At 71.7% G+C, this 57671-nt stretch carries 49 protein-coding genes, 1 tRNA gene and 5 pseudogenes (1 of these 55 running past the window's edge); 8 read left to right on the forward strand and 47 right to left on the reverse strand.

Going from position 1 to position 57671, the window contains the following annotated elements; translation table 11 throughout:
* From KGS77_RS04330 to pyrR, 3 genes are all read right to left on the reverse strand, one after another.
* Positions 1–1287 carry a dihydroorotase gene (locus KGS77_RS04330; protein WP_242578758.1) on the reverse strand — a complete coding sequence of 429 codons (1287 nt, stop codon included), beginning with the start codon at positions 1285–1287 and terminating at the stop codon, positions 1–3.
* A gap of 2 nt (positions 1288–1289) precedes the next feature.
* Complete coding sequence (locus KGS77_RS04335) at positions 1290–2276, reverse strand: aspartate carbamoyltransferase catalytic subunit (protein ID WP_242578759.1); 987 nt, start codon at positions 2274–2276, stop codon at positions 1290–1292.
* Positions 2277–2368: 92 nt separating this feature from the next.
* Entirely contained in the window at positions 2369–2947 is a 579-nt protein-coding gene (gene pyrR, locus KGS77_RS04340; RefSeq protein WP_242578760.1) for a bifunctional pyr operon transcriptional regulator/uracil phosphoribosyltransferase PyrR, read from the reverse strand.
* 222 nt (positions 2948–3169) lie between these two features.
* On the opposite strand from pyrR, the gene bldD reads away from it, so the two are divergent.
* The gene (bldD, locus tag KGS77_RS04345) at positions 3170–3670 is read left to right on the forward strand and encodes a transcriptional regulator BldD (RefSeq protein ID WP_242578761.1); all 501 of its coding nucleotides are present in this window, start codon (positions 3170–3172) and stop codon (positions 3668–3670) included.
* 256 nt (positions 3671–3926) lie between these two features.
* Here the strand turns inward: bldD and nusB are convergent, their stop codons facing one another.
* The 16 genes and pseudogenes from nusB to rpsD all read right to left on the reverse strand — a co-directional run bounded on the left by nusB (position 3927) and on the right by rpsD (position 19163).
* On the reverse strand, positions 3927–4361 hold the full coding sequence (gene nusB, locus KGS77_RS04350; protein ID WP_242578762.1) for a transcription antitermination factor NusB: 435 nt from the start codon (positions 4359–4361) through the stop codon (positions 3927–3929).
* A gap of 2 nt (positions 4362–4363) precedes the next feature.
* Entirely contained in the window at positions 4364–4930 is a 567-nt protein-coding gene (gene efp, locus KGS77_RS04355; RefSeq protein ID WP_242578763.1) for an elongation factor P, read from the reverse strand.
* A gap of 67 nt (positions 4931–4997) precedes the next feature.
* Positions 4998–6103: pseudogene (locus tag KGS77_RS04360) on the reverse strand (aminopeptidase P family protein).
* 397 nt (positions 6104–6500) lie between these two features.
* Positions 6501–7417 (reverse strand): annotated as a pseudogene (locus tag KGS77_RS04365) (Pro-rich N-terminal domain-containing protein).
* Positions 7418–7752: 335 nt separating this feature from the next.
* Entirely contained in the window at positions 7753–8214 is a 462-nt protein-coding gene (aroQ, locus tag KGS77_RS04370) for a type II 3-dehydroquinate dehydratase (RefSeq protein WP_242578764.1), read from the reverse strand.
* On the reverse strand, positions 8211–9302 hold the full coding sequence (gene aroB / locus KGS77_RS04375) for a 3-dehydroquinate synthase (RefSeq protein ID WP_242578765.1): 1092 nt from the start codon (positions 9300–9302) through the stop codon (positions 8211–8213). The genes aroQ and aroB overlap by 4 nt, the downstream gene beginning before the upstream one ends.
* On the reverse strand, positions 9299–9868 hold the full coding sequence (locus KGS77_RS04380; protein ID WP_242578766.1) for a shikimate kinase: 570 nt from the start codon (positions 9866–9868) through the stop codon (positions 9299–9301). The genes aroB and KGS77_RS04380 overlap by 4 nt, the downstream gene beginning before the upstream one ends.
* Positions 9865–11049, reverse strand: coding sequence for a chorismate synthase (gene aroC, locus KGS77_RS04385; protein ID WP_242578767.1), 1185 nt, complete (start codon positions 11047–11049; stop codon positions 9865–9867). The genes KGS77_RS04380 and aroC overlap by 4 nt, the downstream gene beginning before the upstream one ends.
* Positions 11050–11335: 286 nt before the next feature.
* Positions 11336–12169, reverse strand: a complete 834-nt coding sequence (locus KGS77_RS04390) for a shikimate dehydrogenase (protein WP_242578768.1) — start codon at positions 12167–12169, stop codon at positions 11336–11338.
* Positions 12170–12187: 18 nt separating this feature from the next.
* Positions 12188–13087 (reverse strand): endolytic transglycosylase MltG, encoded by a 900-nt coding sequence (mltG, locus tag KGS77_RS34880; RefSeq protein WP_347404437.1) that lies wholly within the window; start codon positions 13085–13087, stop codon positions 12188–12190.
* A gap of 5 nt (positions 13088–13092) precedes the next feature.
* Entirely contained in the window at positions 13093–14208 is a 1116-nt protein-coding gene (locus KGS77_RS34885; protein WP_347404438.1) for a hypothetical protein, read from the reverse strand.
* A 163-nt stretch (positions 14209–14371) separates the two neighbouring features.
* Positions 14372–14836, reverse strand: a complete 465-nt coding sequence (ruvX, locus tag KGS77_RS04400; protein WP_242578769.1) for a Holliday junction resolvase RuvX — start codon at positions 14834–14836, stop codon at positions 14372–14374.
* 14 nt (positions 14837–14850) lie between these two features.
* Complete coding sequence (gene alaS, locus KGS77_RS04405) at positions 14851–17520, reverse strand: alanine--tRNA ligase (RefSeq protein ID WP_242578770.1); 2670 nt, start codon at positions 17518–17520, stop codon at positions 14851–14853.
* Positions 17520–17858 carry a DUF6167 family protein gene (locus tag KGS77_RS04410; RefSeq protein WP_242578771.1) on the reverse strand — a complete coding sequence of 113 codons (339 nt, stop codon included), beginning with the start codon at positions 17856–17858 and terminating at the stop codon, positions 17520–17522. The genes alaS and KGS77_RS04410 overlap by 1 nt, the downstream gene beginning before the upstream one ends.
* Before the next feature lie 8 nt (positions 17859–17866).
* Entirely contained in the window at positions 17867–18301 is a 435-nt protein-coding gene (locus KGS77_RS04415; protein WP_242578772.1) for a DUF948 domain-containing protein, read from the reverse strand.
* Between the two features lie 250 nt (positions 18302–18551).
* Complete coding sequence (rpsD, locus tag KGS77_RS04420; RefSeq protein WP_242578773.1) at positions 18552–19163, reverse strand: 30S ribosomal protein S4; 612 nt, start codon at positions 19161–19163, stop codon at positions 18552–18554.
* A gap of 185 nt (positions 19164–19348) precedes the next feature.
* On the opposite strand from rpsD, the gene KGS77_RS04425 reads away from it, so the two are divergent.
* Positions 19349–20116: a DUF2470 domain-containing protein gene (locus KGS77_RS04425; RefSeq protein WP_242578774.1), complete on the forward strand. Its 768-nt coding sequence runs from the start codon at positions 19349–19351 to the stop codon at positions 20114–20116.
* A gap of 284 nt (positions 20117–20400) precedes the next feature.
* Here KGS77_RS04425 and KGS77_RS04430 read toward each other — a convergent pair.
* From KGS77_RS04430 to KGS77_RS04445, 4 genes and pseudogenes are all read right to left on the reverse strand, one after another.
* Positions 20401–21743, reverse strand: a pseudogene (locus KGS77_RS04430) (replication-associated recombination protein A); the annotation flags it as partial.
* A 119-nt stretch (positions 21744–21862) separates the two neighbouring features.
* Positions 21863–22504, reverse strand: a complete 642-nt coding sequence (locus KGS77_RS04435; RefSeq protein WP_242578775.1) for a vitamin K epoxide reductase family protein — start codon at positions 22502–22504, stop codon at positions 21863–21865.
* A 278-nt stretch (positions 22505–22782) separates the two neighbouring features.
* Complete coding sequence (hisS, locus tag KGS77_RS04440; protein WP_242578776.1) at positions 22783–24045, reverse strand: histidine--tRNA ligase; 1263 nt, start codon at positions 24043–24045, stop codon at positions 22783–22785.
* Between the two features lie 10 nt (positions 24046–24055).
* Positions 24056–24772 (reverse strand): MBL fold metallo-hydrolase, encoded by a 717-nt coding sequence (locus tag KGS77_RS04445; protein WP_242578777.1) that lies wholly within the window; start codon positions 24770–24772, stop codon positions 24056–24058.
* A 141-nt stretch (positions 24773–24913) separates the two neighbouring features.
* Between KGS77_RS04445 and KGS77_RS04450 the strand changes: the two genes are divergently transcribed.
* Positions 24914–25756: a peptidylprolyl isomerase gene (locus KGS77_RS04450; protein WP_242578778.1), complete on the forward strand. Its 843-nt coding sequence runs from the start codon at positions 24914–24916 to the stop codon at positions 25754–25756.
* A 385-nt stretch (positions 25757–26141) separates the two neighbouring features.
* Entirely contained in the window at positions 26142–27371 is a 1230-nt protein-coding gene (locus KGS77_RS04455) for a DUF349 domain-containing protein (RefSeq protein ID WP_242578779.1), read from the forward strand.
* Between the two features lie 114 nt (positions 27372–27485).
* On the opposite strand, the gene KGS77_RS04460 is transcribed toward KGS77_RS04455, so the two are convergent.
* The 12 genes from KGS77_RS04460 to KGS77_RS04515 form a co-directional block, all read right to left on the reverse strand.
* Positions 27486–29822, reverse strand: a complete 2337-nt coding sequence (locus KGS77_RS04460) for a bifunctional (p)ppGpp synthetase/guanosine-3',5'-bis(diphosphate) 3'-pyrophosphohydrolase (RefSeq protein WP_242578780.1) — start codon at positions 29820–29822, stop codon at positions 27486–27488.
* A 472-nt stretch (positions 29823–30294) separates the two neighbouring features.
* Complete coding sequence (locus KGS77_RS04465) at positions 30295–30843, reverse strand: adenine phosphoribosyltransferase (RefSeq protein WP_242578781.1); 549 nt, start codon at positions 30841–30843, stop codon at positions 30295–30297.
* Positions 30840–31997, reverse strand: coding sequence for a protein translocase subunit SecF (secF, locus tag KGS77_RS04470; RefSeq protein WP_242578782.1), 1158 nt, complete (start codon positions 31995–31997; stop codon positions 30840–30842). Before secF ends, KGS77_RS04465 begins: the two co-directional genes overlap by 4 nt.
* Before the next feature lies 1 nt (position 31998).
* Positions 31999–33825 (reverse strand): protein translocase subunit SecD, encoded by a 1827-nt coding sequence (gene secD / locus KGS77_RS04475; protein ID WP_242578783.1) that lies wholly within the window; start codon positions 33823–33825, stop codon positions 31999–32001.
* A 151-nt stretch (positions 33826–33976) separates the two neighbouring features.
* Entirely contained in the window at positions 33977–34504 is a 528-nt protein-coding gene (gene yajC / locus KGS77_RS04480) for a preprotein translocase subunit YajC (protein ID WP_242578784.1), read from the reverse strand.
* Positions 34505–34667: 163 nt separating this feature from the next.
* Entirely contained in the window at positions 34668–35696 is a 1029-nt protein-coding gene (gene ruvB, locus KGS77_RS04485) for a Holliday junction branch migration DNA helicase RuvB (RefSeq protein WP_242587290.1), read from the reverse strand.
* Positions 35697–35894: 198 nt separating this feature from the next.
* Positions 35895–36515, reverse strand: a complete 621-nt coding sequence (ruvA, locus tag KGS77_RS04490) for a Holliday junction branch migration protein RuvA (protein ID WP_242578785.1) — start codon at positions 36513–36515, stop codon at positions 35895–35897.
* Positions 36512–37285, reverse strand: a complete 774-nt coding sequence (gene ruvC, locus KGS77_RS04495; protein ID WP_347404439.1) for a crossover junction endodeoxyribonuclease RuvC — start codon at positions 37283–37285, stop codon at positions 36512–36514. The genes ruvA and ruvC overlap by 4 nt, the downstream gene beginning before the upstream one ends.
* Positions 37286–37477: 192 nt before the next feature.
* On the reverse strand, positions 37478–38230 hold the full coding sequence (locus tag KGS77_RS04500; RefSeq protein ID WP_242578786.1) for a YebC/PmpR family DNA-binding transcriptional regulator: 753 nt from the start codon (positions 38228–38230) through the stop codon (positions 37478–37480).
* 97 nt (positions 38231–38327) lie between these two features.
* Positions 38328–38945, reverse strand: a complete 618-nt coding sequence (gene pdxT, locus KGS77_RS04505; RefSeq protein WP_242587291.1) for a pyridoxal 5'-phosphate synthase glutaminase subunit PdxT — start codon at positions 38943–38945, stop codon at positions 38328–38330.
* A gap of 44 nt (positions 38946–38989) precedes the next feature.
* Positions 38990–39904, reverse strand: coding sequence for a pyridoxal 5'-phosphate synthase lyase subunit PdxS (pdxS, locus tag KGS77_RS04510; RefSeq protein ID WP_242578787.1), 915 nt, complete (start codon positions 39902–39904; stop codon positions 38990–38992).
* Between the two features lie 201 nt (positions 39905–40105).
* A complete protein-coding gene (locus KGS77_RS04515) occupies positions 40106–40651 on the reverse strand; it encodes a hypothetical protein (RefSeq protein ID WP_242578788.1) in 546 nt (181 codons plus the stop codon).
* A 290-nt stretch (positions 40652–40941) separates the two neighbouring features.
* Here KGS77_RS04515 and KGS77_RS04520 point away from each other — a divergent pair, with 290 nt between their 5' ends.
* Positions 40942–41760, forward strand: a complete 819-nt coding sequence (locus tag KGS77_RS04520) for a VC0807 family protein (RefSeq protein ID WP_242578789.1) — start codon at positions 40942–40944, stop codon at positions 41758–41760.
* A 101-nt stretch (positions 41761–41861) separates the two neighbouring features.
* Here KGS77_RS04520 and KGS77_RS04525 read toward each other — a convergent pair whose 3' ends face one another.
* The 3 genes from KGS77_RS04525 to pgsA are packed head-to-tail and all read right to left on the reverse strand — an operon-like array spanning position 41862 to position 44610.
* Positions 41862–43022: a glycosyltransferase family 4 protein gene (locus KGS77_RS04525; protein ID WP_242578790.1), complete on the reverse strand. Its 1161-nt coding sequence runs from the start codon at positions 43020–43022 to the stop codon at positions 41862–41864.
* The gene (locus KGS77_RS04530; RefSeq protein WP_242587292.1) at positions 43019–43948 is read right to left on the reverse strand and encodes a phosphatidylinositol mannoside acyltransferase; all 930 of its coding nucleotides are present in this window, start codon (positions 43946–43948) and stop codon (positions 43019–43021) included. Before KGS77_RS04530 ends, KGS77_RS04525 begins: the two co-directional genes overlap by 4 nt.
* A gap of 5 nt (positions 43949–43953) precedes the next feature.
* The gene (gene pgsA, locus KGS77_RS04535; protein WP_242578791.1) at positions 43954–44610 is read right to left on the reverse strand and encodes a phosphatidylinositol phosphate synthase; all 657 of its coding nucleotides are present in this window, start codon (positions 44608–44610) and stop codon (positions 43954–43956) included.
* Between the two features lie 278 nt (positions 44611–44888).
* Here pgsA and KGS77_RS04540 point away from each other — a divergent pair, with 278 nt between their 5' ends.
* On the forward strand, positions 44889–47087 hold the full coding sequence (locus KGS77_RS04540) for an elongation factor G-like protein EF-G2 (protein WP_242578792.1): 2199 nt from the start codon (positions 44889–44891) through the stop codon (positions 47085–47087).
* A 145-nt stretch (positions 47088–47232) separates the two neighbouring features.
* Complete coding sequence (locus KGS77_RS04545; RefSeq protein WP_242578793.1) at positions 47233–48891, forward strand: hypothetical protein; 1659 nt, start codon at positions 47233–47235, stop codon at positions 48889–48891.
* A 116-nt stretch (positions 48892–49007) separates the two neighbouring features.
* On the opposite strand, the pseudogene KGS77_RS04550 reads toward KGS77_RS04545, so the two are convergent.
* From KGS77_RS04550 to KGS77_RS04575, 7 genes and pseudogenes are all read right to left on the reverse strand, one after another.
* Positions 49008–50215, reverse strand: a pseudogene (locus tag KGS77_RS04550) (hypothetical protein).
* 14 nt (positions 50216–50229) lie between these two features.
* Positions 50230–50355: a hypothetical protein gene (locus KGS77_RS34550; RefSeq protein WP_277994183.1), complete on the reverse strand. Its 126-nt coding sequence runs from the start codon at positions 50353–50355 to the stop codon at positions 50230–50232.
* Between the two features lie 36 nt (positions 50356–50391).
* Positions 50392–51207 (reverse strand): polysaccharide deacetylase family protein, encoded by an 816-nt coding sequence (locus KGS77_RS04555; RefSeq protein WP_242578794.1) that lies wholly within the window; start codon positions 51205–51207, stop codon positions 50392–50394.
* Between the two features lie 174 nt (positions 51208–51381).
* Positions 51382–51942: an HIT domain-containing protein gene (locus tag KGS77_RS04560; protein WP_242578795.1), complete on the reverse strand. Its 561-nt coding sequence runs from the start codon at positions 51940–51942 to the stop codon at positions 51382–51384.
* A 145-nt stretch (positions 51943–52087) separates the two neighbouring features.
* On the reverse strand, positions 52088–54070 hold the full coding sequence (gene thrS / locus KGS77_RS04565) for a threonine--tRNA ligase (protein ID WP_242578796.1): 1983 nt from the start codon (positions 54068–54070) through the stop codon (positions 52088–52090).
* Between the two features lie 127 nt (positions 54071–54197).
* A pseudogene (locus KGS77_RS04570) lies at positions 54198–55447 on the reverse strand (hypothetical protein).
* A complete protein-coding gene (locus KGS77_RS04575; protein WP_242578797.1) occupies positions 55447–56043 on the reverse strand; it encodes a DUF4365 domain-containing protein in 597 nt (198 codons plus the stop codon). Before KGS77_RS04575 ends, KGS77_RS04570 begins: the two are co-directional and overlap by 1 nt.
* A 274-nt stretch (positions 56044–56317) precedes the next feature.
* On the opposite strand from KGS77_RS04575, the gene KGS77_RS04580 reads away from it, so the two are divergent.
* The gene (locus KGS77_RS04580; RefSeq protein ID WP_242578798.1) at positions 56318–57043 is read left to right on the forward strand and encodes an exonuclease domain-containing protein; all 726 of its coding nucleotides are present in this window, start codon (positions 56318–56320) and stop codon (positions 57041–57043) included.
* Positions 57044–57170: 127 nt separating this feature from the next.
* Here KGS77_RS04580 and KGS77_RS04585 read toward each other — a convergent pair.
* Positions 57171–57242: transfer RNA gene (locus KGS77_RS04585), tRNA-Val, on the reverse strand.
* A gap of 316 nt (positions 57243–57558) precedes the next feature.
* Positions 57559–57671, reverse strand: the 3' portion of a protein-coding gene (locus KGS77_RS04590) for an SRPBCC family protein (RefSeq protein ID WP_242578799.1). 349 nt of this gene lie beyond the right edge of the window; 113 of the gene's 462 nt are visible here — the last part of the coding sequence; the start codon falls outside the window, past its right edge; its stop codon occupies positions 57559–57561.

Below are 57671 nucleotides of genomic sequence, written 5' to 3' on the forward strand. Positions count from 1 at the left end.
TCACGCCAGAGTCCCGTCGATAACCGTTGCCCGGCCCCGCAGGAAGGTGTGGGTGACGCGCCCCGGCAGTTCGCGGCCCTGGTAGGGGGTGTTGCGGCTGCGGGAGGCGAAGCCCGCGGGGTCCACCGGTCCACGGTATGCCGGGTCGACCAGGGTCAGGTTGGCGGGCTCACCTGCCGAGACGGGGCGGCCGTGGCCCTGGAGGCGGCCGATGGCGGCGGGGCGGAAGGACATCCGGTCGGCGACCCCGGCCCAGTCCAGCAGGCCGCTGTCGACCATCGTCTCCTGCACGACCGACAGCGCGGTCTCCAGGCCCACCATGCCCATGGCCGCCGCGCCCCACTCGCAGTCCTTGTCCTCGTGCGGGTGCGGGGCGTGGTCGGTGGCCACGCAGTCGATCGTGCCGTCGGCGAGCGCCTCGCGCAGCGCGAGCACGTCGGCCTCGGTGCGCAGCGGCGGGTTCACCTTGTAGACGGGGTTGTAGGACCGTACGAGCTCGTCCGTCAGCAGGAGGTGGTGCGGGGTGACCTCCGCCGTGACGTTCCAGCCCTTGGACTTGGCCCAGCGGACGATCTCCACGGATCCAGCGGTGGACAGATGGCAGATGTGCACCCGCGAACCGACGTGTGCGGCGAGCAGCACGTCCCGGGCGATGATCGACTCCTCGGCGACGGCCGGCCAGCCGCCCAGGCCCAGTTCGGCGGAGACCACGCCCTCGTTCATCTGGGCGCCCTCGGTCAGCCGCGGCTCCTGCGCGTGCTGGGCGACCACGCCGTCGAACGCCTTCACGTACTCCAGGGCGCGGCGCATGATCACGGCGTCGTCCACGCACTTGCCGTCGTCGGAGAAGACCCGGACGCCCGCCGCGGACTCGTGCATGGCGCCCAGCTCGGCGAGCTTCTTGCCCTCCAGGCCGACGGTCACGGCACCCACCGGCTGTACGTCGCAGTAGCCGGACTCGCGGCCCAGCCGCCACACCTGCTCCACGACGCCGGCGGTGTCGGCGACCGGGAAGGTGTTGGCCATGGCATGGACGGCGGTGAAGCCGCCCTTGGCGGCCGCCTTGGTGCCCGTCAGGACCGTCTCGGAGTCCTCGCGGCCCGGCTCGCGCAGGTGGGTGTGCAGGTCGACCAGGCCGGGCAGCAGGATCCTGCCGTCCGCCTCGACGACGGTGGCGCCCTCGGCGCTCAGCCCGCTGCCGACCTCGGTGATGGTCTCGCCCGTGATCAGGACGTCCTGCGGCTCGCCACCGAGGATCTTCGCCCCGCGGATCAGGGTCTGGCTCATGGTTACTTGCTCTCCTCGGTGCGGGGGGCGGTGCTGGTGGCGGCGGTGGTGACGGCGGGCTCGTTCCCGCCGAGCAGCAGGTACAGGACCGCCATACGGATGCTGACACCGTTGGCGACCTGTTCGACGGCGGTGCAGCGCGGCGAGTCGGCGACCTCGGCGGTGATCTCCATGCCGCGGTTCATCGGCCCGGGGTGCATCACGATCGCGTGCCCGGGCATACGGGCCATGCGGTCGCCGTCCAGTCCGTACCGCCGGGCGTATTCCCGCTCGGTGGGGAAGAAGGCGGCGTTCATCCGCTCGCGCTGGACGCGCAGCATCATGACCGCGTCGGACTTGGCGAGGACGGCGTCGAGGTCGTAGCTGATCTCGCAGGGCCAGTTGGCGGCGCCGATGGGCACCAGCGTCGGCGGTGCGACGAGGGTGACCTCGGCGCCGAGCGTGGTCAGCAGGTGGACGTTGGAGCGGGCGACCCGGCTGTGCAGGATGTCGCCGACGACCGTGATGCGGCGGCCGGTCAGGTCGCCGGTGCCCGACGCCAGGTGACGGCGCATGGTGAAGGCGTCCAGGAGGGCCTGGGTGGGGTGTTCGTGGGTGCCGTCGCCGGCGTTGACCACCGAGCCGCCGATCCAGCCGGAGGTCGCCAGCCGGTGCGGAGCGCCGGAGTCGCCGTGCCGGATGACCACGGCGTCGGCGCCCATCGCCTCCAGCGTCAGGGCGGTGTCCTTGAGCGACTCGCCCTTGGAGACCGAGGAGCCCTTGGCGGAGAAGTTGATGACGTCCGCCGAGAGGCGCTTGGCGGCGGCCTCGAAGGAGATGCGGGTGCGGGTGGAGTCCTCGAAGAAGAGGTTGACGACGGTGCGTCCGCGCAGGGTGGGGAGTTTCTTGATCGGCCGGTCCGCGACCCGGGCCATCTCCTCGGCGGTGTCGAGGATCAGGACGGCGTCGTCGCGCGTGAGGTCGGCGGCCGAGATGAGGTGGCGCTTCATCCGGTTTCTCCGTGTGTGAGGGAGGTATACGGGTATGTCCGGCGTGCAGGCATGGGTACGCGCCCGGCGTCACCGGGTTCGTACGGGTTGCGCTACTGCTCGCCGGCCGGGGCGGTCCGCTTCGCGCCGAGCAGCACGGCGTCGCGGCCGTCCTCCTCGGTGAGCTGGACCTTGACCGTCTCCCGCAGCGACGTGGGGAGGTTCTTGCCTACGTAGTCGGCACGGATCGGGAGTTCGCGGTGGCCGCGGTCGACCAGGACCGCCAGTTGTACGGCGCGGGGCCGGCCGATGTCGTTGAGCGCGTCGAGGGCGGCGCGGATCGTGCGCCCCGAGAACAGGACGTCGTCGACGAGGAGGACCACCCGGCCCTCGATGCCGTCGGCGGGGATGTCGGTGCGGGCCAGCGCGCGGGCCGGGCCCAGCCGCAGGTCGTCGCGGTACATCGTGATGTCGAGCGAGCCGACCGGAACCGCGCGGCCGGTGATCTCTTCGAGCTTGGCGGCCAGCCGGCGGGCGAGGAAGACCCCGCGGGTGGGGATGCCGAGGAGCACCACGTCCTCGGCGCCCTTGGCGCGCTCGACGATTTCGTGGGCGATACGGGTCAGCATCCGCGCGATGTCCGGGCCTTCGAGCACCGGACGCGACGGCAGGCTGGAGCTGGGTGTGTCCATGGGAAACGGACCTCCTTCTCCGCCTCACGGGACGGACTTTAAAGGACGTCGGAATTGCGGAGTCCACGTTACCAGGGTCCCGGGCGCTGCCCGTGAGCGGCCCCGCGTGCCCACCGAGTGACTCATTCGGCTTGACGAAGCCAAATTACGCTGCGTAACCTCACAGTGAGTTACCAGCCGCGCGGCACAGCCGCACGTCTACGACAGTGTCCGGGGAGCTTTATGTCCAGCGAATACGCCAAACAGCTCGGGGCCAAGCTCCGCGCCATCCGTACCCAGCAGGGCCTTTCTCTCCATGGCGTCGAGGAGAAGTCCCAGGGCCGCTGGAAGGCGGTCGTGGTGGGCTCGTACGAGCGCGGCGACCGTGCCGTGACCGTCCAGCGCCTCGCCGAGCTGGCCGACTTCTACGGCGTGCCGGTGCAGGAGCTGCTGCCGGGTACGACTCCGGGTGGCGCCGCCGAGCCGCCGCCGAAGCTGGTGCTGGACCTGGAGCGGCTGGCCCATGTGCCCGCCGAGAAGGCCGGGCCGCTCCAGCGCTACGCCGCCACGATCCAAAGTCAGCGTGGCGACTACAACGGCAAGGTTCTCTCGATCCGTCAGGACGACCTGCGCACGCTCGCGGTGATCTACGACCAGTCGCCCTCGGTCCTGACCGAGCAGCTCATCAGCTGGGGCGTGCTGGACTCCGACGCGCGCCGCGCCGTGCAGCACGAGGACATCTGACGACCTTGCCGTCAACCTGCAGAAACGTACCGCCGCTCCGGGTTCCGCCCGGGGCGGCGGTTCTTTGTGCCCCAGGAAGTCCCCAGAGGGCGCCCACGGCGCCCGGGACGGGGCGAATGAGGTGCCCTCCCATGAGGCATGCGGGACGGCCGTGACGGCACTCACAGGGCTTTCCCGCGGGTGAACGCGCGAGGGGCCCGGAGCGATGCGGACATGGCGTCCGATGCGCTCCGGGCCCCTGCGCCAGGTCCCTGTCCTACTGCGCGTCGCGCCGCAGGCTCGGCTTGAGCTCCTTGAGCCGGCCGAGCAGACCGTTGACGAAGGCCGGGGAGTCGTCCGTGGAGAACTCCTTGGCCAGTTGTACCGCCTCGTCGATCGCCACCGCGTCCGGGGTGGCGTCCACCCAGATCAGCTCGTACGCGCCGAGCCGCAGGATGTTGCGGTCCACGACCGGCATCCGGTCCAGCGTCCAGCCGACGGAGTAGGTGGAGATCAGTTCGTCGATGCGCTCGATGTGGTCCGCGTACCCCTCGACCAGCTCCAGGGTGTACTCGTTGACCGGCGGCTGCCGGGAGTCGGTCCGGGCGTGCCGCATCCAGTCCGCGAGCACGGACTGCACGTCGGCGCCGCGCTGATCGGCCTCGAAGAGGATCTGGAAGGCGCGCTTGCGGGCCTTGTTGCGGGCGGCCACGGTTAGCTGTTCACCCGGCCGAGGTACTCACCGGAACGGGTGTCGACCTTGATCTTCTCGCCGGTCGTGATGAAGAGCGGTACCTGGATCTCGTAGCCGGTCTCCAGGGTCGCGGGCTTGGTGCCACCGGTGGAGCGGTCGCCCTGGACGCCGGGCTCGGTCTCCTGGATGGTCAGCTCGACCGCGGCCGGCAGCTCGACGTAGAGCACCTGGCCCTCGTTCTGGGCCACGACCGCCTCGAAGCCCTCGAGCAGGAAGTTGGCGGCGTCACCGACGGTCTTGCGGTCGATGTGGAGCTGGTCGTAGGTGTCCATGTCCATGAAGACGAAGTACTCGCCGTCCATGTACGAGAACTGCATGCCGCGCTTGTCGACGTTGGCCGTCTCGACCTTCACACCGGCGTTGAAGGTCTTGTCCACCACCTTGCCGGACAGCACGTTCTTGAGCTTGGTGCGGACGAAGGCCGGGCCCTTGCCGGGCTTGACGTGCTGGAACTCGACTACGGACCAGAGCTGGCCGCCTTCGAGCTTGAGCACCATGCCGTTCTTGAGGTCGTTCGTGGATGCCACGGTTGCGGTATCTCCTGGACTGCAGTCAGGTGGGGACCGGGGAAAGGCACGCGCAGAGCCGGTCGGCTCACAGCGCGAGCAGCTCCTTGGTCGTGATCGTGAGTAGCTCGGGCCCGCCGTCCGCCTCGGGGCGGACGACGAGTGTGTCGTCGATCCGGACGCCGCCGCGGCCCGGGAGGTGTACCCCCGGTTCGACGGTGACCGGCACGCAAGCGTCCAGTTTACCCATGGCCGCAGGTGACAGCCGAGGGTCCTCATCGATTTCGAGCCCCACACCGTGACCGGTCCACGGCTTGAGCCCCTCCCCGCGGCCCGCTGCCCGGAGCACCTGGCGGGCCGCCCGGTCCACCTCACGGCACTCCACACCGGGCGCCAGCGCCTCCCGGCCGGCCCTCTGGGCTGCGAAGACCAGATCGTACAGCTCGATCTGCCAGTCCGCGGGCGTGGTGCCGATCACGAACGTACGGCCGATCTGGCAGCGGTAGCCGCGGTAATTGGCGCCCAGGCCCACCGTCAGGAAATCCCCCTCCTCCACCCGGCGGTCGGTCGGAAGATGCCCGGAACGAGCGGCGTTGGGGCCGGTTCCCACGGAGGTGGGAAAGGCGGCGCCGTCCGCGCCGTGATCCACCAGCCGGCGCTCCAGTTCCAGCGCGAGATGGCGTTCGGTCCGGCCGACGAGGATCGACTCCAGGAGTTCGCCCAGGGCCTGGTCGGTGATCTCCCCGGCGATCCGCAGACAGGCGATCTCGTCCTCGTCCTTGATCAGGCGCTGCTGCTCCACGGCACAGGCCAGGTCCGCCAGGCGCAGCCGGGGGCGACCTGGGCGAGCGCCCGGTGCCGGGCGACGGTCAGGTGGTGCTCCTCCACGGCGAGCGAATCCGCGCCGGCCCGCGCGGCGAGGTCGGCCCCGGCCACGACCGGGTCCCCGCCCGGCGTCGGCAGTACGCACACCCGCAGGTCCTCGGCGGGCCGCCCCTGCGCGGGGTCCCCGGACAGCGCCTGTGCACACAGCAGCAGATCCTCGGCGGGGCCGAGAAGGACCGTGCCGCCCGGCGGCGCGCACCCGGTGAGGTAGCGCACATTGGCGGGCCGGGTGACCAGCGCGGCAGCGCTGCCGGCCGCGGCGCAGCGGTCACGCAGCCGCGCACGTCGGGCGGCGTACAGCTCGGACATGCCCCGAGCGTACGGTCACCACCCCGACCCGGCCGGTCGGGCGGGGCCGCCCGGGGGACCCGTACCGGCACCCACGGCCCGGCACGGGCCCTCCGGGTCACGGGCGGCGGCCGGGTGCCGGTGGCTCTCCGGGAATCAACCCGCAGGTGCGGGGGCCACTTGTCAACGGCGACCTTGAAGGGCTCGATCGGGGGCCAACCCCGCACGCGCGGGGACCACGATGCCGCCACCTTCGCCGTCTCCGCCGCGGCGGGGCCACCCCCGCACGCGCGGGGACCACAGGAGTTGACTTGGGGTTTTACTCGGTGGGGGTGCTGTTTTTGCTTGCTTGCTGAGAATCGGACATTTCATTCATGGTCGGTGGCGGCCGGGTACGGGGCGCCCGGTAGCCGACCCGCTACCAGTTGGGCGGGCTGGCGATGCTGCGGGCGACCACGTCGTCCAGCATCCGCGCCGTGGTGGCCACGTCGTGCGAGGAGTTGTCGATGATCGGCAGGCCGGAGCCGTACCAGCCGGCCATCCGGCCGTGGATACGGGCGACCTCCTCGTCCGACAGCCGCCGGTTGCCGGAGCGCCGGGCGTTGCGCTCCAGCACGATCTCCAGGCCCGGCAGCAGGACGACGGGCAGCAGGCCGGGGCCGACGTGGCGTTTCCAGCCGCCGAGGCCGACGACCGGGCGGTCGGGGAAGACCGCGTCGTCCAGGATGCAGGATATGCCGTTGGCCAGGAAGTTGCGGGCGGCGAAGCCGCAGGTGCGGCGGGCCAGCCGGTACTGGGCCTCGGAGTGGTCGTTCCAGCCGCTCTGCGGGTCGGCGAAGCCGGATCTGACCCACTCGCGGACGTCATCGAGGCTGATGTGCGCGGTGGGGACGCGCCGGGTGTCGGCCCAGTGCCGGGCGACGCTGGTCTTGCCCGCGCCGGCCGGGCCGATGAGCAGGACGGCCACGGCGGCGTGCGCGGCGTCCGGCGCGGCGGTGCCGGGCGGCGGGCTGGGCAGGGTGACGGGGGCGCCGGGCGGGAGCTGGACGTGCCCGGTGGGCTCGGGGGCGGGCGGCTGGTGCGGCGGGTGGCCGTTCCAGCCGGGCGCGGGGGCACCGCCCTGCGGAGGGACACCGCCCTGCGGAGGAACGCCGGGCGCGGGCGGCACCGGGGCCGCGGGCGGACCTGTGCCGGGGGCGCGGGCGGGCCCGCGGGCACGGGCGGCCGGCCCGGCGGTATGGGGTGGCCGGGGCCCGGGGTCCAGTTCATGGCGGCTCCCGGTACGGACACCGGTCCGTGCGGCGGCGGCAGCGGAGCCCCCACTGCGTACTGCATCCGGTGGCTCTCCGTCTCGTGCGGTGGGCTGGGCGCTGGGTCGGTGGTACGCGTTTCCGGTGCGGGTGGCGGTACGCGTGTCCGGTACTGCGGTGGTGCGGTGGTACGTGCGATCGGCCTGTGGGGCCGGCCGTCTGGACGCGTGGGCGTGCCGGGCGGCGAGAGTACGGTACTCCGGCGCGCGCAGCCCCGCCGCCCCGACTACCGCCGGGACGTGCTCCCGCCCCAGCTCAGCAGGGGTGCTGCCGCCGCCGGCCCCGGCCGTCGAAGGTTCAACGGCCGGGGCCGGACGGAAGTGCCCGGCGCCCCGGAGGCACTTGAAGGCGGCCGGCACGTCAGGAGGTGAGCTGGTCCGCCAGGGCCCGCAGGGCGAGCTTGTAGGAATCGATGCCGAAGCCGGCGATCGTGCCACTGGCCACGGCCGCGATGACCGAGGTGTGGCGGAACTCCTCGCGCGCGTACGGGTTGGAGATGTGCACCTCGATCAGCGGCGCGGTGCGCTGCGCCGCCGCGTCCCGCATCCCGTACGAATAGTGGGTGAAGGCGCCCGGGTTGACGACGACCGGAATCGAGCCGTCCGCTGCTTCGTGGAGCCAGCGGATCATCTCGCCCTCGTCGTTGGTCTCCCGGACCTCCGCCTCCAGGCCCAGTTCCTTGCCGAGCGCGGCGCACTGTTCGACCAGCCCGGCGTAGGAGGTGGCGCCGTACACGTCCGGCTCGCGGGAGCCCAGCCGGCCCAGGTTGGGGCCGTTGAGCACGAACACCCGGCGCGGCTCGGGGCCCTGCGCCCCGCTCATGCGGCGATCTCCGCGTGCGCGGCCAACAGCATGGCCGGGTCCGGGCTCTCCAGGACGGTCGGCTTGGCCAGGCCGTCCAGGACGATGAAGCGCAGCCGGTCGCCGCGGGACTTCTTGTCCACCTTCATCGTCTCCAGCAGCTTGGGCCACTGGTCGCCGCGGTAGGTCAGCGGCAGGCCGACGGATCCCAGGACGGCGCGGTGCCGGTCGGCGGTGGCGTCGTCCAGCCGCCCGGCGATCCGGCCGAGTTCGGCGGCGAAGACCATGCCGACGGAGACGGCGGCGCCGTGCCGCCAGTTGTAGCGCTCGTTCTTCTCGATGGCGTGCGCGAGGGTGTGCCCGTAGTTCAGGATCTCGCGCAGGCCGGATTCCTTGAGGTCCTGGGAGACGACCTCGGCCTTGACCCGGATGGCCCGCTCGATCAGCTCGGCGGTGTGCGGCCCGTCGGGGCGCTTGGCGGCCTCGGGGTCGGCCTCGATGAGGTCCAGGATCGCGGGGTCGGCGATGAAGCCGGCCTTGATGACCTCGGCCAGGCCCGAGACGTAGTCGTGGACCGGGAGGGAGTCCAGTGCGGCCAGGTCGCACAGCACACCGGCCGGCGGGTGGAAGGCACCCACCAGGTTCTTGCCCTCGGCGGTGTTGATGCCGGTCTTGCCGCCGACCGCCGCGTCCACCATGCCCAGCACGGTGGTCGGTACGGCGATCCAGCGCACCCCGCGCAGCCAGGTCGCGGCGACGAAGCCCGCCAGGTCGGTGGTGGCGCCGCCGCCCACACCCACGATCACGTCGGTGCGGGTGAAGCCGGTCTGCCCCAGCGCCTTCCAGCAGTACGCGGCGACCTCGGCGGTCTTGGATTCCTCGGCGTTGGGTAGCTGAACGGCGATGGCCTCGTACCCCTGCGCGGCCAGGTCCTCGCGCAGCGCCTCGCCGGTGGCGGCCAGCGCCTCCGGGTGGAGCACGGCGACCCGCTTGGCGTCGGTGCCGATCAGGCCGGGGAGTTCGCCCAGGAGCTGCCGGCCGACGAGGACCTCGTACGGGTCGCTGCCCGCCGTACCGCCGACCTGGATACGGGTGGCGTGCTGCGTCACGGGTGTTCCTCCCTGCTGGGGGTCCGGGGGCGCTCCCCCGGGGTCTGAAGGGGCTTGAGGGCGTCCAGGACGGCCTCGGCGACGTCCTGCGGGCTGCGGCCACCGGTGGTGACCACCGCGCGGGCGACCTCGGTGTACAGCGGGCGGCGCTGTTCCATCAGCTCGCGCCAGCGGCGGCGCGGGTTGACGGCGAGCAGCGGGCGCGGGGCGTCCAGGCCCACCCGCTGTACGGCGTCGGCGAGTTCGACGTCCAGGAAGACCACGGGCAGCCCGGTCAGCAGCGCCCGGGTGCCGTCGTCCATGACCGCGCCGCCGCCGAGCGCCAGCACGCCCCGGTGCTCCTGGACCGCGGCCCTTACGGCCTGCCGCTCCAGCTCGCGGAAGTGCCCCTCGCCGTCGTCCACGAAGATGTCGGGGATGGGCTTGCCGGCCCGTGCCTCGATGTCGGCGTCGGTGTCGCGGTAGGAGGTGCCCAGCTTTTCGGCCAGCAGCGCTCCCACGGTGGACTTGCCCGCGCCGGGCGGGCCCACCAGCACGACGGCCGGCGCCGTCCGGTCCTCGGTCACCTGATCGCCAGATTGTCGAGGTAGGAGCGGACGTTGCGGCGGGTCTCGGGCACGCTGTCACCGCCGAACTTCTCGGTCACCGCGTCGGCCAGGACCAGGGCGACCATCGCCTCGGCCACGATGCCGGCGGCCGGCACCGCGCAGACGTCCGAGCGCTGGTGGTGGGCCCGGGTCGGTTCGCCGGTGGTGACGTCGACGGTGGCCAGCGCGCGCGGAACGGTGGCGATGGGCTTCATCGCGGCCCGTACGCGCAGCAGTTCGCCGGTGGTCAGTCCGCCCTCGGTGCCGCCGGAGCGGCCGGTGGACCGGCGCAGTCCGTCCTGGGTCGGGACGATCTCGTCGTGGGCCTTGGAGCCCGGTACGCGCGCCAGGTCGAAGCCGTCGCCGACCTCGACGCCCTTGATGGCCTGGATGCCCATGAGGGCGCCGGCCAGCCGGGCGTCCAGCCGCCGGTCCCAGTGGACGTGCGAGCCCAGGCCGACGGGCACGCCGTACGCGAGGACCTCGACGACGCCGCCCAGGGTGTCGCCGTCCTTGTGGGCCTGGTCGATCTCGGCGACCATCGCCTTGCTCGCGTCGGCGTCCAGGCAGCGGACCGGGTCGGCGTCCAGCTTCTCGACGTCCGAGGGCTTGGGGTAGACGCCGTACGGGGCCTTGGCCGCGGCCAGCTCCACCACGTGCGAGACGATCTCGATGCCCGCGGTCTCCTTGAGGAAGGAGCGGGCGACCGCGCCCAGTGCCACGCGGGCGGCGGTCTCGCGCGCGGAGGCACGCTCCAGGATCGGGCGGGCGTCCGGCACACCGTACTTCTGCATACCGGCGAGGTCCGCGTGGCCGGGGCGGGGCCGGGTCAGCGGCGCGTTACGGGCCAGTTCGGCCAGCTCCGCCGGGTCGACCGGGTCGGCCGCCATGACCTTCTCCCACTTGGGCCACTCGGTGTTGCCCACCATGACCGCGACCGGTGAGCCCAGGGTGATCCCGTGCCGTACACCGCCGAGGAAGGTGACCTCGTCACGCTCGAACTTCATCCGGGCACCCCGGCCGTAGCCGAGCCGGCGGCGGGCCAGGGCGTCCGCCACCATGTCCGTGGTGATCGGGACGCCGGCCGGGAGGCCCTCCAGCGTCGCCACGAGTGCGGGGCCGTGCGACTCCCCCGCCGTCAGCCAGCGCAACCTGCTCAACGATGCTCCTCAGGGCCGTACGGGATTCTCCCGCAGATCCTCCCATGGGCGCACACCCGCGCGACCCCGAGGTCCACGGTACGGACGCCTCACATACCTGTGCCGAGGTGACCGCGACCGGCTAGGGCGTTTCTGATGGATCTCCGTGGAAGACGGAGCGGTGTTCGGTGCGTGCGCTCGGCGTGCGGTGTGAAGGGTCATGTGGCGGAGCCACCTGTCCCTTTGCGCCGTGCGGCGAGGGTGCGTGCCGGGCGTCGCGAGGCCGCGGAGATCCGTCAGAAGCGCCCTACACCCGACGCCCGGCCAGCGCCGCCTGCCCCGCCGCGCGCATCGCCTCCAGCGGGGCGCGGTCGCAGCCCGTCATCTGTTCGACCTGGAACACGGCCTGGTGGACGAGCAGGTCCAGGCCGCCGATCACCTTGCCGCCGCGCGCGGACCAGGCCGCGGCGAGCGGGGTCGGCCACGGCTCGTACAGCACGTCGAAGAGCACGCCCGGGGCCTGAGGAACGGCGCCGGCCAGGTCGTCGGTGGCCCCGGCGGGGGTGGTGGCGACCACCAGGGGCGCGTGGAGCGCGGCGGCGGCGTCGGCCCAGTCGGCCGTACGGACCGCGACGCCCAGCCGCTCGCCCCAGTTCCGCATCTCCTGCGCGCGGGCCCGGCTGCGTACGTAGACCGTCACCTCGCCCGTACACAGGGGGGCCAAGGCGGCGAGTGCGGAGGAGGCGGTGGCGCCGGCGCCGAGGACCGCGGCGTGCTCGACGCCCGTCATACCGCGCTCGTGCAACGCCGCCCGTATGCCGGGGATGTCGGTGTTGTCGCCCAGGCGCCGCCCGTCCTCGGTGAAGACGACGGTGTTGACGGCCTCGACCGAGGCGGCGGTGTCGCTGACCTCGTCCAGGAGCGGGATGACCGCACGCTTCAGGGGCATGGTCAGCGACAGCCCCGCCCACCCGGGGCCGGTGCGTTCCATGAAGCCGGGCAGCGCGGCCTCGTCGACCTCGTACCGCCCGTACTCCCGGTCGCTGAGCCCCAGTGCGGCGTACGCGGCCCGGTGCAGGGCCGGGGAGAGGGAATGGGCGATGGGCGACCCCAGGACCGCCGCCTTCGTTCTCCGCGTCATCGTCGGCACTGCCCGCCCTCAGCCCTTCTTCCGGCGCTCGTTGAATTCCTCGACGAGTTTCTGGTGCTCTTTGTAGGTCTTGGTGAACTTCGTGGTCTTGCTGTCCAGCGAGATGAAGTAGTACCAGCCGTCGGTGGTCGGGTTCAGCGACGCCTTGACCGCGTCCACGCTCGGATTGCCGATCGGACCGGGCGGCAGGCCCTTGTAGAAGTACGTGTTGTACGGGTGGTCCAGCTTGCGGATCTGGGAGAGCGGAATGTCGATCTTGCTCTGGTTCTTGGCGTAGTTGTAGGTGGAATCGAACTGGAGCTTGCCGTAGGTCTCCGCGTTGCCCGGCTTGAGCCGGTTGTAGACGACCTCGGCCATCTTCCGGAAATCGTCGTGGGTCATGCCCTCGGCGGTCACCAGGCTGGCCACCGTGATCACCTCGCGCGGCGACTTCAGCCCCAGCTTCCTGGCGCCGGCGGCCAGGTCGAGCTTGTCGTACTCCTGGACGGCCCGCTGCACCATCTGCCGCAGGACGTCCTTCGGCGCCGCCTTCTCGGTCACCTCGTACGTCGAGGGATACAAGAAGCCCTCCAGCGGGTCCTTGACCTTGTCGTCCGCCTGCTGCGCCCAGTCCGGCAGCCCCAGGTTCGCGGCCTGCTCCTTGGCCACCTTCTGGGTCGTGCCCTCACTGAGGTTCAGCTTCTTGTCGATCAGCCGGTAGACGGCGACGTCCCGCAGCCCCTCGGGGACGGTCAGGCCGCTGCGGCTCTTGGGGTCCAGCATCAGTTGGACGGCGGCGGCGGCCGACATCTCCTTGCGCAGCGAGTACACACCCGCCTGGAGGCTGTTGGCCTTGCTGCTCTCGCCCGCCGCCTGCGAGAAGGCGTCGGCGCTCTTGACGACGCCCTTCTCCTTGAGGATCAGGCCCATCTGCATCACGGTGGCGCCCCGCGGGATCTCGACCTGGACCGGCGCGCCACCGTTGCCCGTGAAGTCGGGGCCGGGCCGAAGCGGCTCTTCCAGAAGTCGTAGCCGAAGTACGCGGCGGCGCCGCCCCCGCCGACGAGGACGACGGCGACGATCAGGCAGGCCAGGCCGCTGCGGCGCCTGGGCTTCTTCTTGCCGCCGGGCTTGCTGCCGTCGGCCTTCTTGCCGCGGCGCTCGCGGGCGGACCGGCGGTCCTCCTCCGGTTCCTCCTCGTCGTCCTCGTCCCGGTCCCGGGCGTCGTCCGAACGATTGTCGTTCCGGCCGCGGTCGCCTTGACGGCCGCCGTCGCGGCGGTCGTCCCGGTCCTCCCGGTGGTCGTCCTGGTCGGCGAAGAAGTCGTTCTCCGCGAAGAAGGGGTGCTCCGGCTCCCGCTCCCGCTGCTGCTCCCGCTCCTGCTGCTCGTGATCGGGCCCGCGCTGGGGGCCGAGGCCGCCCTCGCGGTGGGGCCGCTCGTACTCCGGCCGCCGGTCGTACCCCGTGCCCTGCCCGTCGTACTCCCGCCCCTGCTCGTACGCCTGCGGTTCGGGCGCGGCCCGCCAGTCGTCGCCCGGCGCGCCGCGCCGCTGCTGTTCGTGCAGGGGGGCCTGCTGCCGCAGGTGCCGGGGCTGCGGCGGCGGGAAGGCGTCCGGGGTGCCGTAGTAGTCGGGGCTGCCGCCGCTGTACGGGTCGACGGGCCGCTGCTGCCCGTACGGGTCGTGCGGGTCGTGGGGCACGCCGCTCCGGGCGGGGTCCCAGCCGCCGTTGTACTGCTGGTGCTGCTGATGCTGCCCGTGCTGCTGCTGGTGGGGGTGGTGAGGGTCGTGGGACTGCTGGGGGTAGTGACCGCCGGCCTGCCGTTCGTCCCAGTGCTGTCCCGACGGGTCCGCGTACCCCTGGTGGTGCGAGGGGTTGCCGTATCCGCCCTGCTGCTGACCGGTCTGGTAGGGATCGTGTCCCGGCTGGTGCGGCCCGGCTCCGTAGGAGGGGCCGCCGTGCTGCGACGGGTGTGGCTGCTGAGGCTGCTGCGACTGGGGGTCACCTCCGTACGGACCCGGTCTCCGTAGAGCGGGTCCTCCGGATGCCACGGTTCGGAGCCGTAGCCCCGGCCATACTCAGTCATCGATCCCCTAGAGCCGCGAGGCGGTGCGCTCCATGGTGGCAGCGCTTCTGTCGTACCGGTCCGCCTCTTCTTGCACGCGCGGCTGTTCGAACCGCCGCCGCGTCGCGCGGAACGTTACCGTACCGCGATCAGATGACCACTTCGACGCTCTCGCCCGGCGGTCGCCCGGACACCCGTTCGGTCTCCAGCGCGCTCTGCAGGATGACCACCGCTGCCGCCTGGTCCACGACCGAGCGGCCCTTCTTGCTCCTGACCCCCGAGGCCCGCAACCCCTGTGTCGCTGTGACGGTTGTCATGCGCTCATCGACCAGCCGGACGGCCACGGGAGCGATCCCCTTGGCCATCTCCTGGGCGAAGGCCCGGACCTTGGCCGCGGCCGGCCCCTCTCCCCCGTTGAGGGAGCGGGGCAGACCGACGACGACCTCGATGGGCTCGTACTCCTCGACAATCGCCTTGAGCCGCCGGTGCGCTGAGGGAACGTCACGTCCGGGGACGGTCTCCACCGGAGTGGCGAGCACCCCGTCGGGGTCGCACGAGGCGACCCCGATCCGGGCGTCCCCGACGTCGATGGCCAGGCGCCTGCCGCGCCGCATGGAGGTCACGGCGCTCAGGCCGCCTCGGCCACGAGCCGCTCGACGGCCTCGATGGCCTCGGGCACGGCGGCGGCGTTCTGACCGCCGCCCTGGGCGACGTCCGGCTTGCCGCCGCCGCCTCCGCCGAGCGTCTTGGCGGCCGTACGGACCAGGTCACCGGCCTTGACGCCGCGCTCGCGGGCGGCCTCGTTGGTGGCGATGACCGTCAGCGGGCGGCCATTGGCCACCGTGAACAGCGCGACGACGGCCGGCCGGTCGCCCGGGATGCGGCCCCGTACGTCCAGCACCAGCTTGCGCAGGTCGTCGGCCGAGGTGCCCTCGGGCACCTGGGCGGCGACCAGGGCCAGCCCGCGGACGTCCTTGGCGCCCGCGGCCAGCCCGGCGGCGGCCTGGAGCACCTTCTCGGCGCGGAACCGCTCGATCTCCTTCTCGGCCTCCTTGAGCTTGGCCAGGACGCCGGAGATCTTCTCGGGCAGCTCGTCCGGGCGGCCCTTGACCAGCTCGGTGAGCTGCGAGACGACCGTGTGCTCGCGGGCGAGGAACTTGTAGGCGTCCACGCCGACCAGGGCCTCCACGCGGCGTACGCCGGAGCCGATGGAGGACTCGCCGAGCAGCTTGACCAGGCCGAGCTGGGCGGTGTTGTGGACGTGGGTGCCGCCGCACAGCTCCTTGGAGAAGTCGCCGATGGTCACCACGCGGACCCGGTCGCCGTACTTCTCGCCGAACTCGGCGATGGCGCCCTGCTTCTTGGCCTCCTCCATGCTCATGACCTCGGCGTGTACGTCGAGTTCACGGGAGAGCACCTCGTTGATCTTCTGCTCGACGTCGGTGAGGACCGTGCCGGGTACGGCGGTCGGCGAGCCGAAGTCGAAGCGGAAGCGGCCCGGGGAGTTCTCCGAGCCGGCCTGTGCGGCCGTGGGGCCCAGGGCGTCACGCAGCGCCTGGTGGGTGAGGTGGGTGGCGCTGTGGGCGCGGGCGATGGCGCGGCGGCGCCTGACGTCGATGGCGGCGTACGCGGCTGCGCCGAGGACGACCTCGCCGACCTGGACGGTGCCCTTGTGCACGATGACGCCGGGAACCGGCTGCTGGACGTCGCGGACCTCGATCACGGCGCCGTTGTCGAGCTTGATGCGGCCGGTGTCGGCGAGCTGGCCGCCGCCCTCGGCGTAGAAGGGGGTGCGGTCCAGGACGACCTCGATGTCGTCGCCCTCGTGGGCGGCCGGGGCGGAGAGGCCGTTGACGACCAGTCCGACGACGACGGACTCGCCCTCGGTGTCGGTGTAGCCGGTGAAGACCGTGGAGCCGGCGGAGTCGGCCACCTCGCGGTAGGCGGACATGTCGGCGTGGCCGTGCTTCTTGGCCAGGGCGTCGGCCTTGGCGCGCTCCCGCTGCTCCTTCATCAGGCGGCGGAAGCCCTCCTCGTCCACCGAAAGGCCCTGTTCGGCGGCCATTTCGAGGGTGAGGTCGATGGGGAAGCCCCAGGTGTCGTGGAGCAGGAACGCCTTGTCGCCGGAGAGCACCTTGCCGCCGGAGGACTTGGTCTCGCTGACGGCGGTGTCCAGGATGTTGGTGCCGGCCTTGAGCGTCTTGAGGAAGGCGGCCTCCTCGGCGAGGGCGACCGTCTCGATGCGCTTGCGGTCCTCCAGCAGCTCCGGGTACTGCTGCCCCATCGTCTTGATGACGACGTCGAGCAGGTCGGCGACGACCGGGCCGGTGGCGCCGAGCAGCCGCATGTTGCGGATGGCGCGGCGCATGATGCGGCGCAGGACGTAGCCACGGCCTTCGTTGCCGGGGGTGACGCCGTCACCGATGAGCATCGTGGAGGTACGCATGTGGTCGGCGACCACGCGCAGCGACACGTCGGTGTCCCGGCCCGTGCCGTAGGCGACACCGGTGAGGTCGGTGGCCTTGTCGATGACCACGCGCAGGGTGTCGGTCTCGTACATGTTCTGGACGCCCTGGAGGATCATCGCCAGGCGTTCCAGGCCGAGGCCGGTGTCGATGTTCTTGCTGGGCAGCTCGCCGAGGATCTCGAAGTCCTCCTTGCCCAGGCCCGCACCGCGCTCGTACTGCATGAAGACCAGGTTCCAGATCTCCACGTAGCGCTCGTCGTTGACGGCCGGGCCGCCCTCGGCGCCGAACTCCGGGCCGCGGTCGTAGTTGATCTCCGAGCACGGGCCGCAGGGGCCCGGGACGCCCATGGACCAGTAGTTCTCCTTCTTGCCCAGGCGCTGGATGCGCTCCTTGGGCACGCCGACGACCTCGTGCCAGATGCGCTCGGCCTCGTCGTCGTCGAGGTAGACCGTGATCCACAGCCGCTCGGGGTCCAGGCCGTAGCCGCCGTCCGCCACGGAGCTGGTCAGCAGCTCCCAGGCGTACTTGATGGCGCCTTCCTTGAAGTAGTCGCCGAAGGAGAAGTTGCCGCACATCTGGAAGAACGTGCCGTGCCGGGTGGTCTTGCCGACCTCTTCGATGTCGGGGGTGCGCACGCACTTCTGGACGCTGGTGGCGCGCTGGAAGGGCGGCTTGACCTCGCCGAGGAAGTACGGCTTGAAGGGCACCATGCCCGCGGGAACCAGCAGCAGCGTCGGGTCGTCCGCGATGAGCGACGCGGACGGCACGACGGTGTGCCCGCGCTCCTCGAAGAAGCGCAGCCAGCGGCGGCGGATTTCAGCCGACTCCATCAGTGGTCCTCTTTTCCGGTCGGTCCGGTCGGGCCGGTCGTTCTCGTCGTGGAAGGGTGCGTGGGAAGCGCCGCGCGGGGGCGCGGCGCGGGCAGCTCCTGTGGCGCGCCGCGGTCGGTCAGACCCAGCGCCTCCTGGAGCTGCTCTTCACGGTCCGCCATTCCGCTGCGTACGTCCAATGCAAATTGACGCAGCCGGTGTCCGGTCTCGACGGCTTTGTCCGCGGCCTGGGCGGCGAGGCTGTCGGGATGGAGCTTGCGCAGCTTGCGGTTGACCTTGGTGGTGGCCCACACTCCGGCGGCTGCGCCGGTGGTGAACCAAAATGCGCGGCGGAACATCGCTGTGATCAGTCCTTGGAGCGGCGGTTGCGGCGCCCGCCACGGCGGGCGGGGGGCAGGGTACGGCTGACGACGACCGTGCGCTCGGGCTCGGGGGCGCCCTTCTTGCCGATCGCGCGGCGCACGCCGTAGCCGAACGCCGCGACCTTGACCAGCGGGCCGCCGAAGGCGGAGGAGACGGTCGAGGAGAGTGCGGAGGCGTTGGCGGTGACTTCCTGGACGTCGGCGGCGATGGCGTCGACGCGGGCGAGCTGGGTGTGCGCGGAGCGGACGGTCGCGGACGCGTCGGCGAGCAGCGGTACGGCCTGTTCGGACACCTCGGCCACCATCTTGGTGGTCGCCTTGAGCGTCTGCGCGAGCCTCACCAGCACCAGGGCGAGGAAGGACACGAGGATCGCCCAGAAGACGGCCACGAGGATCCCGGCCACCTCTCCACCGGACACGTTGGCACCACTCTCCGACTGCTCTCGTCTGGATCTTCGCTCGACCTGCTCGATCGGCGGACTCCGACCTTATCGCGCCGCGCCACCGCGTCCGTACCGCATTCCCCGTCCGGCGCCGGTGTCCCTCATGAGGCACCGGCTCCCGCCCTGCCGGGGTGGGGGCGGGAACGACGAACCCGCCGCCTCCCGCGCCGCGAACGGCGGGGAGACGGCGGGCCGGGTGCGGATGACCGCGGTGACTACGTCCGGATCAGCGGGCGTAGTACTCGACGACGAGCTGCTCGTCGCAGATCACCGGGATCTCCTTGCGCTGCGGCTCGCGGTCCAGGCGGAAGGCCAGGGCCTTGAGGTTGACCTGGAGGTAGCGCGGGGTCTCGCCCTCGGGGGCGTAGCCGCCCTCACGCGCGACCTGGAAGGGGTGCTTCTCGCGGCTGCGCTCGCGGACCATCACGACGTCGTCGGGACGGACGCGGAAGGACGGCTTGTCGACCTTGCGGTCGTTCACCGAGATGTGGCCGTGCACGACCATCTGACGGGCCTGGTAGATCGTCCGGGCCAGGCCCGAACGCAGGACGAGCGCGTCCAGACGGCGCTCAAGCTCGATGATCAGCGCTTCGCCGGTCTTGCCTTCGACCTTCCGAGCGCGGTCGTAGGCACGCGCCATCTGGCGCTCGCTGATGTCGTACTGGGCGCGCAGGCGCTGCTTCTCCAGCAGACGGACCTTGTAGTCGCTGGACTGCTTACGGCCACGGCCGTGCTCGCCCGGCGGGTAGGGACGGGCCTCGAAGTACTTGACGGCCTTCGGCGTCAGGGCGATGCCGAGCGCGCGGGACTTCTTGACCTTGGGACGCGACTGGTTCACGTGGAACGGACCTCCGTGTAAGTTAGGTGAGGCTTACCTTACTGCGAGGAGAACGCATGTTTCGACCTGGGATCCCCCTGCCCAGTGCTGGTCAGAGCGCTGAAGAGGGTCAGCCGCGTCCCGTGGAAGACGCCCGGCAACCGACCGCTGCCGAGCGCGTGCGAACTCTCGCCGAGTCCAATGGTATGGCGTCGCTGAGCATTCCCGGAGTCGAGGTCCCCGACGAGAGCGCGCTGGCGGCTCCCGTCTGCCGGACCGTGACACCCGAAGGAGACGTGCTGTTGCTGGTTCCTGGGGACTGTGCGGCGGCCCGGGCGGCCGTCCACGCCCAGGACGACGACCTCGCGGCCGTGATGGAGATCACGGACGTGGCACCGGTTTCGGTACCGCATCGTGTCCGTGGACGGGCCTGGATCGCCGGCTGGCTCACTCCCGTACGCAACGAGGAGCGGGCCCGCGCCGCCATGCTGCTCGCCGAGCGGCACCCGGTGGGCGAGCTGCTGGGCATCGGTGAGGCACTGCAGCCGGATCCGGCGCCGGGGATGTACGGGCGGGCCGCCTGGGTGATGCTGCGCCTGGAGGTCGGCGAAGCGAGCGTGGACGACCTGTGGGGCGTGCAGTCCGTCGAGCCGGAGGAATTCGCCGACGCCCTGCCCGACCCGCTGGTGGCCCACGAGGCGGAGCTGCTCCAGCACCTGGACGCGGCGCACGGCGCGCAGGTACGCGGGCTGTGCTCGCTGCTGGGCGACCGCTCGCGGCGGCTGTGCGGCGCGCGGGAGGGCCTGGACGCCGTCACGGTCACGCCGGTGGCGCTGGACCGCTTCGGCCTGCGGGTGCGCTTCACGGACGCCGCACGCAACTCCTTCGACGCCCGCTTCGAGTTCCCCGAGCCCGTACGCGACGTGGCGGAGCTGCGCCGCGCGATGCACACCCTCTTCGAGGCCGCGCAGTAGACCGGGCCGGACCGGGCCTTGCCGGCGCCCGGCCGCGACCGGGGGTTTCCCGTGCGGTGCGGCTCCCGGCTGCGTACGGCGTCGCAAGGGTTTCCGTACGGCGTCGGGAGGCTTTCTGTACGGCCTCGCGAGGTTTTCCGTACGGTCCGTACGGCGGCCCGTCAGCCGGCGGAACCCGAGGCGCTCCCCGTCCCCTCGCCGGACCGGTCGTCGGCCCGCGCCGCATCCGGGGCGGGAGAGGGAGCGGGACCGGTGGCCGGCTCGGCCGGGCGGGGCGGCGCCTCGCCGCGCAGCCGGGCGCGCACCCGGTCGGTGACCTCCGCGTACCGGGCCTCGGCTCCGTAGCGGGTCGGGGTGTAGTACCGCTTGCCGTGCACCGCGTCCGGGGCGTACTGCTGGGCCGCGATGCCGCCCGGCAGGTCGTGCGGGTACTGATAGCCCTTGCCGTGGCCGAGCTTCTCGGCGCCCTTGTAATGACTGTCGCGCAGATGCGGCGGCACCGGCCCGGCCAGCCCCGCCCGTACGTCCGCCAGGGCGGCGTCGATCGCCAGGTAGGCGGCATTGGACTTGGGCGCGAGCGCCAGCGCGATGGTGGCCTGGCTCAGCGTGATCCGGGCCTCGGGAAGCCGATCATCGCCACGGCCTGGGCGGCGGCGACCGCGGTCTGCAGCGCCGTCGGGTCGGCCAGGCCGATGTCCTCGCTCGCGGAGATCATCAGCCGCCGGGCGATGAACCGCGGGTCCTCGCCCGCCTCGATCATCCGGGCCAGGTAGTGCAGCGCCGCGTCCACGTCGGAGCCGCGGATGGACTTGATCAGGGCGCTGGCGACGTCGTAGTGCTGGTCGCCGTCCCGGTCGTACTTCACCGCGGCCCGGTTGACGGACTCCTCCAGCGTCGTGAGCGTGATCTCCTTCTCGCCCTTGGAGATCGCGGCCCCGGCCCCGGCCTCCAGGGCCGTCAGGGCCCGCCGGGCGTCTCCCCCTGCGATCCGCAGCAGATGCGCCTCGGTGTCCTCAGGGAGCGTGACCGCCCCGGCCAGTCCGCGCGCGTCGGTCAGCGCGCGCCGCAGCAGTGCGCGCAGGTCCTCGTCGGTGAGCGGTTCCAGGGTCAGCAGGAGGGAGCGGGAGAGCAGCGGGGAGATCACGGAGAAGTACGGGTTCTCCGTGGTCGCCGCGATGAGCGTGACCCAGCGGTTCTCGACGGCGGGCAGCAGGGAGTCCTGCTGGGCCTTGCTGAAGCGGTGGATCTCGTCCAGGAAGAGGACCGTCTCCTTGCCGTAGCCGCCCGAGGCCCGGCGGGCGCCGTCGATGACGGCCCGGACCTCCTTGACGCCCGCCGTGATCGCCGACAGCTCCACGAAGCGCTTGTTGGTGGCCTGGCTGACGACATAGGCCAGCGTCGTCTTGCCGATACCGGGCGGCCCCCACAGGAAGACCGAGGACGGGCCCGCGGGTCCGCCGTTCCCCTCCCCCACCAGACGGCGCAGCGGCGAGCCGGGCTTGAGCAGGTGCTGCTGTCCGACCACCTCGTCCAGGGTGCGCGGACGCATCCGTACGGCGAGGGGAGACCCCGCGGGGTCTTTCTCCTGGCGGTCTTCGGCAGCGGCGGTGAACAGGTCGGGCTCCACGTCCCCGAGCCTATGTCACCCCACTGACAACGCCGGTGGAACGGCCGTGGCCCGGCACCCGGCCGTTCCGGGTACCGGGGCCACGGGCCGCGCGGGGGCCGGTCGGGCCTTCCGGCCGCTCAGAGCAGCGAGCTCCAGTACGTCCACCAGTTGGTGAGGATCAGCAGCGCGATCACGCCGTACCACAGCACCGGGACGACCCAGTGGAACTCCAGCACGGCACCGCGCACTCCCTGGGGCACCCGGATGATCCCGTGCTTGATGTTGTGCACGGTGGTGTACCAGAACATGGTGAGCGTCGTGAGCCAGGCCAGGGTGCACCACAGGCACAGCGCGTTGATGTCGTACAGCGCCTGGCTCATCAGCCACATGCAGAAGGCGGTGCCCAGGAAGGTGCCGATGTTCAGGCCCACCCAGAACCAGCGGCGGTAGCGCGCGCCGGCCACCACGCCCATGCCGATGGCGACGACCGCGCCGTACAGCACCAGGCCGGCAACCGGGTTCGGGAAGCCGAAGACGTCCGCCTGCCAGCTCTTCATCACGTCCGTGCAGGAGACGATCGGGCTGACGGTGCACGCCGGCGTGAAGTTCGGGTCCTTCAGCAGCTCGATCTTGTCGGTCGTGATGACGAACGAGGCGAGCACGCCGAGGGCACCGGTGATCGCCAGCAGCCAGCCGAGCCCGCGCCCCGCGCCGATGGAACCCCCACCGCCGCCGCGGTCGTCTTCGGTGGACACGTCGTCAAGCGCTGTCGTCGTCATATCGCCGTTCCGTCGATGCCGTGGAGGTCCCGGTGGCGCGGTGACATCGCGCCCGGGAGGTGCTTTTGGGGCCTCATTGTGCCCCAACTCCGCGCCATATCACCGTTCGATGGACATAAAGGCACCTCACCGTGCACCGTCCGGCCCGGGCCGGACGGACCCCAAGGGAGCGTGGCGGGAGCGCAGAGGGGCACGGACCGGGACACGGAGCGGCCCGGCCGGCAGCCTTGCGCCACCGGCCAGGCCGCTTCACACGATCACCCGGTCAGCATGCCGGATCAGCCCAGCCTGCGCCGGACCTCCTCGGTGACCGCGTCCAGCGCGACCGCGGTCTGCTCACCGCTCTCCAGGTCCTTGACCTGCACCACGCCTTCGGCCAGGTCCCGTTCGCCCGCGACGACCGCCAGGCGGGCGCCGGAGCGGTTGGCGGACTTCATGGCGTTCTTCAGACCTTTGCCGCCGAAGGCGAAGTCCGCGGCGATCTTGGCCCGGCGCAGCTCGGTGACCACGGCGAACAGGGTCCGGCGGGCCTCCTCGCCGAGCGGCACCGCGAAGACGGCCGTGGCGGCGGGCAGTTCGAGCTCGATGCCCTCGGCTTCCAGCGCCAGCACCGTACGGTCCACGCCCAGCGCCCAGCCGACCGACGGCAGCGCGGGGCCGCCGATCATCTCGGACAGGCCGTCGTAGCGCCCGCCGCCGCCGACCGCGGACTGCGCGCCCAGGCCGTCGTGGACGAACTCGAAGGTCGTACGGGTGTAGTAGTCCAGCCCGCGCACCAGCTTCGGGTCGTCCTCGTACGCCACGCCCGCCGCGCCCAGCAGCTCGCGCACCTGCTCGTGGTACGCCTTGCACGCCTCGCACAGGTGGTCGCGCAGCAGCGGCGCGCCCGCCAGTTGCTCCTGGACCTGCGCACGCTTGTCGTCCAGGACCCGCAGCGGGTTGATGTCGATCCGGCGCCGGGTGTCCTCGTCCAGGTCCAGACCGCGCAGGAAGTCCTGGAGGGCGGCCCGGTAGACGGGGCGGCACTCCTTGTCGCCGAGCGAGTTCAGCAGCAGGCGGAAGTTCTTCAGCCCGAGGGACTTGTACGCGTCGACGGCGAGGATGATCAGCTCGGCGTCCAGCGCCGGGTCCTCGGCGCCGATCGCCTCCGCGCCGACCTGCGAGAAGTGGCGGTAGCGGCCCTTTTGCGGGCGCTCGTAGCGGTAGTAGGAGCCGGAGTACCAGAGCTTGACGGGCAGGTTGCCGGACTTGTGGAGGTTGGCCTCCAGCGCCGCGCGCAGGACGGAGGCGGTGCCCTCGGGGCGCAGGGCCAGCTTGTCGCCGCCCTTGGTCTCGAAGGCGTACATCTCCTTGGTGACGATGTCGGTGGACTCGCCGACGCCGCGCGCGAACAGTTCGACGTTCTCGAAGCCGGGGGTCTCGATGTAGCCGTAGCCGGAGCGCTTGAGCGGCGCGGAGATCGCCTCGCGCACCGCGAGGTAGGTCGCGGACTGCGGCGGGATCAGGTCGTAGGTGCCCTTGGGGGCCTTGAAGGTGCTCACGGAAGTCTTGTCACATTCCTCGTCGCGGAGCCGCGGTGGGTGCCTGGGCTCCGAGGCCGGCGGCCACCTCCCGCAGGTACGGGTTGGTGGCGCGCTCGCGGCCGATGGTGGTCTGGGGACCGTGTCCGGACAGCACCACGGTCGAGTCGTCCTGGGGCAGGCACACGCGTGCCAGCGACCGCAGGATCTCGGCGTGGTCACCGCCGGGCAGATCTGTGCGTCCGATGGAGCCGGCGAACAGCAGGTCGCCCGAGAAGAAGACCGGCGGAATGTCGGCCTGCTCGGGCATCCGGAAGGTCACCGACCCCTTGGTATGGCCCGGGGCGTGCGCGACGGTGAATTCCAGACCCGCCAGTTCCAGCTTCCCGCCGTCGGCCAGTTCCTTGACGTCGTCCGGTTCCCCGACGGTCAGCTCGCCCATGAGCGGCTGCCCGATGGAACGGCCCAGCGCCTTTTCCGGGTCGCTCATCATGTAGCGGTCCGCGGGGTGGATCCAGGCCGGGACGTCGTGCGCCCCGCACACCGGGACGACCGAGGCGACGTGGTCGATGTGGCCGTGGGTGAGGACGACGGCGACGGGCTTGAGCCGATGCTTCTTCAGCGTTTCCTCGACGCCCTCGGTGGCCAGATGGCCGGGGTCGATGATCACGCACTCCTCACCTGCGGCCGGGGCGACCAGGTAACAGTTGGTCCCCCAGGCCCCGGCGGGGAACCCGGCAATCAGCACGTTCGTCCTTAAAATTCGGTCCGGCAGACAGATCCCAGAGGGTTCAGCAGTTCCAGAGCCTACCGGCGGGACTCCCGCGGGGGCGAACCCGTATACGGTACGGGCCACGGCAGATCACGAGCGCACACAAGGAGACGACCGGTGGTCAGCAGCGATCAGCGGCGGCGGCAGCTCGCCCGGGAGAAGTTCGAGCGCCAGCAGCAGCGGCGGGCCGCGGCCCGGGCCAAGGCCAAGCGGCGCAACGCGGTCATCGCCGCCGTCCTGGCGGTGGCGCTGGCGGGCGGCGCAGCCTCGTGTGCCGCCCTGACCGCGAACGGCGACAAGGGCAAGGACGAGAAGTCCACCGACGCGGCGGCCCGGCCGACGACCCCGGCCAAGGCTCCCGACCCGTGCGGCAAGCCCGCCCCGGGCAAGCCGTCCACGCAGCACTGGGAGAAGGAACCGGCCATGTCGGTCGACACCTCGGCCGCGTACACGATGAAGCTGAAGACGACCTGCGGTGACATCGGCCTGAAGCTGGACGCCGCCAAGGCCCCGCACACCGTGAACGCCTTCGCCTTCCTCGCGGACAAGAAGTACTTCGACCACAGCAAGTGCCACCGGCTGACCGACCAGGGGATCTTCGTCCTCCAGTGCGGCGACCCGACCGGTACGGGCAAGGGCGGCCCCGGCTTCACCCTCCCGGACGAGAACCTCAAGGACCCCCGGCTCAAGGGCGGCGTCTACCCGGCGGGCACGGTGGCGATGGCCAACCGTTACGACGGCCGCGACGAGAAGACCCGCAACACCGGCGGCAGCCAGTTCTTCCTCGTCTACCAGGACAGCCGGCTCCCGGCGAACTACACCCCCTTCGGGACGGTCACCGAGGGCATGGACGTCCTGAAGAAGATCGCCAAGGCGGGCACCACGCTCGATCCGGCCACGCAGAACACGGCGCCCAACGCCACGGTGGTCATCGACCGGGCGACCGTCACCACGTCCTGAAACCGCCTGTTCCCCGGACCGCCGAGACCTGGGATCACCGGGTCCCAAGAGGTCCCCGGCCGCCGGACGGCGCCGCCGGGGGACCTCCACGGGCCCCCGCGCGGCACCCCGCGGGTGACCTCCACGGGCCCGTAAGGGACTCGTAAGGGGTGCGCACCACGGAATTTCGGTCGTGCTGGATGCGGACAGCCGGGCCGCCGGTCGCCTAGATTGGCGTTGTGCAGGGTGCTTGCTCTGGGGTCCCGTGGCCGATGGCCCAGGGAGGCTGTCCCCCGCACCCGCAAGACAGCCCGTCGGACCGGCCAGGGCGCGGCCCTGCCGGACAGAAAATGTGGACGATGCCGGGGGGCGAACGCCCTCGTCGGCATCATGTGGAGGAGGCGCTGTGAGCAGCGACCCATGGGGCCGCGTCGATGAGACGGGGACCGTGTACGTGCGTACCGCCGACGGCGAGCAGGTCGTCGGATCGTGGCAGGCGGGATCTCCCGAGGAGGCCCTCGCCTACTTCGAGCGCAAGTATGAGGGCCTGGTCGTCGAGATCGGCCTCCTCGAGCGCCGGGTCAAAACCACCGACCTGTCGGCGAAGGACGCGACGGCCGCGATCGAGCACCTGCGTCAGCAGGTGGACGAGCACCACGCCGTGGGCGACCTGGACGCCCTGAAGAAGCGGCTGGACAAGCTCGTGGGCGACGTCGAGGCCCGCCGGGAGGAGCGCAAGGCCGAGAAGGCCCGGCAGAGCGACGAGGCGCGCCAGGCCAAGGAGAAGCTGGTCGCCGAGGCCGAGGAACTGGCGGCCAGCGAGCAGTGGCGGGCGGCGGGCGAGCGGCTGCGCGCGCTGGTCGACACCTGGAAGGGCCTGCCGCGCCTGGACCGCAAGGCGGACGACGAACTGTGGCACCGCTTCTCGCACGCCCGTTCGGCGTTCTCCAAGCGGCGCAAGGCGCACTTCGCCTCGCTGGACGCCCAGCGCGAGGAGGCCCGTAAGACCAAGGAGAAGCTGGTCGCCGAGGCGGAGGCGCTGTCCGGCTCGACGGACTGGGGCCCCACCGCGGCCCGCTACCGCGAGCTGATGGCCGAGTGGAAGGCCGCGGGGCGCGCCCAGCGGGAGCACGAGGACGACCTGTGGAACCGCTTCCGCGGCGCCCAGGACATCTTCTTCCAGGCGCGCGGCGAGGTCTTCGCGGAGCGGGACGCCGAGCAGCGGGAGAACCTCACCCGCAAGGAGGAACTGGTCGCCGAGGCGGAGAAGCTGCTGCCGGTCTCGGACCTGAAGGCCGCGCGGGCGGCCTTCCGCTCGATCAACGAGCGCTGGGAGGCGATCGGTCACGTCCCGCGGGACGCCCGCCCGAAGATCGAGGGCCGGATGCACGCGGTCGAGCGCGCCATCCAGGAGGCCGAGGAGGCCGACTGGCGGCGTACGAACCCCGAGGCGCGGGCCCGGGCGGAGGGCCTGACCGGCCAGCTCCAGGACGCCGTGGACAAGCTCCAGCGGCAGATCGACGCGGCCCGGGCGGCCGGGAACGACGCCAAGGCCGACAAGCTCGCGCGGGAGCTGGAGGGCCGGCAGGCGCTGCTGGACCAGGCGCTGAAGGGCCTGGAGGAGTTCGGCGGCTGAGGGCGCGCGCCCTTCGCGGCTGACAGCGGCCACCACCCCGAGGGCCCTGTACGGATCTCCGTACAGGGCCCTCGGACGTGCGGTGCCGGGTCCTACGGCCGCCTGTGGCCCTGCTTACGGCCGGCGGGCCGAGGTCACACGGTAGACGTCGTACACGCCCTCCACGCCCCGTACGGCCTTGAGGACGTGCCCCAGGTGCTTGGGGTCGCCCATCTCGAAGGTGAAGCGCGAGGTGGCGACCCGGTCGCGGGAGGTCTGGACGGCCGCGGACAGGATGTTGACGTGCTGGTCGGACAGGACACGGGTGACGTCCGACAGCAGCCGGGAGCGGTCCAGGGCCTCGACCTGGATGGCGACCAGGAAGACCGAGGACTGGGTGGGGGCCCACTCGACGTCCAGGATGCGCTCCGGCTGCCGGGACAGGGAGTCGACGTTGAGGCAGTCGGCGCGGTGCACCGACACACCGCTGCCGCGGGTGACGAAGCCGATGATGGGGTCGCCCGGGACCGGCGTACAGCACCGGGCCAGCTTGACCCACACGTCCTCGACGCCCTTGACCACCACGCCCGGGTCGGCGCTGGAGCGCCGCTTGGAGCGCGGCCGGATCGGGGTGGACTCGGCGATGTCCTCGGTCGCCTCGTCCTGTCCGCCGAGCGCCTGCACCAGCTTCTGTACGACGCTCTGCGCGGTGACATGCCCCTCGCCGATGGCGGCGTAGAGGGAGGAGATGTCCGGATAGCGCATCTCGTGGGCGAGGGTGACCAGCGAGTCGCCCGTCAGGATGCGCTGGATCGGCAGGTTCTGCTTGCGCATGGCCCGCGCGATGGCGTCCTTGCCGTGCTCGATGGCCTCGTCCCGGCGCTCCTTGGAGAACCAGCCGCGGATCTTGTTGCGGGCGCGCGGGGACTTCACGAAGCCCAGCCAGTCGCGGGAGGGCCCCGCGCCGGGCGCCTTGGAGGTGAAGACCTCGACGAGATCCCCGTTGTCCAGGGTCGACTCCAGCGGCACCAGGCGGCCGTTGACCCGCGCCCCTATGGTGCGGTGACCGACCTCGGTGTGGACGGCGTACGCGAAGTCCACCGGGGTGGCGCCGGCCGGCAGCGCTATGACATCGCCCTTGGGCGTGAAGACGAAGACCTCGTTGCGGGAGAGGTCGAAGCGCAGCGACTCCAGGAACTCGCCGGGGTCCTCGGTCTCCTTCTGCCAGTCCAGCAACTGCCGAAGCCAGGCCATGTCGTTGACGGTGTCCTGGCCGACGCCCTTGCCGGCGTTCTTGGGCACGTCGGTACGCACCTTGGAGGCGCCGGCGACCGCTTCCTGCTTGTACTTCCAGTGCGCGGCGATGCCGTACTCGGCCCTGCGGTGCATGTCGAACGTACGGATCTGGAGCTCGACGGGCTTGCCGCTGGGCCCGATGACCGTCGTGTGCAGCGACTGGTACATGTTGAACTTGGGCATCGCGATGTAGTCCTTGAACCGGCCGGGGACCGGATTCCATCGCGCGTGCACGGTTCCCAGGGCCGCGTAGCAGTCCCGGACGGTGTCGACCAGGACGCGGATGCCCACCAGGTCGTAGATCTCGGCGAAGTCCCGGCCCCGCACGATCATCTTCTGGTAGACGCTGTAGTAGTGCTTGGGGCGGCCGGTGACGGTGGCCTTGATGCGGGCGGCCCGCAGGTCGGCCTGGACCTCGTCGGTCACTATGGCCAGGTACTCGTCACGCTTGGGGGCGCGTTCGGCGACCAGCCGTACGATCTCGTCGTACATCTTGGGGTAGAGGATGGCGAAGGCCAGGTCCTCCAGCTCCCACTTGATGGTGTTCATGCCCAGCCGGTGGGCCAGCGGCGCGTAGATCTCCAGGGTCTCGCGCGCCTTCTTCTCCTGCTTCTCCCGCTTGAGGTAGCGCATGGTGCGCATGTTGTGCAGGCGGTCGGCGAGCTTGATGACCAGGACGCGCGGGTCCTTGGCCATCGCCACGACCATCTTGCGTACGGTCTCCGCCTGCGCGGCCTCGCCGAACTTGACCTTGTCCAGCTTGGTCACGCCGTCCACGAGCAGCGCCACCTGGTCACCGAAGTCGCGGCGCAGCGTGTCCAGGCCGTACTCGGTGTCCTCGACGGTGTCGTGCAGCAGGCCCGCCATGAGGGTCGCCGGGTCCATGCCCAGCTCGGCCAGGATCGTGGTCACCGCGAGCGGGTGGGTGATGTACGGGTCGCCGCTCTTGCGCTTCTGGCCGCGGTGCCAGCGCTCGGCGACCTGGTAGGCACGCTCGACCTGGCGCAGCGTGGCCGTCTCGATCTTCGGGTCGTTGCCGCGCACGATCCGCAGCAGCGGTTCCAGGACCGGGTTGTACGGGCTCTGGCGCTGCACGCCCAGGCGCGCGAGCCGGGCCCGTACGCGGTTGGGCGAGCCGGAGCGGCCGGTGGTGGCGGGCGGCGGGGACTTGGGCACGGTCGCCGGGGTCTTGTGCACCGGGACGGGGGGCGGCGCGGCGGGCCGGACGGCCGGCTGCCGGGACCGCCGCGCGGCGCCGCCGCTCCCGGTCCTGTCCGGCGCGTCCGAGTGCGCCGCGGCGTCCGGCGTCAGCCGGTCCGTACGGGCGGACGCGGATCCCCCGGACGGGCTTCGGGGGAGAGCGGCTGGGCCTCGTCTGGCAAGAGCTACTCCTCGGTGGGGGCCTCCGGTCGCCGCGGGCGGGCGAGGAGGGAGGGTCCGGACCACCAGACCGGGAACTGGTCGGGGTGCCATGGTATCGAGCCGGGCGCCCGGCCTCTTCCGCGGCCCGAAGGTCCGTACAGGACAGCGAAAAGGCATCCGGGTTTGTTCCGGATGCCTTTTCGCAAACGATGTGCGGTTCGTGCGCGGTACGCGGTGCCGTCGCGAGGTGCGGCGGCACCGCTGCTCCGCGTACGGCGGTAACCGGTCAGACGGTGATCAGCGCCTCCAGCGGGGCACCCGCCAGATCGGGCTCCAGGCGTGCGCGGCCGTCCAGGAAGCCCAGCTCCATCAGGACCGCGACGCCCGCCACCTCGGCGCCCGCGCGGCGGATCAACTGGAGCGAGGCGTCGGCGGTGCCGCCGGTGGCCAGCACGTCGTCTATCACCAGGACACGGTCGCCGGGCGCCAGCGCGTCGGCGTGCAGCTCGATCTCGGCGGTGCCGTACTCCAGCTCGTACGCCTGGCGCAGGGTCGCTCCGGGGAGCTTTCCGGCCTTGCGTACGGGAACGAATCCCACGCCCGCGCGGACCGCCACGGGGGCGGCGAGGATGAATCCCCGCGCCTCCAGGCCCACGACCTTGTCCACCCGGTAGCGCACGCACATGTCGGCGAACGCATCGGTCAGCGCGCCGAAGGCCGTGGCATCGGCGAGCAGCGGGGTGATGTCCTTGAACACCACTCCGGGCTTGGGGTAGTCCGGCACGTCCGCGATACGGCTGAGCAGCAGCTCGCGCAGCCCGGCGGGGGCGCTCATCGGCGCCCGCCCGACGGACGGCCCCGGCCGCGGCTGCCGCGGGAGTCGGCCTGCCGGCGCGGGCCGGCGACACCGGTGCCGGCCGCGGCGGCGTTCCCGGCGGCCTCGGCACCCTCCTGTTCGTACGCTGCGTCCTCGGCGTCACCGGCGCGGCGCGGCTCCTCCCGGGAGTCGCCCTTGGCCGCGGCGGCGGCACGCTTGGCGTGCACCCGCTTGGCCAGCGCCTTCATCGTCGGCTCGCGCTCCTTGAAGTCGGCGACCAGCGGGGTCGCGATGAAGATCGAGGAGTACGCGCCGGCCGCGAGGCCGACGAACAGCGCGAGCGAGATGTCGTTGAGCATGCCGGCGCCCAGGAAGCCGCCGCCGACGAAGAGCAGACCGGCGACCGGCAGCAGCGCCACGACCGTGGTGTTGATCGAACGCACCAGGGTCGAGTTGATGCTGCGGTTGGCCATCTCACCGAAGGTGAAGCGGGTCTGCTTGGTGATGTCCTTGGACATCTCCTTGAGGCTGTCGAAGACCACGACGGTGTCGTAGAGCGAGTAACCCAGGATCGTCAGCAGACCGATGACGGTGCCCGGGGTGACCTCGAAGCCGACCAGGGCGTACACACCGACCGTGATCGTCAGGTCGTGGACCAGCGCGATCAGGGCCGCCAGCGCCATCCGCCACTCGAAGGCGATGGCCAGGTAGATCACCACGAGGACCATGAAGATCCCCAGGCCCAGCCAGGCCTTGTCGGCGATCTGCTCACCCCAGCTCGGCCCGACGAGCTGGGTGTTGATGTCCTTGGCCGGGACGTTGAGGTCCTTGGCCAGGGCCTCTTGCACCGGCAGCGACTGCTCGGTGTCCAGCTCGCTGATCTGGATGCGCAGGCCACCGCTGCCGAGCTTTTGCACCACGGCCTGGTGGCCGTCGGCGGCGGCCTCGGCCCGGCGCTCCGCCTCCGCGGCGGACACGCTGGTCTTGGGCGTGGTGAAGACCGCGCCGCCGGAGAACTCGATGCCCATGTTCAGGCCGCGCACCGCCAGGCCCACGATGGCCGTGATGGTGATCAGGATCGAGATGCCGTACCAGATCTTCCGCTTGCCGATGAAGTCGTAGCCGACCTCACCGCGGTAGAGCCGGGCGCCGAGGTTTCCGAGCTTGGACATCTCACGCCTCCTTCGTCTCGATGGGGGCGGCGGCACGACGGCGACCGCGCAGCGGCGGCTTGGCGCCCAGGCGCTTGGGGTCCAGCCCGGACCAGGGGTGACCGCCGGCGAAGAACTTCCGGCGGGCCAGCAGCGTCACCAGCGGCTTGGTGAAGAAGAAGACCACGACGACGTCCAGGACCGTGGTGAGCCCGAGGGTGAACGCGAAGCCCTTCACCTTGCCGACGGTGACGATGAAGAGCACCGCCGCGGCCAGGAACGACACGAAGTCCGAGACCAGGATCGTACGGCGGGCGCGCGGCCAGCCGCGCTCCACCGAGGGACGCAGCGAGCGGCCCTCGCGGATCTCGTCCCGGATGCGCTCGAAGTAGACGATGAAGGAGTCGGCCGTGATACCGATGGCGACGATCGCGCCGCAGACGGCCGGCAGGTTCAGCGCGAAGCCTATGGCCGGGCCGAGCAGCGTCATGATCGCGTACGTGAGGACCGCGGAGACCGCGAGGCTGGCGAGGGCGACCAGGGCCAGACCGCGGTAGTAGGCGACCAGGTAGACCACGACCAGGAAGAGGCCGATGGCGCCGGCGATCAGACCCGCCTGGAGCTGCTCACCGCCGAGCGCCGCGGTGACCGTGGTCTCGTCGTCGATCTTGAAGGAGAGCGGCAGGGCACCGTAGGACAGCATGTTCGCCAGGTCCCCGGCGCTCTGCTGGGTGAAGCCGCCGGAGATCGTGGCCTGCCCGCCGGGAATGGCCTTGCTGACCGACGGAGCCGAGATGACCTCGCCGTCGAGCACGATGGCGAACTGGTTCTGCGGCTGCATCTTGGCGGCGAGCTTGCCGGTGATGTCGGCGAACTTCTTGCCGCCCTCGGAGGTGAAGTCCATCTGGACGATCCACCCCTGGCCCTGCTGGCTCTCGAAGACCGCGGAGGCGTCCTTGACGTCGGTGCCCTCGACGGCCACCGGGCCCAGGGCGTACTTCTGAGCGCCGTCGTCACCACAGGCCACGACCTGGTCGCCGGGCTTGGCGCCGGCGGCCTGCTGGTTGGCCTCGGCGCGGGAGCGCTTGGTGGAGCAGTCCAGGGCCGCCAGCTTCTTCTGGAGGTCGGCCGGGACCTCGGTGGGACCGGCCGGCGGCTGCTGGGGCGGGGTGCTGGGCTTGGCGGAGGCGGAGCCGGAGGGGGAGGTCGCCTTGGGCGGGGTGGACGGGTCCTTCTTCAGACCGCTGGTCACGGCGCGGCCCTGGGGGGAGGCGCTGGCGGACGGGGACGGCGAGGACGCTTCGTCCTTCTTGCCGTCCTTGGCGTCCTTGCCGTCCTTGCCGTCGTCCTTCTTGGCGTCCTTGCCGTCCTTCTTGTCGGCTCCCTTGCCGTCCTTGCCGCCCTTGGAGGGGCTGGGGGTGGGCGCCGGGGTCTTGGCGCCCGCGGCGGCGGTCAGCACCGGCCGGAACGCGAGCTGGGCGGTGGTACCGACCTGCTTCCGGGCCTGCTTGGCGTCCGTCCCCTTGGGGATGTTCACGACGATGTGGTCGGAGCCCTGCGTCTGGACCTCGGCCTCGGACACGCCCAGACCGTTGACACGCCGCTCCATGATGTCCGCGGCGGTGTTCATGTTGGTCTCGTTGATCGCATTGGGCTTGCCCGGCTGGTTCTGGGCCGCGAGCGTGAAGCTCGTGCCGCCCGCCAGGTCGATGCCCAGTCGCGGCGTCAGCGTGCCGGAGTAGAACATGCCCCCGACCAGCGCGATCATGGCGATCAGGATCAGGACCAGGGTGCGCCCCGGCCTTCCCTGGCCTCCAGGGGACCTGCGGCCCTTGTTCGGTGCTGCCACCTTCTCGTATCTCCCTGTCCAACCGCCCGGCTTCGGGTGTCTGCCGAGCGGCCACGAAGTGTTGTGGGGACGTGCCCCCGCCGGAGCCTAGACCGTCCCGGAACCGCGGCGCACCGTATGGCGGGCGCTCGCGGTTCCGTAGGGGCGGGGCTTACTTCGCGTCGGCGCCGCCGTCCTTCTTCTCGGCCTTCGGCGCGTCCTTCGTGTCCTTCGCGTCCTCGGCGGTCTTCGCCTCGGCCGGCTCGGCCGGCTCGTCGGCGCCGGTCTTGCCCAGGTCGATCTTGTCCGACTTCTGGAGCTTGGCGGACCCGGCGGCCGGCTCGTCGGCGTCGGCGGTGTCCCCGGTCAGCGAGGAGGCGTCGTCGGGCACGACCGGCTCGTCGGTGTGGACCGGGTCGGCACCGTCGAGGATGCGGTTGTACTCGTCGTCCGGCAGCACAGCGCCGATGGCGTTCTTGGCGTAGATGGCGTGCACGCCCGGGGCGACCTCAAGGAGGACCGTGTCGTCGTGGATCTCCTTGACGGTGGCGTACATGCCTCCGATCGTGCGGACGCCGGTGCCGGGCTGCATCTGGTTACGCATTTCCACAGCCTGCTGCTGCTTCTTCTTGGCAGACCGCGTCATCAGGAACATGGCCCCGATGAGGACGATGAACGGGAGGAGGGTCACGATACTCACGGGACGGAAATCCTTCGCACGACCGCTGGAGGCGCGGTCTGATATACGGGGGTGGGTATGCCGGACCATACGGACGGCATCGGCGGAGTCTAAGCGAGTCCGCACCGGTGGAACAACGCCCAGCATGGCACCGCAGTTCCTGACCCGGCGACTGACCGCGCCGTCACGCTCCGAAGAGCCCCTGCTGTCCGCCGCCGCCCGCCTGCTGCTGCGGAGGTACGAGTCCCAGGTGGGCCCAGGCGGCGGGGGTGGCGATCCGGCCACGGGGCGTACGGGCGAGCAGGCCCTCGCGTACCAGGAACGGCTCGGCGACCTCCTCGACCGTCTCGCGCTCCTCCCCCACCGCCACCGCGAGGGTGGACAGGCCCACCGGACCGCCGCCGAACAGCTTGAGCAGGGCCGTCAGCACGGCGCGGTCCAGCCGGTCCAGGCCGCGGCCGTCGACCTCGTACACACCCAGCGCCTGGGAGGCGATCTCGCGGGTGATCACGCCGTCGGCCTTGACCTGGGCGTAGTCGCGGACCCGGCGCAGCAGACGGTTGGCGATGCGCGGGGTGCCGCGGGAGCGGCCGGCGATCTCGGCGGCGCCCTCGGGCTCCATGTCGACATCCAGCAGGCCCGCGGAGCGGTGGATGACCCGCTGGAGTTCGGCGGGTGTGTAGAACTCCATGTGGCCGGTGAAGCCGAACCGGTCGCGCAGCGGCGGCGGCAGCAGGCCGGCCCGGGTGGTGGCGCCGACCAGGGTGAAGGGCGGCAGTTCCAGGGGGATGGCGGTGGCGCCGGGGCCCTTGCCGACGATGACGTCGACCCGGAAGTCCTCCATCGCCATGTAGAGCATCTCCTCGGCGGGCCGGGACATCCGGTGGATCTCGTCGAGGAAGAGCACCTCACCTTCCTGGAGGGAGGAGAGGATCGCGGCCAGGTCTCCGGCGTGCTGGATGGCGGGCCCGGAGGTGATGCGGATCGGGGCGCCCATCTCGGCGGCGATGATCATCGACAGGGTGGTCTTGCCGAGCCCGGGGGCACCGGAGAGCAGGACGTGGTCGGCTGTGGCGCCGCGGGCGCGGGCCGCCCGCAGGACCAGGTCGAGCTGCTCGCGCACCCGCTCCTGGCCCACGAACTCCTCCAGGTCCTTGGGGCGCAGCGCGGCCTCCACCGCGGTGTCCTCCCCATCGGCGTCCGGTCCCACCAGGCGGTCGGCCGCTCCGGCCGGGCCGTCCGCGAGCCCGCCCGGCCACCCGCCGTCCGCGGCGTCGGTGCGCTGGTCCCAGTTCACTTCCGTCCTGCCTCACATCTCGTCTCGGCCGCCCCGGCCGCGGGGTGCGCCGAAGGGTCTTTCCTGGCGGGGTGGCGCCGGGCCGCTCGGCCGGGGCGCCGTGGGACGCGCGGCTCAGCGCGCCCGGTTCAAGGTCTGCAGAGCGGCCTTCAGGAGCTGCGGCACCTGCGGCCGGCCGCCCTCGGCCACGGCCGCCTCGGCCTGCGGCGCCACCGCGGCCAGCGCCTCCTCGGCCTCGCGGGTGGCATAGCCCAGGCCGATGAGCGCGGCGTGCAACTGGTCGCGCCAGCCGGCGGTCACGGCGCTGCCGACGCCCGCCGTGGCGTTGCCCACCGGGGCGCCGAGCCGGTCCTTCAGTTCCAGGAGGAGCTTTTGGGCGCCCTTCTTGCCGATGCCGGGTACGGCCATGAGCGTCTTGTCGTCCCCGTTGGCGACGGCGAGCCGCAGGGTGTCCGGGGAGTGCACGGCGAGCATCGCCTGGGCCAGCCGCGGGCCCACGCCGGAAGCGGTCTGCAGGAGTTCAAAGGTCTGCCGCTCGTCCTGGTCCGCGAAGCCGTACAGGGTCAGTGAGTCCTCCCGTACGACGAGGGAGGTGGCGAGCTTGGCCGGCTCCCCGACGCGCAGCTTGGAGAGGGTGCCGGGAGTGCACTGGACGGCCATGCCGATGCCGCCGACCTCGACGACGGCGGTGTCCGGGGCGAGGGCGGCGACCGGGCCGGAGACGAAGGCGATCATCGGGTGTCCTTCTGGGGGTGCTGAGTGTTCTGGGGGTTCTGGGCGTTCCGGGGGTTCTGCGTCGTCCGGGCGGCTTCGGACCCTGGGCCGGAACCGGAACCGGAACCGGAGCCGGGGGCACGTACGGGCTCAGGCGCGCGGCCCGGACCGGGTGTGCGGGCGGGAGCAGGCGCTCGTACGGGGGCGGGTGTGCGGGCGGGAGCGGACGCGCGTACGGAAAGGGGGGCGCGGCGGGCCGTCGTCCGGGACCGCTGGAGACGGTTGGCGGCGGCCTGCGCCTGCTGGAGGCGGCCGATGGCGGGCGCGCGCCAGATGTGGCAGATGGCCAGCGCCAGCGCGTCGGCCGCGTCGGCCGGCTTGGGCGGGGCGTCCAGCCGCAGCAGGCGGGTGACCATCGCGCCGACCTGGGCCTTGTCGGCCCGGCCCGAGCCGGTGACGGCGGCCTTGACCTCGCTGGGGGTGTGCAGCGCCACGGGCAGCCCCCGGCGCGCGGCGCAGACCATGGCGATCGCGCTGGCCTGGGCCGTTCCCATGACCGTACGGACGTTGTGCTGGCTGAAGACGCGCTCCACCGCGACGCAGTCGGGACGGTGTTCCTCCAGCCACTGTTCGATGCCGCGCTCTATGAGGACCAGCCGCTCGGCGATCTCCCCGTCGGCCGGGGTCCGCACGACCCCGACTGCGGCCATCGTCAGCGGGCGGCCCGCGACGCCCTCGACCACGCCGACCCCGCAGCGGGTCAGCCCGGGGTCCACCCCCAGCACCTTCATCGGGCCTCTTCCCTCCCCCTCGTGCCTCGGCCGCGTCCTTCGTTGCCTGTTCGTGCAGGTTATCGGCCGCCACTGACAACGCGACGGGCCGACGGGGTGTGTCCCGCCGGCCCGTACTGCTGCACAACCGTCACGTGAGGCGCCCCGGCGGCCGGTCCCCGCCCCGGGGGACGGTCCGGCCGCGGAGCGGAATCAGGCGTCGACCTTGGCCATGACGTCGTCGGAGACGTCGAAGTTGGCGAAGACGTTCTGCACGTCGTCGCTGTCCTCCAGCGCGTCGATCAGCTTGAAGATCTTGCGCGCGCCCTCCTCGTCCAGCTCCACCTGCATGGTGGGGACGAAGTTGGCGTCGGCCGAGTCGTAGTCGATGCCGGCTTCCTGGAGCGCGGTGCGGACCGCGACCAGGTCGGTGGCCTCGCTGAGGACCTCGAAGGTCTCGCCGAGGTCGTTGACCTCCTCGGCGCCCGCGTCCAGGACCGCGCCGAGCACGTCGTCCTCGGACAGTTCGCCCTTGGGGACGATGACGACGCCCTTGCGGTTGAACAGGTAGGACACCGAACCCGGGTCGGCCATCGAACCGCCGTTGCGGGTCATGGCGACGCGGACGTCGGAGGCGGCACGGTTGCGGTTGTCGGTGAGGCACTCGATGAGCACCGCGACGCCGTTCGGGCCGTAACCCTCGTACATGATCGTCTCGTAGTCGGCGCCACCGGCCTCCAGGCCGGCACCGCGCTTGACCGCGGAGTCGATGTTCTTGTTCGGCACCGACTGCTTCTTCGCCTTCTGGATGGCGTCGAAGAGCGTCGGGTTGCCATCGGGGTCGGCGCCGCCGGTACGGGCCGCCACCTCGATGTTCTTGATCAGCTTCGCGAAGAGCTTGCCGCGCTTGGCATCGATCACGGCCTTCTTGTGCTTCGTCGTAGCCCATTTAGAGTGGCCGGACATCCGCCTGTCTCCTTCGCGTAACCCATTTCGAAACGAACGCCTGAGATCCTACCGGGACGTGCGGGCCCGTTTTCCGGCCACCACCCCGGCGGTACGCCTACGCATCCGCCCGGCGCCGCGCGGCGCGCACCATGTCCACGAAAAGCGCGTGGACCCGGTGGTCGCCGGTCAGCTCCGGATGGAAGGACGTAGCCAGGACGTTACCCTGCCGGACGGCCACGGTGTGCCCGTCGTACGCCGCCAGGATCTCCACCTGCGCGCCCGTCGACTCGACCCAGGGGGCGCGGATGAAGACGCCCTCGACCGGTGCGCCGTCGATCCCCGCCATCCGGACGGCCGCCTCGAAGGACTCGTTCTGCCGCCCGAAGGCGTTGCGCCGCACGATCATGTCGATGCCGCCCAGCGTCTCCTGGTCCGCGCGGCCGTCCAGGAGCTTGTCCGCCAGCATGATCATGCCCGCGCAGGTGCCGTAGACGGGCCTGCCGGAGCGTACGAACGCGCGCAGCGGCTCCAGCATGCCGAAGACGACGGCCAGCTTGGACATGGTGGTGGACTCACCGCCCGGGATCACCAGGCCGTCGACCGCGGCCAGTTCCTCCGGGCGGCGCACCGGCCGGGCCGGTGCGCCGGCGGCGGCGAGCGCCGTCAGGTGCTCGCGCACATCGCCCTGGAGAGCCAGTACGCCGATGGCGGGCCCGCTCCCGTCCGTACCCATGGCCGTGCTCCCGTCCGTGCTCGTGGCCGTGCTCATGCCCCCGCTCACCAGCCGCGGTTGGCGTACCGCTCCGACTCGGGGAGGGTGTCGCAGTTGATGCCGACCATGGCCTCGCCGAGGTTGCGGGAGACGTCCGCGATGACCTTGGGGTCGTCGTAGAAGGTGGTGGCCTTCACGATCGCGGCGGCGCGCTTGGCCGGGTCGCCGGACTTGAAGATGCCCGAGCCCACGAACACGCCCTCGGCGCCGAGCTGGCGCATCAGCGCGGCGTCCGCCGGGGTGGCCACGCCGCCCGCGGAGAACAGCACGACCGGCAGCTTGCCCAGCTCGGCGACCTCCTTGACCAGCTCGAAGGGGGCACGCAGCTCCTTGGCGGCGGCGTACAGCTCGTTGTTGTCGCAGCCGCGCAGCTTGGCGATCTCACCCTTGATCTGGCGCAGGTGGCGGACGGCCTCGACCACGTTGCCGGTGCCGGCCTCACCCTTGGAACGGATCATGGCCGCGCCCTCGGCGATCCGGCGCAGCGCCTCGCCCAGGTTGGTGGCGCCACACACGAACGGGGTGGTGAAGGCCCACTTGTCCGAGTGGTTGACCTCGTCGGCCGGGGTGAGGACCTCGGACTCGTCGATGTAGTCGACGCCGAGGGACTGGAGCACCTGGGCCTCGACGAAGTGACCGATGCGGGACTTGGCCATGACCGGGATGGAGACGGCGTCGATGATGCCGTCGATCATGTCGGGGTCGGACATACGGGCCACGCCGCCGTCCTTGCGGATGTCCGCGGGGACGCGCTCCAGGGCCATGACCGCCACGGCGCCGGCGTCCTCGGCGATCTTCGCCTCCTCCGGCGTGACGACGTCCATGATCACGCCGCCCTTGAGCTGCTCGGCCATGCCGCGCTTGACGCGGGCGGTTCCGGTCTCGGGGTTCGGCTGCGTGCTGGTGGGCGTGCTCGACACGGTGTGACCTCACTAAGTGGGGGCGGTTGCGCTTCGCGGCCCACACAACCGTTTGTGAGCGTCAGGTGAAAAGAGCCAATTGCAGGACGGTGGCTCGTCGGCGGATCACCGGGCGTCCTGGGGCGTACGCTCTCAGCTCCCGGTCGGGACGTACGCTCTCGGCCCCCGATCGGGACGTACGCTCTCGGCCGCCCGGTGACGTCAGCGGTCGGCCGCGCGGTCGTCCAGGACCGCCGGCGGCTCGTCGTCCATCTCGAAGGCCATCGGGAACGGCGCGTGCCCGGCCAGCCGGAACCACCGCACCACCCGGTGACGGCGCACCGCGCGGGCCGCCCGTACGGCATCGTTGTGGAACCGCCGGGCCATCGGGACCCGGCGTACGGCCGCGGTCAGCTCGGTGACCGTCTGCTCACCGCCGGGCGCCTCCCGTACGGCGTCGACCTGCCGCTCGTCGTCGAAGACCGCCCGCAGGGCCTGGCTGAGCGCGCTCTCGGCGACCTCCCGCTGCTCCTCCTCGGCCTGCCGGGCCTCGTGCGCCGCCTCGTACAGCACGATCGAGGCCGCCGGGTCCAGGATCCCGGATGTCCCCAGCTCCTGCGCCACCGACGCCCGGCGCAGCAGTTGCGCGTCCAGCGCCGCCCGGGCCGCGTCGATGCGGGCGTGCAGCCGGTCCAGCCGCCCCGCGGTCCAGCTCAGGTAGATGCCGATGAGGACGACGGCGGCGGCGATCCAGATCAAAGTGGTCACGCCGGGTCACAGTACCGGCCGCCGCGATCGGCGCGTGGGCGGATACCGGGGTGGAGGCGGAGGTGGACGCGGGGGTGGAGGCCGGGGGTGGAGGCCGGGCCGCCGGAACCCACCCTGGCTCCGATCCGCCCGGCCGGCCCCGTACCTAACGTTTTTGGTACGGGCCAGGTGGCCGTACGCCGCCCGGCCCGGCGAGGACCCCGGCTCCCGGCGGGAGCACAGCCCCGGTGAGAACCGGTCTTCGGTCTTCGGCGGACATATCCGGTGCGCGTCATTCAGGAGGCCGCCCCATGGCACAGCCCGCACAGGCCGCGCAGGCCGCACAGCCCGCACAGGCCGCCGGCCGCGGCCCCTGGGGCCCGCTCGCCCGCACCCTGGCCGTGAACCTCTTCGCGCCGCTCGTCCTTTTCGCCCTCCTGCGGGCCCACGGCGCCGCGCAGTGGTCGGCGCTGCTGATCAGCAGCGCGGTCCCGGCACTGCGCATCATCTGGACGCTGGCCGTCCACCGCCGGGCGGACGGGTTCGACCTGTTCGTCCTCGGCATGCTCCTCGTGTCCGCCGGTACGTCGCTGATCAGCGGGAGTCCGCGGGTGCTGCTGCTCAAGGACGTGGGACTGTCGGCGGCGCTGGGTCTGTGGATCGTGGGCTCGCTGCGCGCACGGCGCCCGTTCGCGTACGAGTTCGGCGTCCGGCTGCGCGGCGGGGCCACGGCAGCGGACCGCGACCGGCTGTGGCGGGAGTCCCCGGCCCTGCGGCACGGACTGCGTACCCTGACCGCCATCTGGGGCGCCGGTCAGTTGCTGGACGCGGGCGTGGGTGTCCTGACGTCCCTGACGCTCCCCGTCGACGTCGTTCCGTTCGTCGGACGGATCCAGACGCTGGTGGTGTTCGGCGCCACGGTGCTGGTCACCCTGCGCTACGCCCGGCGCTTCCGCGCCCGGTACGGCATCTCCCTGCTCGGGACGCGCGCCACTGCCGCACCCGGCCGCCCCGCTCCGGCTCGCCCGCCCGGCTCCGGGACGCCGTCCTCGGCCGCCGTCGCCGTATCCCCCGCTCCCCGCGTCACGGCCGGGAAGGGCGCCGGAAAGGGACCGCGCCCGGCACCGTGACGGCAGCCGCGTCCGCGGCCGGCCCGCTCCCGGGCGACGGGCCGCGCCGCTCCTGGACAGGGGGCCGCGCCGCTCCCGGGCGGCGGGCCGCGCCGGCCGCCTCAGTCGCGGGCCAGCCCCCACCGCCCGCGCAGACCCGTCCGCTCGTCGGTGGCCACCGACCGCGCCCCGTCGGTCACCGTCTCGTACACGGCCAGGATGTCCGCGCCGACCGTGGACCAGTCGAAGCGGCGTACGTGCCGGCTGCCCCGCTCGCGGAGTTCCGCGAGCCGGCCGGGGTCGCCCAGGAGCCGGACGGCCGCGGCGGCGAGCGCGTCCGCGTCCTCGTTGGCGAAGAGTTCGCCCGCCGCGCCCTGGTCCAGGACCTGGGCGAACGCGTCCAGGTCGCTGGCCAGGACCGGCGCGCCGGCCGACATCGCCTCGACGAGGATGATGCCGAAGGACTCGCCGCCGGTGTTGGGGGCGACGTAGAGATCGACGCTGCGCAGCAGGCGGGCCTTGTCCTCGTCGCTGACCATGCCCAGGAACTCCACCCGCGAGCGCAGCTCGGCGGGCAGGCCGGCGACGGCTTCTTCCTCGTCGCCGCGGCCGGCGACCAGCAGCCGGGCGTCGGGGACCGCCGCCAGGATGGCGGGCAGGGCCCGCATCAGGACGGGCAGGCCCTTGCGGGGTTCGTCGATGCGGCCTATGAAACCGATCGTGGCCCCCTGCCACTGCGGCTTCGGCTCGGCGTTCGCGAAGAACTCGACGTCCACGCCGTTGGGGATGACGACCGCGTCGCCGCCCAGGTGCTCGACCAGGGTGCGCCGGGCGTACTCGCTGACCGCGATCCGCGCGCTGATCTTCTCCAGGGCGGGCTGGAGGATCGGGTAGGCGGCGATCATGACGCGGGAGCGCGGGTTGGAGGTGTGGAAGGTGGCGACGATGGGGCCCTGCGCCGCCCAGCAGGCGAGCAGTCCGACCGAAGGGGTGCCCGGTTCGTGGATGTGCAGCACGTCGAAGTCGCCGTCGTGCAGCCAGCGGCGGACCCGGGCGGCGGAGAGCAGACCGAAGTTGAGCCGGGCCACCGAACCGTTGTAGGGCACCGGTACGGCACGTCCGGCGGAGACCACGTACGGCGGAAGCGGTGTCCCCTCATCCGCCGGGGCGAGTACGGAGACTTCGTGGCCGCGCCGGATCAGATGCTCGGCGAGGTCCCGTACGTGGAACTGGACGCCTCCGGGGACGTCCCAGGAGTACGGGCAGACGATCCCGATCCTCAAGGCTTCTCCGTTCGCGAAGCGGCGTCCTCACGCGGCTCCAGGTCGGCCAGCCACAGGCGCTGGAGCATGTGCCAGTCCTGCGGGTGCTCGGCGATGCCGGAGGCGAAGGCGTCGGCCATCTCCTGCGTCATCACGGCGGCCTTTTCCGCGGGGGTGCCGGTCTGGGGTACTTCGATCTCCGGGTGCACCCGCCCCCGCATGACGGGTGTTCCGTCGTACCACAGGGTGACCGGCAGCAGCAGGGCGCCGGTCCGTACGGCGAGCATGGCGGGCCCGGCCGGCATCTTGGCGGCCTCGCCGAAGAACTTCACCTCGATGCCGGAGCTGGACAGGTCGCGGTCGGCGACCAGGCAGACCAGGCCGCCGGCCCGCAGCCGCCTGGCCAGGGTGCCGAAGGCGGAGCCTCCGGTGTGCGGCAGGACCTCCATGCCCAGGCCCTTGCGGTAGGCGACGAAGCGGTCGTAGAGGCTCTCGGGTTTGAGGCGTTCGGCGACGGTGGTGAAGGGGACGCCGAGCTTGGTGGTGACCCAGACGCCCGCGAGGTCGTAGTTGCCCATGTGGGGCAGGGCGAGGATGACGCCCCGGCCGCTTTTCAGCCCCTCTTCCAGGTAGTGCACGTCCTGGGGCGTGAAGCCGGTCTTGATGCGCTCCTTGCTCCAGGCGGGCAGGCGGAAGGACTCCATCCAGTAGCGCAGGTAGGAGCGCATCCCGGCCCGGGAGAGCTGGGCGAGCCGCTGCGGCGAGGCGTCGGGGACGACCCGGGCGAGGTTGGACTCCAGGCGTCGTATGCCTTTGCCGCGGCGTTTCCAGGCCGCGTCGGCGATGGTGCGGCCGAGCCGTACGGCGACGGGCTCGGGCAGTTTCTTCACCGTGCTCCAGCCCAGGGCGTAGGCCCCGTCGGAGAGCTTGTCCGTGTCGATCTTCACGCGCTTCACGCGCCGTTCCCCCCTTGTGCGACGGCGTCGGCCTCGGCCGACTCGCGGCGTACGGTCACCACCCGCTGGGCGAGGGTGACGGCGCTGCCCAGGGCCACCACCCACAGGGCGACCGGCAGCAGGACATCGATGCGCGGCACGCCGAACTTGTGCAGTCCGGACAGGCCGCAGGCGACCAGGGAGATGACCAGCCGCTCGGCCCGCTCCACCAGTCCGTTGACGTTCACCGGCAGTCCGATGCTCTCGCCCCTGGCCTTGGTGTACGAGACCACCTGGCCGCTGGCGAGGCAGAAGATGGACACCGCGCACAGCCACAGGCTGTCCCCGCGCCCGGCGTACCACAGCGCCAGCCCGCCGAAGATCGCCGAGTCGGCCACCCGGTCGAGGGTGGAGTCCAAGAAGGCGCCCCAGCGGCTGGAGCGGCCCAGTTGGCGTGCCATGTTGCCGTCGACCAGGTCCGAGAAGACGAACAGGGTGATGACGATGGTGCCCCAGAAGAACTCGCCCCGGGGGTAGAAGACCAGGGCACCGGCCACCACGCCTCCGGTACCGACGAGGGTGACCGCGTCCGGGCTGACGCCGAGACGGATGAGCAGGGCGGCGAACGGCGTGAGAACACGCGTGAAGAATGCACGCGCGTACTTGTTCAGCATGGCCTTCCCGGAGGGTCGATACGGGCCGCGCGGTCAAGGGGCCACCGGCTGGCCCATCGTAGCCACGAGCTGCGGGCCCGCCGCGAACGCATCGCGGCGCAGCGTCGCGGCCCCTTCTCCCGCCGGTGTCCGCCGCTCCCGCCGCCGACGGCGCGTGGGGCCCGGCGGGCCGCCGGGTCCCCATGATCCCTGATCGCCCCTTGTGCGATGTATGGACGCGCCATGACCTCGGTGGAAAGCTCGAATCACCGCAGAGTGTCGACCGGGAGGCGAGACACATGGGCGAGAAGACAGGCACACATCCAGGAGCCGCCGGCAGGGCAGCGGCGGCCGACCGGCCCTCCTCCGTACGGAACGTGGTGCTGGTCGGCCACAGTGGTTCCGGGAAGACGACCCTGGTGGAGGCCCTGGCGCTGGCATCGGGCGCGGTGAACCGGGCGGGGCGGGTGGAGGACGGCGGCGCTCTTTCGGACTACGACGAGATCGAGCACCGCCAGCAGCGCTCCGTACAGCTCTCCTTGGTGCCCGTCCAGTGGGGCGGAATCAAGGTGAACCTGCTGGACACTCCCGGTTACGCCGATTTCGTCGGCGAGCTGAGGGCCGGTCTGCGCGCCGCGGACGCGGCCCTTTTCGTGGTGTCCGCGGCGGACGGCGTGGACGGGGCGACCCGCATGGTGTGGGACGAGTGCGCGGCGGTGGGCATGCCCCGGGCGCTGGTGATCACGCACCTGGAGGCGGCCCGGTCCGACTTCGAGGAGATGACCGAGACCTGCCGGCGCAGCTTCGCGGGCGAGGACCCGGATGCCGTGCTCCCCCTGTACCTGCCGCTGTACGGGACGGCCGGCGCGGACGGCCACGCCCCGGTGCACGGCCTGATCGGCCTGCTCTCGCAGCGGGTCTTCGACTACTCCTCGGGCGTACGGACCGAGCGCGCGCCCGAGCCCGGCGAGCTGCCGCTCATCGAGGAGCACCGCAACCGCCTCATCGAGGGGATCATCGCCGAGAGCGAGGACGAGTCCCTCATGGACCGCTACCTCGGCGGCGAGAACATCGACGTCAAGACGCTCGTGGGGGACCTGGAGACCGCGGTGGCGCGCGGGAGGTTCCACCCCGTGCTGGCCGCGGCGCCCGCCGCCGACGGCGCCAAGCAGGGCCTGGGCACCGTCGAACTGCTGGACCTGATCACCGGGGGCTTCCCGACCCCGGCCGAGCGCCCCGCGCCCGAGGTCACCTCCCCCGACGGCAGGCCCCGCCCGCCGATCACCTGCGACCCCGACGGTCCGCTGGTGGCCGAGGTGGTCAAGACCTCCTCCGACCCCTACGTCGGCCGGCTCTCGCTCGTACGTGTCTTCTCCGGCACCCTGCGGCCGGACGAGACCGTGCACGTCTCGGGCCACGGCCTCCAGGACCGGGGCCATGAGGACCACGACGTCGACGAGCGGGTCGGGGCCCTGTCCTCCCCGTTCGGCAAGGTCCAGCGCTCGCTGTCCAAGGCCATCGCCGGTGACCTGGCGTGTGTGGCGAAGCTGGCACGCGCCGAGACCGGGGACACCCTCTCCTCCAAGGACACCCCGCTGCTGGTGGAGCCGTGGACGATGCCGGACCCGCTGCTGCCGGTGGCCATCCAGGCGCACAGCAAGCCCGACGAGGACAAGCTCTCGCAGGGCCTGGCGCGGCTGGTGGCCGAGGACCCGACGATGCGGCTGGAGCACAATCAGGACACCCATCAGGTGGTGCTGTGGTGTCTGGGCGAGGCGCACGCCGATGTGGCGCTGGAGCGGCTGCGTGCCCGGTACGGAGTCCAGGTCGACACCGTGCCGTACAAGGTGCCGCTGCGGGAGACCTTCGGTGCCAAGTCGGCCGGGCGCGGCCGGCACGTCAAGCAGTCCGGCGGCCACGGGCAGTACGCGATCTGTGAGATCGAGGTGGAGCCGCTGCCGGGCGGCTCGGGTATCGAGTTCGTCGACAAGGTGGTGGGCGGCGCGGTGCCCCGGCAGTTCATCCCGTCGGTGGAGAAGGGCGTACGGGCCCAGGCCACCAAGGGTGTCGCCGCCGGGTATCCCCTGGTGGACGTGCGGGTCACGCTGCTGGACGGCAAGGCGCACTCGGTGGACTCCTCGGACGCCGCCTTCCAGACGGCGGGCGCGCTGGCGCTGCGGGAGGCGGCCACCGACGCCCGCATCCACCTCCTGGAGCCGGTCGCGGAGGTGACGGTGCTGGTTCCGGACGAGTACGTGGGCGCGGTGATGAGCGACCTGTCGGGGCGGCGCGGCCGGGTGGTGGGCACCGAGCAGTCGGGAGCGGGGCGCACGCTCGTACGGGCCGAGGTCCCCGAGATCGAGATCAGCAGGTACGCGGTGGACCTGCGCTCCCTCTCGCACGGCACCGGGCGCTTCCACCGTTCCTATGCCCGGCACGAGCCGATGCCTCCTCAGTTGGTGACGAAGATCCGTGAACAGGAGGAGAACGAGGCCTAGTTCGCACCGTGTGCCGGCGGCCGTCCATCCCCCTCCTGCGGGATGGACGGCGGCTGTACGCTGAGAGCGCAGCTCAGCAGGTGTGCGACGGGCGGTGGCTGGGGAGAGACCGCAGCAGCGGATGTGTGCGGCGATGGGGGCGTAAGTGGCAGCAGACGGCTTCGACTTCAGTCCTGGGGCCCAGGTCCCGTTGTCCGGCGGGGCCGGGCAGACCGCGGCGACGCAGGCTCTGGCCTCGGCGGCGTACCGGGACAGCAAGCTCTCCGACATATCCAAGGCCGACTCCGACACCACCAAATCGGAGATCAAAAAGCCCAGGCTGTCCCTTTTCGAGCCGAATCTGGGCGAGGCGTTCTCGCGGGCCGTGCAGGCGCGGATGCTCGGCGGCGGCCGGGGAGCGCTCATCCAGTCCTTCGGGATCGAGCCGCAGACCGTCGTCGAACACTGCCTGTCCGCCAACCGCATCCGCAAGCTGCGTGACATCAAACTGACCGTCGTCATGCTGGTGTTCGGACTGCTGTTCCTGCCCGGGGTGCTGCTGTGGCTCGGCGCCTTCCAGTTGAAGAAGACCCTGTCCAGGGCGGGGGGCGCCGGGACCTCCCTGCTGGGCGGCGCGGTACTGCTGGTGGTCGCCGGACTCGCGGTGCTCTTCCTGGTCAAGCTGCCGTTCACCGGCTTCTGGTCGATCTACCTGCGGGCCATGATGGTGGCGCCGGTCATAGGCTGGTGGTGGGCCAAGAGGATCTGCGAGTCCACCGCCAGAGAGCTGCGGGACGCCTGGAAGAGCCTGCTGGAAGGCGGCGGCGTGGCGACCAAGATCCCCGAGGCCGTACCCCAGGACCCGGGCGAGACGGCCGCGGAGACGCTGCGTCACAACCTCGCCAAGCTCTCCGCCGAGCAGCAGAGCAACGTCGCCTTCTACGCCGGCCCCAACGGCATATTGGGGATGGGGACGCGCTGGGGGAGCTGGCAGCTCGCCGAGGAGCTGCGGCCCGCCGAGGAGGGCGCGGAGATCCACCCGTTCCGGAGCTGGGACGTCATACGGGCCGTGCACGACCGGCTGCGGCTGCTGGAGCGCAGTCCGCTGCACACCGGCGGCTTCAAGGAGCCGCCCTCGGTCCGGCACTGGATCGTGGTACCGGTCGGCGAGAACGCCAAGTCGGTGTCCCGGCCGGAGGGCACGGACATCGAGGCGTTCCAGGTCCGCAGCCACGAGATAGAACGGATCTGCAACGAGCAGCAGTTCGGCAGCGGCAGCCGGCACTACCTCGGTGTGCAGTTCGTGCTGTGGGACGGCCAGTTGGTGCTGACGCTGCTGATCACGGTCACCGTGCTCCACGAGACCCTGCGCATCGAGGTGACCGGCCACGCCCTGGGGCCGGTGAACTCCCTGTTCACCGCCAAGCCCGCGCCCAAGACCAAGAGCGTCTCCAAGGTTTTCAAGTTCTGGGAGACCAAGACCCACCAACTGCCGCTGGTGGACGCGAGCGAGGTGGTACGGCTCGCCGCGCGGGCCCCGCTGACGTGGTTCCCCGGGTTCCTGGAGTTCCTGGGCGGCAAGCTCGTCCTGCCCGAGCCGTTCGGGCTGCGCCACGCCTGGGCCGACAAGCCGTGGCGGCACCGCTTCATGGCGGACGACGCGCTGCGGGCGGCCACGCCGGTGCTGCGGGTGGTGCACGCCGCCGCCCTGAGTGTGCTCAAGGACAACGGCGTGAACACCACCCGCTTCGACAACCGCTCGCTGGTGCTCAGCGGCATGGTGCAGAGCGCGGAGCCGCGCCGGGCGGACGAGTACCGCGCCTGACCTGCGGATGCGTGCCACGCCGGGCGGTGGGACGCGTGCCGCGTCCCACCGGTGGACGGTGCCACGCCGCACGGGCCGCCGTGCCTGTTCGCCGGGTACGGCGGCCCGTGCGGCGGTCAGCGGAAGATCCCGGTGTGGCCCAGGGAGTAGCGGCCCGGCTGCGGGTAGACGGCCAGGCCGTGCGGCCCCTCCCCCACCGGGATCTTCGCCAGCGTCTTGCCCGTACGGGTGTCCAGCGCGTACACCTCCGAGTTGTAACGTCCGGACAGCCACAGCACATTGCCGTCCGCGGAGACACCGCCCATGTCCGGGCTGCCACCGCCGGGAATGTGCCACTTGTCCACGAGAGCGCCGCTCTTGAAGTCCAGCAGTGACACCGAGCCCTCGCCGCGGTTGGAGATGTACATCTTCTTGGAGTCCCGGCTGACATAAAGGCCGTGCGCGCCCTTGCCGGTGGGCAGCAGCCGCGGCGTGGTGAACCGGTCCCCGTCCAGCACCCACACCCCGTCGGCCATCATGTCCGCGATGTACCAGGTCTTCCCGTCCGGCGAGACCTTCACGTCCTGCGGCATCGCACCCCGGAAGGGCAGCTTCTGCTGGCCGATCACCTGCATCTTCTCGGTGTCGACCTTCAGCAGCTCGGCCGAGAACTCGCAGGAGACGACGAAGTAGCGCCCGTCCGCGGAGAAGTCGGCGTGGTTGACCCCCGCGCAGGTGACCGGGACCGTCTTGCGCACCGCCATGGTGTGGGGGTCCCGGAAGACCAGCTCCTTGTCCATGGAGGCCATCACCACGGCGTACTTCCCGTTGGGCGTGAAGTAGAGGTTGTACGGGTCGTGGACGTCGACGGGCTTGCCGGCCCGGCCGGTCGCGGGGTCGATCGGCGTGAGGTCGTGGCCCCGGTTGTTGTTCACCCACAGCGTCTTCAGGTCCCACGACGGCACGACGTGCTGCGGCTGCACCCCGACCGGGATCGTCTCGATGACCTTGTACGTCCTGGGGTCGATGACGCTGACCGTGTTGGAGTTGGTGTTGGGCACGTACACCCGCGACGGGAAGTTCCGCACCCGCGGCACCAGCATGTCGGGGCGGTCCGCCGCGTACACGTCGTTCTCCTCCAGCGGCGGCGGCATGCCGGGCAGGCCGGGCCGGGCGGTCTTCTTCGGCGCGGGCCGCTCGGCCGTGGGGCTGGGGCGGGGGTCTTGTCGGCGGCCTCCAGGTCGGTGCCGCCGCCGCAGCCGGCCGCCGCCACCAGCGCGCAGGCCGTGGCGAACAGCGCCGTCCGGCGGCCGGCCCGGCGGCCCTCGTACGTGCCGCCCGTCACCCGGCGGGCACGCGTCACCGTGTGAGGGGCAGGGTCGTCCTGTCGGCCGGGGCCGCTTCGACGAGCGCGGCTGTCCCGTCGAGCACGACTGTCTTGATGATCAGGGTCGTCTTGATGAGCACGGCTGTCTTGATGCGCACGGTCGTCACGGTCTTCGATACGGGTCCGGTCAGCCATCAGGTCACTAGCTCCGTTGTCGTCACCGCGCGCAGTCCGCGCCGGTGCAGGCCGTCGAGGATCGGGGGCAGCGCGGCGAGCGTACCGGCATGCCCGAAGTGCAGGCTCACCACCGAGCCCGGGCGGATACGGTCCAGTACGGTACGCCGGACGGCCGCCGGTCCGGGATCCTCGGCGTCCAGGGAGTCCACGTCGTAGGACAGGACGTGCGGATAACCGGCCTCCCGGGCAAGGCGGGTCACCAGTCCGGTGGCGTGCTGCGTCCGTGAGGGGCGGAACCAGCTTCCGATCGACCCGGTGAGGGCGCGCAGCCGGTCGGCGCACCGGCTGATCTCCGCGTACGCCTCGCGGGCGGGCAGCGCGCCGATGTCCAGGTGCCGCATGGTGTGGTTGCCCAGTTCGTGGCCACCGTCCAGGATCCGGCGGGCGATGGCCGGCTGCTCCTCCAGCCAGGTGCCGACGGCCAGGACGGTGACCTTGGCGCCGGCCTCTTCGGCCCGCGTCAGCAGCGCGGTGGCCAGGGCCGGGTCGCCCTGGCCGTGGAAGGTGAGCGCGACCTGCCGTCCGGTGCGCGATCCGTGGCCGATCTCCACGGGCAGTCCGGGAACGCGAGTGGGGGGCCGCGCGCGGAGCGGGGCGGCCCCCGGTGGGGCGGCACCCGGCGAGGCGGGGTGCGCGGAGCCGGGTCCGCCACCGCCGGCACCGCCCGGGTGCGGCGTACCGGAGGCCGGGGCGCCCGCGGTGTCCGTACGGCCTTGGGCGCAGCCCGGCGCGAGGGCGCCGACGGCCGCGGTGGAGAGAGCCACGCGCAGCACGGAGCGCCGTTGTAGGGAGGTCACCACACCATTAGAGGGGCAATCATCCCAAAACCGGTAGATTTATCGGATTTTTGCGTTGCGTGTCTCTTTTGCCCGGCGTGTCGCCCGCGTCCACCCCTGCGTTTGCGTACGCTGGCGGGTCCGGAAGCGTACGGGCGGCCGGAACCGGATCTACGCGGACGGCCAGGCGTCCGCGAGCAGCGCGCGGGTGTCGGCCAGGAGCTGCGGCAGCACCTTGGTGTGCCCGACCACCGGCATGAAGTTCGTGTCCCCGCCCCACCGCGGCACGACGTGCTGGTGCAGATGGGCGGCGATCCCGGCGCCGGCGACCCCGCCCTGGTTCATGCCGATGTTGAAGCCGTGCGCCCCCGACGCGGTGCGCAGCGCACCCATCGCCCGCTTGGTGAACTCCGCCAGTTCCAGGGTCTCCGCCTCGTCCAGCTCCGTGTAGTCGGCGACGTGCCGGAAGGGGACGACCATGAGGTGGCCACCGGTGTACGGGTAGAGGTTGAGCACCGCGTAGACCCGCTCACCGCGGGCGGTCACGAGCCCGTCCTCGTCGGACTTGGCCGGGATCGTACAGAACGGGCAGCCGTCCTCGGCCCCCGGACCGGTCGGCTTGTTCTCCCCCTGGATGTAGGCCATCCGGTGGGGCGTCCACAGGCGCTGGAAGGCGTCCGGGGTCCCGACTCCGATCTGCTGTTCCGGCTCAGTCGTCATGGTGTGCAGCATATTCGCCCGCGGCGGGCGAAACGCAGAGAGGGGGCGGTCCCGGCGGGACCGCCCCCTGAAACTCCGCGTGCACGGCAACCACGGCACCTTGTACCTGTGCGCGCTCCGGATCCTGGGATCACCCCCGCGTCGGCGGGGGCATTCCTCACACCTGGACGCGGCGCTCCACCACGTCGACGAGCTTCGCGATCGCTTCGTTGCGGGCGATCCCGTTCTCCTGCGACCCGTCCCGGTACCGGAACGACACCGAGCCCGCGTTCATGTCGTCGTCACCGACGATGACCATGAACGGCACCTTGCTCCGCTGAGCGTTCCTGATCTTCTTCTGCATCCGGTCCGACGAGGCGTCCACCTCGACCCGCAGCCCGTGCTTCCTCGCCTCCTGCGCGAACTCCTGGAGGTAGGGCACGTGCGCGTCACCGACCGGGATGCCGACCGCCTGCACCGGAGCGAGCCAGGCCGGGAAGGCACCCGCGTAGTGCTCCAGCAGCACGCCGAAGAACCGCTCGATCGAACCGAACAGCGCGCGGTGCAGCATGACGGGCTGCTGCTTGGAGCCGTCCGCCGCGGTGTACTCCAGACCGAACCGCTTGGGCTGGTTGAAGTCGACCTGGAGGGTGGACATCTGCCAGGAGCGGCCGATGGCGTCCCGCGCCTGCACGGAGATCTTCGGGCCGTAGTACGCGGCGCCGCCCGGGTCCGGGACCAGCGGCAGGCCCTGCTTCTCGGCGGCCTGGCGCAGCGCCTCGGTGGCCTCCTCCCAGTCCTCGTCCGAGCCGATGAACTTGTCCGACTCCGGATCGCGGGTGGACAGCTCCAGCTCGAAGTCGCTCAGGCCGTAGTCGCGCAGCAGGTCGAGCACGAAGGTCAGGAGCGTGTCCAGCTCCTGGGGCATCTGCTCCTTGGTGCAGTAGATGTGCGAGTCGTCCTGCGTGAAGCCGCGCGAGCGGGTCAGGCCGTGCACGACGCCCGACTTCTCGTACCGGTACACGGTCCCGAACTCGAACAGCCGCAGCGGCAGTTCGCGGTAGGACCGGCCGCGCGACTTGAAGATCAGGTTGTGCATCGGGCAGTTCATGGCCTTGAGCCGGTAGTTCTGCCCGTCGAACTCGATGGGCGGGAACATGCCGTCCGCGTAGTGCGGCAGGTGCCCCGAGGTCTCGAAGAGGTGTTCCTTGGAGATGTGCGGGGTGTTGACGAACTCGTAGCCCGAGTCCTCGTGCCGCTTGCGGGAGTAGTCCTCCATCACCTTGCGGACCACGCCGCCCTTGGGGTGGAAGACCGCGAGGCCGGGGCCCAGCTCCTCAGGGAAGGAGAACAGGTCCAGCTCCGCGCCCAGCTTGCGGTGGTCGCGCTTCTCCGCCTCGGCCAGGAACTCCAGGTACGCCTTCAGCTCGTCCTTGGACGGCCAGGCGGTGCCGTAGATGCGCTGGAGCTGCGGGTTGCGCTCGCTGCCCCGCCAGTACGCGGCGGCCGAGCGCATCAGCTTGAAGGCGGGGATGACGCGGGTGGTCGGCAGGTGCGGACCTCGGCACAGGTCCTTCCAGCACAGCTCGCCGGTCTTGGCGTCGAGGTTGTCGTAGATGGTCAGCTCGCCGGCGCCCACCTCGGCGTCCGCGCCGTCGGCGGCCTGTGCGGCGTTGCCCTTGAGGCCGATCAGTTCGAGCTTGTACGGCTCGCCGGCCAGCTCCACCCGGGCGTCCTCGTCGGTGGTGACCCGGCGCGAGAACTTCTGCCCGCGCTTCTGGATCTCCTGCATCTTCTTCTCGATGCGCTTGAGGTCCTCGGGGGTGAAGGGCTCCTTGACGTCGAAGTCGTAGTAGAAGCCGTCCCGGATGGGCGGGCCGATGCCGAGCTTGGCCTCGGGGAAGAGCTCCTGCACGGCCTGCGCCATCACGTGGGCGGTGGAGTGGCGCAGGATGTTCAGGCCGTCCTCGGAGGAGATCTCGACGGGCTCGACCTCGTCGCCGTCGGCCAGCTCGTACGCGAGGTCCTTCAGCTCCCCGGCCACCCGCGCGGCGACCACGGTGCGCTCGCCCTGGAAGAGGTCGGCGGCCGTAGTTCCCGTCGTCACCACGCGTTCTTCCCGCTCGGAATCGCGTTGGACGGTCACACGGACGTCTGACACCGGTCTCTCCTGACTCATGTCTGTGCACGGCAGCGATCGCTGCGCCATCGAATCGTACCGATTGCGCGGACCGGCTCGCCAAGCGGATGGGGCCGCCGTGGCGCGGGTGCCACGGCCCCCGGCGGCGTCATTCGCCGGCCGGCGGCCCGCCGCACACGTCCCCGAAGAGGTCCATGTTCTCCTGGAGCGACTTCAGCAGCCGGTCCCGTTCGGCCTCGTCGACCTGTACGGGGGTGACGTCGTGGGCCCCGGTGATCCGGCGGAAGCCGCCCCGGCTCTCCAGCCGGCCGTGCACCCGTACCGGCAGCCCGACCAGGTGGGCGTGGCCCGCGACCCGGTAGTCCTCCTCGGCCAGCACCGCCCGTACCTGGAGCACATCGGCCCCGGCGATCACCCGCAGCCGTACCGCGCCGGGCCCCTGTGGCCGCTCCCTGCGCAGCCGTACGACCGTGCCGGTGACCTGGACGGGCAGCGAGGGCTCCTCGCGTACGTAGCGCCGGGCGGCCTGCCGCAGGGCCGGCAGGTCGCCGGGGGAGAACTCCACCGGCTCGGGGCGGGCCGCGCGGCCGGCCGGCGCCCCGGCCGCCGGGGACCACTCCACCGAGATCCGTACCCCCCCCCGCGGACCAGCGTGATCAGCGCCTCGGTCAGCTCGTGGCACACCCCCAGCTCCACGGCCGCGTCGAAGGCGTCCATGCCGCCGGTGGCCCGCTGGTAGTCGGTGGCGTCACGGGCCGCGTGCAGCGCCCGCTGGAGCCCGGCGACCACCGTGCGGCCCGCCGCCACCGGTACGTACGCGGTGAGCCGCCGGCCGGCCGGGGCGGGGCCCACCAGCACCTCGTCCATGAACGCCGCGGCCCGCCGTTTGTGCCGCGCGCCGTAGTAGCCGGCCCGGCCGTACGTGCCCAGCGCCCCGGCGATCAGCATCGAGCGGGCCGCCGTGCGCAACTGCTCCTGGGCCACCCACGGCGTGGTGCCCGACCCGTCCTCCGGGACGTCCCGCTCCCAGCGGACCTCGTCGCTGGGCACCGCCAGGCCCGCCAGCACCTCACGGGCCGAGGGCGCGGCGCTGTGCGCGAGCGCGGCCAGCGCCTCCGCCAGCAGGTCGCCGCTGTCGGGGAAGGAGCGGTCGTGCGGCACCAGCAGGCTGGTGCCGCCGGCTCCGCCGGGCGGGGTCCAGCGCGCGTAGTGCCCCGCGGCGCCTCCCCTGCGCCGCCAGCCGTGGCGGGCCAGCAGCGCGCTGAGCACCGCCGGGTCGGGCTGCACGGGGCCGGTCCCGGAGGCGGGGCCGGGCCGGGGCAGCGGGCCGGGCCGCACGGGCCGCAGCGGCGTGGTGTTCGGTGGCCGGTAGGCGTGCTCGTCGGTCGGCCGGTGCATCAAGGTCTCCCTCCCGCCCCGACCCGCGTCATGATCTCGCAGAGCGCACGGTCGTCGAAGATCCGCGTGGTCGGGATGCGCACAGTGGTCCTGCGCCTGCCGGTCGCCTTGTGGCCGGCCAGGTTGGTCCAGTAGCAGCAGTGCCGCAGTTCGAGGCAGTCGTGGCCGGCCCGCAGCCAGTCCTCCTGGCTGCGCGGAACGAGCATCACGACGAGGATTTTGTGCACCGACACCGGCGTACGGGCCAGCTTGACCAGGTGGTCGTTGTCGAGCGTGAAGGAGAAGCTCGGGCCCGGCGGGTGGGGGGCGACCTGGTAGGTGCACTTGAGCTGCACCTTGATGGTGACCTCGTCGTCCACGGCGTGGCCGGCCGCGCCGTGGCTGACGTGCCAGTCGATGCCGTGGTCGGGGAAGGGCTGGGCCAGCGAGCAGCCCGCGGCGGCGGCGACCGCGTGGAGGTAGCCCACCTGGAGGGTCTCCATGCAGGCGGTGGTGGCCAGTCCGCCGCGCGGCGGTGCCACCCGCTCGGGCGCCAGTCCGCCCGCGCGAAGTCCGGCACGGGCGGGGCCCCCGGGTTCGGGCTGTGCGAGCGTCATCGCTCCAGATGCCTTCCGGCCGGGCCGATCGAGGGTGACGGAGGGCGGGGGTAGGTGCGCCTGACGGCGCCTCAGCAGACGTCCGCACGCTTCCGGCGGACGCCTTCGCCGGACCGCGTGGGGTCGCGGCGGCCCGCCTCCTGTCCTGCCTGTGTTGTCTCCCGTCCAAGTGGTCAACAAACAACGGCGGTTCGACAACCGGAAGCCTCGGGTATCACCAGCTCGGGCGGTTCGCCTGGAACCACCCGCTGCACGAACGCGAGGAGTTGTGAACATGCCGTGCTGGTACGACGGTCCGCTGGCTTCGTTCGACACGGAGACGACCGGGATCGACGTCGAGCGAGATCGCGTGGTGTCCGCCGCCCTGGTCGTCCAGGAGACGCCGCGCTGCGCACCGCGCGTCACCCGATGGCTGGTCAATCCGGGTGTGGAGATACCCGAGGAGGCCACCGCCGTGCACGGCCTGACGGATGAGCACCTGGCGCTGCACGGCCGCTGGCCGGCGCCCGTCATGGATGAGATCGCCCGCGCCCTGGCCGACCAGGCCATGATGCGCCGGCCGCTGGTCGTGATGAACGCGCCGTTCGACCTCACCCTCCTCGACCGCGAGTTGAAGCGCCACCGCGCCACGGCACTGGACCACTATCTGGGCATGAACCCGCTGCACATCCTGGATCCGCGGGTCCTGGACAAGCACTTCGACCGCTACCGCAAGGGCCGGCGCACCCTGGCCGACCTGTGCGCGCACTACGAGGTCGAGCTGACCGGCGCCCATGAGGCCGCCGCGGACGCGCTGGCCGCCCTGGGCGTCGTACGGGCCCTCGGGTGGGCCTTCGCCGACCGGCTGGAGGGGGTGAGCGCGGCCGAGCTGCACCGCCTCCAGGCGACCTGGCACGCCGCGCAGGCCCGCGGCCTGCAGGCGTTCTTCACCCGCAACGGGACGCCGGAGCCGGTGGATCCGCACTGGCCGGTGCGCCCGGAGCTGCCCGCGGCGGCCTGAGCCGGGAGGCGGAAGAAGCGCCCGCCGGGAAACGTCCGGGACCGCGCGCCCGGGCCGAAAGGCCGGGGAACCACACCAAAGCCGAAGGGCCGGGCCGCCTTTCGGCGGTCCGGCCCTTGGGACCCGGTGGGCGATACTGGGTTCGAACCAGTGACCTCTTCGGTGTGAACGAAGCGCTCTCCCACTGAGCTAATCGCCCGGGTTCGTGCTGGTGTTCCCCGGGGTTTCCCCCGCGAACGACCTGAACAATACAGGCCGACGTGCCCTTCCAACAAATTGCCTTTCCGCCGGTCTCCGCGGTCTCCGCCGGCCTGCGCCGGCCGCCCCGTGCCGGGGCCGGACACCCGGACACCCGGTCACCCGGTCACCCGGTCACGCCGGGGTCCGTCGGCCGCCGTCCGGTCCGGTCCGTCCCCGTCCGCTCCTGACCGTTCCTGTCCGTTCCCGTCCGGCGCGGCGCCACTGTCGCGCGGCGCCACTGCCAGCACGGCGTCTCTGTCAGCACGGCGTCTCTGTCAGCCGCGGGCCAGCCAGGCGGCCAGGCCGCGCCGTCCGGCACGCATCATCAGCGCGTGATTGGCGAGGAACAACGGCCGGCCGGGCAGTGCGAGCCACCGCATCAGCGGCC

The organism is Streptomyces sp. MST-110588 (assembly GCF_022695595.1).
GTDB lineage: Bacteria > Actinomycetota > Actinomycetes > Streptomycetales > Streptomycetaceae > Streptomyces.

Excerpts from the sequence above, each read along its gene's own strand:
- pyrR (WP_242578760.1), bottom strand. The coding sequence starts at position 2,947 with ATGGACACACCCAGCTCCAGCCTGCCGTCGCGTCCGGTGCTCGAAGGC.
- ruvC (WP_347404439.1), bottom strand. The coding sequence starts at position 37,285 with ATGAAGGTGCTGGGGGTGGACCCCGGGCTGACCCGCTGCGGGGTCGGC.
- KGS77_RS04410 (WP_242578771.1), bottom strand. The coding sequence starts at position 17,858 with ATGTTCCGCCGCGCATTTTGGTTCACCACCGGCGCAGCCGCCGGAGTG.
- alaS (WP_242578770.1), bottom strand. The coding sequence starts at position 17,520 with ATGGAGTCGGCTGAAATCCGCCGCCGCTGGCTGCGCTTCTTCGAGGAG.
- KGS77_RS04465 (WP_242578781.1), bottom strand. The coding sequence starts at position 30,843 with ATGAGCGCCCCCGCCGGGCTGCGCGAGCTGCTGCTCAGCCGTATCGCG.
- mltG (WP_347404437.1), bottom strand. The coding sequence starts at position 13,087 with ATGGGCCTGATCCTCAAGGAGAAGGGCGTCGTCAAGAGCGCCGACGCC.
- ruvX (WP_242578769.1), bottom strand. The coding sequence starts at position 14,836 with ATGCGGCGCGGCAGGCGCCTGGCCATCGACGTCGGGGACGCCCGGATC.
- pgsA (WP_242578791.1), bottom strand. The coding sequence starts at position 44,610 with ATGCTGAACAAGTACGCGCGTGCATTCTTCACGCGTGTTCTCACGCCG.
- aroQ (WP_242578764.1), bottom strand. The coding sequence starts at position 8,214 with ATGAGCGGGGCGCAGGGCCCCGAGCCGCGCCGGGTGTTCGTGCTCAAC.
- ruvA (WP_242578785.1), bottom strand. The coding sequence starts at position 36,515 with ATGATCGCCTTCGTCTCCGGCCCGGTCGCCGCCCTCGCCCCGGACACC.
- KGS77_RS04580 (WP_242578798.1), top strand. The coding sequence starts at position 56,318 with ATGCCGTGCTGGTACGACGGTCCGCTGGCTTCGTTCGACACGGAGACG.
- bldD (WP_242578761.1), top strand. The coding sequence starts at position 3,170 with ATGTCCAGCGAATACGCCAAACAGCTCGGGGCCAAGCTCCGCGCCATC.
- KGS77_RS04330 (WP_242578758.1), bottom strand. The coding sequence starts at position 1,287 with ATGAGCCAGACCCTGATCCGCGGGGCGAAGATCCTCGGTGGCGAGCCG.
- KGS77_RS04540 (WP_242578792.1), top strand. The coding sequence starts at position 44,889 with ATGGGCGAGAAGACAGGCACACATCCAGGAGCCGCCGGCAGGGCAGCG.
- KGS77_RS04335 (WP_242578759.1), bottom strand. The coding sequence starts at position 2,276 with ATGAAGCGCCACCTCATCTCGGCCGCCGACCTCACGCGCGACGACGCC.
- KGS77_RS04500 (WP_242578786.1), bottom strand. The coding sequence starts at position 38,230 with ATGTCCGGCCACTCTAAATGGGCTACGACGAAGCACAAGAAGGCCGTG.
- KGS77_RS04560 (WP_242578795.1), bottom strand. The coding sequence starts at position 51,942 with ATGCTGCACACCATGACGACTGAGCCGGAACAGCAGATCGGAGTCGGG.
- pdxT (WP_242587291.1), bottom strand. The coding sequence starts at position 38,945 with ATGGGTACGGACGGGAGCGGGCCCGCCATCGGCGTACTGGCTCTCCAG.
- secF (WP_242578782.1), bottom strand. The coding sequence starts at position 31,997 with ATGTCCAAGCTCGGAAACCTCGGCGCCCGGCTCTACCGCGGTGAGGTC.
- KGS77_RS04425 (WP_242578774.1), top strand. The coding sequence starts at position 19,349 with ATGGCGTCGCTGAGCATTCCCGGAGTCGAGGTCCCCGACGAGAGCGCG.
- KGS77_RS04435 (WP_242578775.1), bottom strand. The coding sequence starts at position 22,504 with ATGACGACGACAGCGCTTGACGACGTGTCCACCGAAGACGACCGCGGC.
- KGS77_RS04575 (WP_242578797.1), bottom strand. The coding sequence starts at position 56,043 with ATGACGCTCGCACAGCCCGAACCCGGGGGCCCCGCCCGTGCCGGACTT.
- KGS77_RS04520 (WP_242578789.1), top strand. The coding sequence starts at position 40,942 with ATGGCACAGCCCGCACAGGCCGCGCAGGCCGCACAGCCCGCACAGGCC.
- KGS77_RS04390 (WP_242578768.1), bottom strand. The coding sequence starts at position 12,169 with ATGACGCGGAGAACGAAGGCGGCGGTCCTGGGGTCGCCCATCGCCCAT.